The sequence below is a fragment of the Streptomyces polyasparticus genome (assembly GCF_014493765.1).
Taxonomy (GTDB): Bacteria; Actinomycetota; Actinomycetes; order Streptomycetales; family Streptomycetaceae; genus Streptomyces; species Streptomyces polyasparticus.
The window spans coordinates 115343-173013 of record NZ_JACTVJ010000025.1 but is presented as its reverse complement, the minus strand read 5'-3'; the positions used below and the strand labels follow the sequence as shown (position 1 = coordinate 173013).

Annotated in this window: 47 protein-coding genes and 1 riboswitch (1 of these 48 cut by a window edge); of the genes, 17 read left to right on the top strand and 30 right to left on the bottom strand. The window is 71.4% G+C overall.

Features of this window, described 5'->3' with window-relative positions:
• The first annotated feature begins 67 nt into the window (after positions 1–67).
• Complete coding sequence (locus tag H9Y04_RS38330) at positions 68–574, top strand: MFS transporter (RefSeq protein ID WP_214662063.1); 507 nt, start codon at positions 68–70, stop codon at positions 572–574.
• A gap of 330 nt (positions 575–904) precedes the next feature.
• Here the strand turns inward: H9Y04_RS38330 and H9Y04_RS38325 are convergent, their stop codons facing one another.
• The 4 genes from H9Y04_RS38325 to H9Y04_RS38310 form a co-directional block, all read right to left on the bottom strand.
• Positions 905–1555, bottom strand: coding sequence for a thymidine kinase (locus H9Y04_RS38325; RefSeq protein WP_187818817.1), 651 nt, complete (start codon positions 1553–1555; stop codon positions 905–907).
• 229 nt (positions 1556–1784) lie between these two features.
• Positions 1785–2978 (bottom strand): alkaline phosphatase family protein, encoded by a 1194-nt coding sequence (locus H9Y04_RS38320; RefSeq protein ID WP_187818816.1) that lies wholly within the window; start codon positions 2976–2978, stop codon positions 1785–1787.
• Positions 2978–3565, bottom strand: a complete 588-nt coding sequence (locus H9Y04_RS38315) for a DUF5998 family protein (protein ID WP_187818815.1) — start codon at positions 3563–3565, stop codon at positions 2978–2980. Before H9Y04_RS38315 ends, H9Y04_RS38320 begins: the two co-directional genes overlap by 1 nt.
• Positions 3566–3729: 164 nt before the next feature.
• A complete protein-coding gene (locus tag H9Y04_RS38310; RefSeq protein WP_438818204.1) occupies positions 3730–6627 on the bottom strand; it encodes a bifunctional acetate--CoA ligase family protein/GNAT family N-acetyltransferase in 2898 nt (965 codons plus the stop codon).
• 216 nt (positions 6628–6843) lie between these two features.
• Here H9Y04_RS38310 and H9Y04_RS38305 point away from each other — a divergent pair, with 216 nt between their 5' ends.
• The gene (locus tag H9Y04_RS38305; RefSeq protein WP_093611298.1) at positions 6844–7125 is read left to right on the top strand and encodes an HPr family phosphocarrier protein; all 282 of its coding nucleotides are present in this window, start codon (positions 6844–6846) and stop codon (positions 7123–7125) included.
• Positions 7126–7302: 177 nt separating this feature from the next.
• Here the strand turns inward: H9Y04_RS38305 and H9Y04_RS38300 are convergent, their stop codons facing one another.
• The 4 genes from H9Y04_RS38300 to H9Y04_RS38285 all read right to left on the bottom strand — a co-directional run bounded on the left by H9Y04_RS38300 (position 7303) and on the right by H9Y04_RS38285 (position 12117).
• Positions 7303–7989: a GntR family transcriptional regulator gene (locus H9Y04_RS38300; protein ID WP_187818814.1), complete on the bottom strand. Its 687-nt coding sequence runs from the start codon at positions 7987–7989 to the stop codon at positions 7303–7305.
• 230 nt (positions 7990–8219) lie between these two features.
• Positions 8220–8984, bottom strand: a complete 765-nt coding sequence (locus H9Y04_RS38295; RefSeq protein ID WP_187818813.1) for a M23 family metallopeptidase — start codon at positions 8982–8984, stop codon at positions 8220–8222.
• 14 nt (positions 8985–8998) lie between these two features.
• A riboswitch (cyclic di-AMP (ydaO/yuaA leader) is annotated at positions 8999–9158 on the bottom strand.
• 230 nt (positions 9159–9388) lie between these two features.
• A complete protein-coding gene (locus tag H9Y04_RS38290) occupies positions 9389–10774 on the bottom strand; it encodes a M16 family metallopeptidase (RefSeq protein ID WP_187818812.1) in 1386 nt (461 codons plus the stop codon).
• The gene (locus H9Y04_RS38285) at positions 10771–12117 is read right to left on the bottom strand and encodes a M16 family metallopeptidase (RefSeq protein WP_187818811.1); all 1347 of its coding nucleotides are present in this window, start codon (positions 12115–12117) and stop codon (positions 10771–10773) included. Before H9Y04_RS38285 ends, H9Y04_RS38290 begins: the two co-directional genes overlap by 4 nt.
• Before the next feature lie 219 nt (positions 12118–12336).
• On the opposite strand from H9Y04_RS38285, the gene H9Y04_RS38280 reads away from it, so the two are divergent.
• Complete coding sequence (locus tag H9Y04_RS38280; protein ID WP_187818810.1) at positions 12337–14787, top strand: DNA gyrase/topoisomerase IV subunit A; 2451 nt, start codon at positions 12337–12339, stop codon at positions 14785–14787.
• A 74-nt stretch (positions 14788–14861) separates the two neighbouring features.
• Here H9Y04_RS38280 and H9Y04_RS38275 read toward each other — a convergent pair whose 3' ends face one another.
• Positions 14862–16142 (bottom strand): CobW family GTP-binding protein, encoded by a 1281-nt coding sequence (locus H9Y04_RS38275; RefSeq protein ID WP_187818838.1) that lies wholly within the window; start codon positions 16140–16142, stop codon positions 14862–14864.
• Between the two features lie 425 nt (positions 16143–16567).
• Here H9Y04_RS38275 and H9Y04_RS38270 point away from each other — a divergent pair, with 425 nt between their 5' ends.
• On the top strand, positions 16568–17005 hold the full coding sequence (locus H9Y04_RS38270) for a DUF6082 family protein (RefSeq protein ID WP_187818809.1): 438 nt from the start codon (positions 16568–16570) through the stop codon (positions 17003–17005).
• Positions 17006–17110: 105 nt separating this feature from the next.
• Here H9Y04_RS38270 and H9Y04_RS38265 read toward each other — a convergent pair whose 3' ends face one another.
• Positions 17111–17365: a hypothetical protein gene (locus H9Y04_RS38265; protein WP_308801715.1), complete on the bottom strand. Its 255-nt coding sequence runs from the start codon at positions 17363–17365 to the stop codon at positions 17111–17113.
• A gap of 192 nt (positions 17366–17557) precedes the next feature.
• Positions 17558–18718 (bottom strand): citrate synthase/methylcitrate synthase, encoded by a 1161-nt coding sequence (locus H9Y04_RS38260; protein ID WP_187818808.1) that lies wholly within the window; start codon positions 18716–18718, stop codon positions 17558–17560.
• A gap of 173 nt (positions 18719–18891) precedes the next feature.
• Here H9Y04_RS38260 and H9Y04_RS38255 point away from each other — a divergent pair, with 173 nt between their 5' ends.
• From H9Y04_RS38255 to H9Y04_RS38215, 9 genes are all read left to right on the top strand, one after another.
• On the top strand, positions 18892–20142 hold the full coding sequence (locus H9Y04_RS38255; RefSeq protein ID WP_187818807.1) for a citrate synthase: 1251 nt from the start codon (positions 18892–18894) through the stop codon (positions 20140–20142).
• A gap of 196 nt (positions 20143–20338) precedes the next feature.
• Positions 20339–21325, top strand: coding sequence for an ABC transporter substrate-binding protein (locus tag H9Y04_RS38250; protein WP_187818806.1), 987 nt, complete (start codon positions 20339–20341; stop codon positions 21323–21325).
• A 2-nt stretch (positions 21326–21327) separates the two neighbouring features.
• Positions 21328–22320 (top strand): amino acid ABC transporter permease, encoded by a 993-nt coding sequence (locus tag H9Y04_RS38245; protein WP_187818805.1) that lies wholly within the window; start codon positions 21328–21330, stop codon positions 22318–22320.
• Complete coding sequence (locus H9Y04_RS38240) at positions 22317–23081, top strand: amino acid ABC transporter ATP-binding protein (protein WP_306660213.1); 765 nt, start codon at positions 22317–22319, stop codon at positions 23079–23081. The genes H9Y04_RS38245 and H9Y04_RS38240 overlap by 4 nt, the downstream gene beginning before the upstream one ends.
• Positions 23078–24265, top strand: a complete 1188-nt coding sequence (locus H9Y04_RS38235) for a M20/M25/M40 family metallo-hydrolase (RefSeq protein WP_308801714.1) — start codon at positions 23078–23080, stop codon at positions 24263–24265. The genes H9Y04_RS38240 and H9Y04_RS38235 overlap by 4 nt, the downstream gene beginning before the upstream one ends.
• 60 nt (positions 24266–24325) lie before the next feature.
• Entirely contained in the window at positions 24326–25603 is a 1278-nt protein-coding gene (locus H9Y04_RS38230; protein WP_187818804.1) for a cyanophycinase, read from the top strand.
• 94 nt (positions 25604–25697) lie between these two features.
• Positions 25698–26621: a MurR/RpiR family transcriptional regulator gene (locus H9Y04_RS38225; RefSeq protein WP_308801712.1), complete on the top strand. Its 924-nt coding sequence runs from the start codon at positions 25698–25700 to the stop codon at positions 26619–26621.
• 114 nt (positions 26622–26735) lie between these two features.
• Positions 26736–27746: a LacI family DNA-binding transcriptional regulator gene (locus H9Y04_RS38220; protein WP_187818803.1), complete on the top strand. Its 1011-nt coding sequence runs from the start codon at positions 26736–26738 to the stop codon at positions 27744–27746.
• 171 nt (positions 27747–27917) lie between these two features.
• The gene (locus H9Y04_RS38215; protein ID WP_187818802.1) at positions 27918–28844 is read left to right on the top strand and encodes a ferredoxin family protein; all 927 of its coding nucleotides are present in this window, start codon (positions 27918–27920) and stop codon (positions 28842–28844) included.
• 90 nt (positions 28845–28934) lie between these two features.
• Here H9Y04_RS38215 and H9Y04_RS38210 read toward each other — a convergent pair whose 3' ends face one another.
• The gene (locus H9Y04_RS38210; RefSeq protein WP_187818801.1) at positions 28935–29711 is read right to left on the bottom strand and encodes an SDR family NAD(P)-dependent oxidoreductase; all 777 of its coding nucleotides are present in this window, start codon (positions 29709–29711) and stop codon (positions 28935–28937) included.
• A 107-nt stretch (positions 29712–29818) separates the two neighbouring features.
• Between H9Y04_RS38210 and H9Y04_RS38205 the strand changes: the two genes are divergently transcribed.
• Positions 29819–31516 (top strand): sensor histidine kinase, encoded by a 1698-nt coding sequence (locus H9Y04_RS38205; protein WP_187818800.1) that lies wholly within the window; start codon positions 29819–29821, stop codon positions 31514–31516.
• Positions 31513–32193, top strand: a complete 681-nt coding sequence (locus H9Y04_RS38200) for a response regulator (RefSeq protein WP_187818799.1) — start codon at positions 31513–31515, stop codon at positions 32191–32193. Before H9Y04_RS38205 ends, H9Y04_RS38200 begins: the two co-directional genes overlap by 4 nt.
• A gap of 236 nt (positions 32194–32429) precedes the next feature.
• On the opposite strand, the gene H9Y04_RS38195 is transcribed toward H9Y04_RS38200, so the two are convergent.
• The 7 genes from H9Y04_RS38195 to H9Y04_RS38165 form a co-directional block, all read right to left on the bottom strand.
• Positions 32430–34022: a monocarboxylic acid transporter gene (locus H9Y04_RS38195; RefSeq protein ID WP_187818798.1), complete on the bottom strand. Its 1593-nt coding sequence runs from the start codon at positions 34020–34022 to the stop codon at positions 32430–32432.
• Positions 34019–34498 carry a DUF485 domain-containing protein gene (locus H9Y04_RS38190; RefSeq protein WP_308801708.1) on the bottom strand — a complete coding sequence of 160 codons (480 nt, stop codon included), beginning with the start codon at positions 34496–34498 and terminating at the stop codon, positions 34019–34021. The genes H9Y04_RS38195 and H9Y04_RS38190 overlap by 4 nt, the downstream gene beginning before the upstream one ends.
• 120 nt (positions 34499–34618) lie before the next feature.
• Positions 34619–35329 carry a response regulator transcription factor gene (locus H9Y04_RS38185; protein ID WP_187818797.1) on the bottom strand — a complete coding sequence of 237 codons (711 nt, stop codon included), beginning with the start codon at positions 35327–35329 and terminating at the stop codon, positions 34619–34621.
• A complete protein-coding gene (locus H9Y04_RS38180) occupies positions 35326–36480 on the bottom strand; it encodes a sensor histidine kinase (protein ID WP_187818796.1) in 1155 nt (384 codons plus the stop codon). The genes H9Y04_RS38185 and H9Y04_RS38180 overlap by 4 nt, the downstream gene beginning before the upstream one ends.
• Complete coding sequence (locus H9Y04_RS38175) at positions 36477–36977, bottom strand: DUF1453 domain-containing protein (protein ID WP_187818795.1); 501 nt, start codon at positions 36975–36977, stop codon at positions 36477–36479. The genes H9Y04_RS38180 and H9Y04_RS38175 overlap by 4 nt, the downstream gene beginning before the upstream one ends.
• Positions 36978–37141: 164 nt before the next feature.
• The gene (locus H9Y04_RS38170; protein WP_187818794.1) at positions 37142–37594 is read right to left on the bottom strand and encodes an NUDIX hydrolase; all 453 of its coding nucleotides are present in this window, start codon (positions 37592–37594) and stop codon (positions 37142–37144) included.
• Positions 37595–37657: 63 nt separating this feature from the next.
• Positions 37658–39775, bottom strand: coding sequence for a DNA gyrase/topoisomerase IV subunit B (locus tag H9Y04_RS38165; RefSeq protein ID WP_187818793.1), 2118 nt, complete (start codon positions 39773–39775; stop codon positions 37658–37660).
• Positions 39776–40253: 478 nt separating this feature from the next.
• On the opposite strand from H9Y04_RS38165, the gene H9Y04_RS38160 reads away from it, so the two are divergent.
• On the top strand, positions 40254–40484 hold the full coding sequence (locus H9Y04_RS38160) for a DUF7455 domain-containing protein (RefSeq protein WP_165332145.1): 231 nt from the start codon (positions 40254–40256) through the stop codon (positions 40482–40484).
• A 119-nt stretch (positions 40485–40603) separates the two neighbouring features.
• On the opposite strand, the gene H9Y04_RS38155 is transcribed toward H9Y04_RS38160, so the two are convergent.
• The 8 genes from H9Y04_RS38155 to H9Y04_RS38120 all read right to left on the bottom strand — a co-directional run bounded on the left by H9Y04_RS38155 (position 40604) and on the right by H9Y04_RS38120 (position 54887).
• On the bottom strand, positions 40604–41428 hold the full coding sequence (locus H9Y04_RS38155) for a S1 family peptidase (RefSeq protein WP_187818792.1): 825 nt from the start codon (positions 41426–41428) through the stop codon (positions 40604–40606).
• Between the two features lie 181 nt (positions 41429–41609).
• A complete protein-coding gene (locus H9Y04_RS38150) occupies positions 41610–43154 on the bottom strand; it encodes an RNA polymerase sigma factor (protein ID WP_187818791.1) in 1545 nt (514 codons plus the stop codon).
• Between the two features lie 366 nt (positions 43155–43520).
• Entirely contained in the window at positions 43521–44408 is an 888-nt protein-coding gene (locus H9Y04_RS38145; protein WP_187818790.1) for a FadR/GntR family transcriptional regulator, read from the bottom strand.
• Between the two features lie 214 nt (positions 44409–44622).
• Entirely contained in the window at positions 44623–46707 is a 2085-nt protein-coding gene (locus tag H9Y04_RS38140) for an ATP-binding cassette domain-containing protein (RefSeq protein ID WP_187818789.1), read from the bottom strand.
• 434 nt (positions 46708–47141) lie between these two features.
• Positions 47142–47888: an NUDIX hydrolase gene (locus H9Y04_RS38135; RefSeq protein ID WP_187818788.1), complete on the bottom strand. Its 747-nt coding sequence runs from the start codon at positions 47886–47888 to the stop codon at positions 47142–47144.
• Between the two features lie 826 nt (positions 47889–48714).
• On the bottom strand, positions 48715–50634 hold the full coding sequence (locus H9Y04_RS38130; protein WP_236071983.1) for a glycogen debranching N-terminal domain-containing protein: 1920 nt from the start codon (positions 50632–50634) through the stop codon (positions 48715–48717).
• A 494-nt stretch (positions 50635–51128) separates the two neighbouring features.
• Positions 51129–52622, bottom strand: a complete 1494-nt coding sequence (locus H9Y04_RS38125) for a DUF4192 domain-containing protein (RefSeq protein ID WP_187818786.1) — start codon at positions 52620–52622, stop codon at positions 51129–51131.
• A gap of 111 nt (positions 52623–52733) precedes the next feature.
• The gene (locus tag H9Y04_RS38120) at positions 52734–54887 is read right to left on the bottom strand and encodes a RecQ family ATP-dependent DNA helicase (protein ID WP_187818832.1); all 2154 of its coding nucleotides are present in this window, start codon (positions 54885–54887) and stop codon (positions 52734–52736) included.
• Between the two features lie 356 nt (positions 54888–55243).
• Here H9Y04_RS38120 and H9Y04_RS38115 point away from each other — a divergent pair, with 356 nt between their 5' ends.
• On the top strand, positions 55244–55888 hold the full coding sequence (locus tag H9Y04_RS38115; RefSeq protein ID WP_187818785.1) for a hypothetical protein: 645 nt from the start codon (positions 55244–55246) through the stop codon (positions 55886–55888).
• A 98-nt stretch (positions 55889–55986) separates the two neighbouring features.
• Here H9Y04_RS38115 and H9Y04_RS38110 read toward each other — a convergent pair whose 3' ends face one another.
• The 3 genes from H9Y04_RS38110 to H9Y04_RS38100 all read right to left on the bottom strand — a co-directional run.
• On the bottom strand, positions 55987–56640 hold the full coding sequence (locus H9Y04_RS38110) for a hypothetical protein (RefSeq protein ID WP_187818784.1): 654 nt from the start codon (positions 56638–56640) through the stop codon (positions 55987–55989).
• 104 nt (positions 56641–56744) lie between these two features.
• A complete protein-coding gene (gene rnhB / locus H9Y04_RS38105) occupies positions 56745–57449 on the bottom strand; it encodes a ribonuclease HII (protein ID WP_187818783.1) in 705 nt (234 codons plus the stop codon).
• A 55-nt stretch (positions 57450–57504) separates the two neighbouring features.
• Positions 57505–57671, bottom strand: the final stretch of a protein-coding gene (locus tag H9Y04_RS38100) for a TetR/AcrR family transcriptional regulator (RefSeq protein ID WP_187818782.1). 472 nt of this gene lie beyond the right edge of the window; only the last 167 of its 639 coding nucleotides appear in the window; its start codon lies off the right edge, out of view; the stop codon is at positions 57505–57507.

Here is a 57671-nt window from a genome sequence, read left to right as displayed (position 1 = left end):
GGCCGGCTCTCCGCCGCCCGGCGCTGAACCCCAACAACCCCAGAACCACCGTTAGCTTTACAGACCCCTGGCCGGCGCCCTCTCCGACCGCATCGGACGACGCCCCACCCTCCTCGCCTTCGGCACCCTCGCAGCGCTCCTGCCGATGGCCATGTTCGGCCTGATGACGCAAGGCCACTTCGCCGCCGCGCTGACCGGGGCGATCGCGCTCGCCTGCGTAGCGGGCGGCATCAGCGCCGTCGCCGCCTCCGCGATCGCCGAACAGTTCCCCGTCGCGCAACGCCTCAGCGGCCTCGCCCTCGGCGCCACCGCCGCCACCGCCGCCACCGCGATCTTCGGCGGCCTCACCCCACGCCCTGACCGCAACCACCGGCTGGGCCCTCATCCCCGGCGCCCTGGTCGCCACTGTCGCCCTCGCCACCCTGCCCATCCTGCGCAACCTCCCGGAAACCGCACCAGCAGCACACACGCACCAGCCCCGCTGAGAGCAACCCCGCATGCTGGAACCAACCTCACGGAGTCCGCGCTGACGATGAAGCAGACCGCCACCGACGAACGGTGCAACACCCCTTGACCGCTCCCGCCTGAGAAGGGACCCGGCGTTCAAACCAAAACGGTCGCGGTCACCACCAACGCCCCAGCCCCACCTGGCAAAGATCCCGCTTCCCATGTTTTGCGGCTCCTGCCCGGGGCTCGAACCTGCGGCCGGTGGGTTCAGCCCATCCGGTGCGGGTGTTGGCAAGACTGCCTGTCCCGCCGGCACCACGCATGTGCACGCGTGTGCACCGGCACAGGCCGGCCGCGGAGAACGTCAGGTCAGGAACGAGCTTCCAAGCCGAGCCACAGTTCCCGGCGAACTAGCCGATACGCACGCGCCATCCAACGACAAGTCCAGGGAGCACCGTCAGCCTGACGCCACCGGCAACACATCCGGCGACAGGACTGCCGCCCGTGCCGACGCGCTCGACATCCGACGGCGATGATGCCGTCGACACAGCACCTCGTACCCGACCTCACCGGCGGGCTGGTCCACATCCCCGATCACGACCTGCTCGCCCTCGACGACCATCTCGCCGCCCACCGTCCGGGCATTGTGCGTAGCCCGGCCACCGCACCAGCACAGGGCCTCGACCTGCAGCGTCTCCAGGCGGTCAGCCAACTCCATCAAGCGCTGCGAGCCAGGGAACAGCCGCGTGCGGAAGTCCGTAGTGATCCCGAACGCGAAAACGTTCAGCTCCAAGTCATCCACGATCCGCGCCAGTTGGTCGACCTGCTCGGGCGCCAGGAACTGCGCCTCGTCCACGATCAGGTAGTCGACCTTGCCGCCACGCGACGACTCCTCGACCACATACCCATACAGATCGAGGCCCGGCTTCGCCTCCACCGCGTCCGTCACCAACCCCAGACGCGACGAGAGCTTGCCCTCCCCCGCACGATCACCGCGCGAGAAGATCAACCCCTGCAGCCCTCGCGTCGTCCGCGTATGAACAAGCTGAAGCGCCAGAGTCGACTTGCCGGAATCCATCGTGCCCGAGAAAAAGACAAGTTCGGACATCAGGCAAGACAACCCTTCGAGAACGAGCCCCAGCGGACGATCCCGCCGGGATGAGCAACAACGATCACAGACACCCCGGACCCAGCCACCGCCCGGCCAGAACATGGCGATTGCCCGAGAGAATCGGTGCTCTTTCCGCAGTCCATCGTTCCGGAGAAGAACACCAGCTCGGGCATGGGAGGTCGAACGCCTTTCGGATACGGAGGTGAGAGAGGGGAGGCGGCGGAGGTCAGCTGCGGACCTGCAACAGCGGCACCAGTTGCTCGACCGGAGTCATCGAGCCGTGGTTGCCCGTCATCAGGGACTCTTTCGGCTCGCGTTCCGTCGCGATGATCAGGACGTCGTCGCGGGCCGCGGCGATCACATCGCCGAGCCGGTCGTACACCCGCTGGTCGTACGCGCCCGGCGGGCCGAACCAGCCGGCCGCCAGGGCCTCGTCGCGCGAGGCGACCCAGAACTGTTCACCGAGCACCTCGCGCCAGCAGGCGAGCACATCGGACTGGGCCCCGGGCACGGCGTACACATGCCGGGCGCGGCCCTCGCCGCCGAGCAGGGCCACGCCGGCGCGCAGCTCCCAGTCGTGGTCGAAGTCGATGCGGTGCTCGTCGTCGAAGGGGACGTCGAGCATGCCGTGGTCGGCGGTGACGTACAGCGCGCTGCGCGGCGGAAGCTGCTCGGCGAGGCGCTGCACGAGCCGGTCCACGTACATCAGCTGGCCGCGCCAGGCGTCGGAGTCGACACCGTAGCGGTGGCCCTTGCCGTCGACCTCGGCGTAGTACGTGTAGACCAACGAGCGGTCGCCCGCGGCCAGTTGCTCGGCCGCGAGGTCCATACGGTCCTCGCCGGAGAGCCGTCCGTGGAAGGTGCCGCCGCTGAGGGCGATCTTCGTCAACGGGGTGTTCTGGAAGTGCGGGGACGAGACCTGCGCGGTGTGCACGCCCGCCCGGTCGGCCAGCTGGAAGACCGTCGGATACGGCTGCCACGCGGCCGGCGAGGTCCACGGGGTCCAGCGGAGCTGGTTCATCAGCTCGCCGGTCTCCGGGTTGCGCGCCGTATAGCCGGGCAGACCGTGGCTGCAGGGCGGCAGGCCGGTGCCGACGGAGGCCAGCGAGGTGGCGGTCGTGGCCGGGAAGCCGACCGTGATGGGACGTCCGGTGCCGCCGCGCGAGCTCGCGATCAGCGAGGTCAGGAACGGGGCCTCGTCGGGGTGGGCGAGCAGCTGCTGCCAGCCGAGGCCGTCGATGAGGAAGACGCAGTTGCGGTCGGCGGGCTCGAGCTCGGCGATCCGCGGCTCGAAGCCGGGGACCTCCATGCCGGCCGCGAGCGTCGGCAGCAGATCGGCCAGGGAACCGCTGCCGTACGCGGGGACGGGTGCGCTCTCGACCGGGAGGATCTCCGGGTCGGGCCAGGCGGGCTCGGCCATCAGCGCTGCGTGGCCGCGGTCGCCTCGGACAGCGCCTGCGCGAACGACAGGGTCTGGCGCACGGTCTCGGGACCGTCGCCTGCCTCGCTCACCCGCAGGCTCAGGTCGTCGGCGGTGGAGCTGCCGGTGTAGCCGTGGTCCGCCTCGCAGTTGGAGTCGCCGCAGGCGGCGGGCTCCAGGTCGATACGGGAGACGGCGCCCCAGCCGATGGTCAGGAGGACCTCGCGGGGCAGGGTGCCGGGCTGGTACTTCTCGGGGTTCGCCACGACACGGCTGACGACCACGGACGAGATACGGCCGAGCTTCACGGACTCCGTGGACGTGGTCGCGTACGGCGTCGGGGAGCTGCTGTCGGCGGACTGCTCGTCGGTGTGGCTGACGATGAAGCGGGTGCCGGTCAGGACGAGGACCGTGACATGGCGGCGCACCTCGTTGGCATCGAAGGTGGTCTCCTGGTGCACCAGGTACGAGACGATCGGCTCCCCGCCGACGGCGGCTTCCACCGCCTCGGCCACAAGGGCCGGGTAATAGCCGCTGCGCTCGATTGCCGCGCGCAGCCCCTGGGTCGTCGTACCGGTCTTCGCCATGCGCCCATCCTACGGGCCGGGGCCCGGGGCCGGAGCCCCCGGCGGGAGCCGGGGACCGATCCCCAAAAGCGTAGATAGGGGGTGAATCGCCCGCCGCAAGGGCAACTGGCTCCGCATCCGGCGCCGAACGCCCCACTCCGGTCCGCGCGCAGTCGGCGTCCGCGTCAGTACGCAGGCAGCGTCCGCGGCCCCAGATCGTCGCGGGCCGGCGGCGGCGCGAGGCGGACCCGGGCGCTGAGGACGTGGGCGCCGCGGTGGGCGACGATCACCGGTTCCAGATCCACCGACACCACCTGCGGATGGTCGTCGAGCAGCCGGGAAAGGCGCTGCAGGAGCTCCTCCAGGGCCGCGGTGTCCACGGGGTCCGAGCCGCGCCAGCCGAAGAGGAGCGGTGCGGTGCGGATCGAGCGGATCAGGGCGGCCGCGTCACGGTCCGTGACCGGGATCAGGCGGTGGGCCGTGTCGCCGAGCAGCTGGGACGGCGCGCCCGCCAGGCCGAAGGAGAGGACGGCGCCGACCCCGGGGTCCACCGAGGCCCGTACGACCGTGTCCACTCCCCTGGGCACCATCGGCTGGACGACCAGACGCGCCTCCTCGCCCTTGCCGAACAGGCCGGTCAACTCAGCGTGCGCGGACCGCAGTTGCTCCTCGTTCGCCAGATCGAGGCGTACGGAGCCGAGGTCGGGGCGGTGGCGCAGATGGGGCGCGGTGGCCTTGAGGGCCACGGGGTAGCCCATCAGCGCGGCGGCCTCGACCGTGGCGGACTCGTCCCATGCGGGCTCGGACCCGGTGACCTCGATGCCGTAGTCGGCGAGCAGGGCGCGCGCCTCGACGGGGCCGAGGTCGAAGCCCGCCGTGTCGCCGCGCTCGCGGCCGGCCGCCTCGATCCGCTCGTCGGCCGCCTGCTCGTCGATCCGCTCCAGTTCGGGGACCTTGCCGGGCTCGGCGGCCTCGCGCCGCCACTGCGCGTAGGCCCAGGCCTCGCCGAGTGCGCGGGCGGCGCGCTCGGCGGCGGGGTAGGTGGGGATGGCCAGGGCGACGGGCCGCGCGTCGGAGTCCTGTGACCGGGCCTGGTCCTGCTCCAGCGGGGCGGCAGGCTCCGAGGCGGCCTGCTCACTGTCGGATACGGCCGCATCCGGCACCGGTGCGACCCCGATCCGTCCCGGCGCCGTCCGCGTGGCCGCCGACAGCGCCTCGGCCAGACCGCCGAGCTCCACCGCCACGACCACCACCGGCTTCGCCGGACCGGCCGCCGTCGTCTCGCGGACGGCCGCCGCGAGCGCCTCGCGGTCGGCGGCCCCGTCGCCGCCCTCCCGTACCCAGGGAATCGCGGTGATCACCACGGCGTCGCAGCCGTCGTCCGCCAGCGCACGCGACAGCGCGGCCCGGAAGTCGGCCGGCGCGGCCGAGGTCGTCAGGTCGAGGGGGCGCTGCGGGCGCAGGCCTTGCGCCAGGCAGGCGTCGTACGTGAGGAGACCGAGGGACTCCGAATTGCCGAGGATCCCCACCCGGGGCCCGGCCGGCAGCGGCTGGCCCGCGAGCAGTACGCCGACGTCGATCAGCTCGGTGACCGTGTCGACCCGGATGACGCCGGCCTGCCGCAGGAGCGCCGCGACCGTGGCGTGCGGAAGGCGCGTGCCCGGTACCGCGTGCCCGGCCGGCGCGACCCCGCCGTGCCGAGCGCCCTGCACCACGACCAGGGGCTTGGCCAGGGCGGTGCGGCGGGCGAGACGGGTGAACTTACGGGGGTTGCCGATGGACTCCAGATACATGAGGACCACGTCGGTGCGCGGGTCGTCGTACCAGTACTGGAGCAGGTCGTTGCCGGAGACGTCGGACCGGTTGCCGGCGCTCACGAACGACGAGAGCCCCGCGCCGCGCCGGTGCAGCCCCGCGAGCAGCGCGATGCCGATGCCACCCGACTGGGTGAAGAGACCGATCCGGCCCGCGGCGGGCAGCTCGGGGGCGAGCGAGGCGTTGAGCCTCAGGTCCGGTGCGGTGTTCAGGACGCCGAAGGCGTTCGGCCCGATCAGCCGCATGCCGTACGAACGGGCCTGGCGCACCAACTCCCGCTGCCGCTCCCGCCCTTCGGGCCCGGACTCGGCATAGCCGGCGGACAGGACGACCAGTCCCCGTACGCCCTTCTCGCCGCACTCGGCGACGACGGCGGGCACCTGCGCGACGGGGACGGCGATCACCGCGAGGTCCACGGGCTCGGCGATGTCCCGTACAGAGGGGACGGCGGGCACACCTTCCAGGGGACCGGACGCGGCCGGGTTCACCGCGTACACCTGACCGGTGAAAGCGCCCCTGACCAGGCCCTGGAGCACGGTCCGCCCGACGCCGCCGGGCTGCCGGCCCACCCCGATCACCGCCACGGACGCGGGCGCGAGCAGCCGCTGCACCGAGCGGGCCTCGGCGCGCTGCTCCCGGGCGCGCTGCACCGCGAGGGAGGCCTCGGTCGGTTCGAGGTCGAACTCCAGACGGACCACGCCGTCCTCGAAGCTGCGCTTCTGGGTGTATCCGGCGTCCCGGAACACCTTGATCATTTTGTTGTTGTTGGGCAGCACCTCGGCGGCAAAACGCCGGATGCCCCGCTCGCGGGCCACCGCCGCGATGTGTTCGAGCAGCGCGGAGGCCACACCGCGCCCCTGGTGGGCGTCCTGCACGAGGAAGGCGACCTCGGCCTCGTCCGCGTCACCGGAGGCGGGGCGCCCGTTCTCGTCGATCCGGTCGTAGCGCACCGTCGCGATGAACTCGCCGCCGATGGTCACCGCGAGCCCCACCCGGTCCACGTAGTCGTGATGGGTGAAGCGGTGCACGTCCTTGTCGGACAGGCGCGGGTAGGGCGCGAAGAAGCGGTAGTACTTCGACTCGTCCGAGACCTGCTCGTAGAAACTGACGAGCCGCTCGGCGTCCTCGGTGGTGATGGGCCTGATCCGGGCGGTGCCGCCGTCCCGCAGGACGATATCGGCCTCCCAGTGCGCGGGATACGCGTGTTGCTCGCCCTGCTCGTCCTGAGCGGCGGGCTTGTGCTGCATCGGCTCCGGCGGCTGCTGCATGGGGCCAGGGTACGGGTCGCGCGCCCGGCGGGACCGTTGCAGTCTAGGAAGACCTCGGGCCCGGTCCGAGGTGGCCCCGGGGCTCCGGCCCAGGGTGACCCGGGGTGTCAGGCCCTAGGTCGGACGGCTGCGGACCTTGGTCCTGCAAGACCATCCGCCGCAGCATGAGAGACTGGTCTAGACAAGGCTTGAGTGAAATCTGAAGGGCAGCATCACATGGCTGAGCGCCGCGTCAACGTCGGTTGGGCCGAGGGCCTCCACGCCCGTCCCGCTTCCATCTTCGTCCGTGCGGCCACGGCCGCCGGTGTCCCCGTGACGATCGCCAAGGCGGACGGCAACCCCGTCAACGCGGCCTCGATGCTCGCGGTGCTCGGCCTGGGCGCCCAGGGCGGCGAAGAGGTCGTCCTCGCTTCCGAGGCCGAGGGTGCGGACGCCGCGCTCGACCGCCTGGCGAAGCTGGTCGCCGAGGGTCTCGAAGAGCTCCCCGAGACGGTCTGAGTTTCTTCGCGGTTTTCTTCGTATGGAGCCGTCATCACCGATTCGGTGGTGGCGGCTCCGTCGTTTTCCGGCCATCGGACAGGCCGGCCGCAATTCCCCGTGTTCGCCCGCGCGAGCCATAAGCGGGCACGCAAAAGAAACCCCGCCGAATTCATCTCTTTGTATACGGCCCGCTTGTTAAGCCCGGCCGCCCGCCATGTTTACGCGATGTTGCGAACCGCTCACACGGGCCGTCGGCGTCCGGCCTCTCAACCGGTGTGCGCGGGCGGCCCGTTCGGTGTGCTGGGCGGTGAGCTGGCGGGCTCGTTCGGCGTCCCCGCGGGCCACCGCGTCGACGATCGCGCCGTGCTCCGCCCAGGATTCGGAGGGCCGCTCCGGGGACTCCACCGCGTACATCCACGCGATCTTGTGGCGCAGCTGGGTGAGCAGCGTGATCAGACCGGGGCTGCCCGAGGCCTGCGCGAGCGTCTCGTGGAACCAGCCGCCGAGGCTGCGCAGATCCTCGCTCTGCCCGCTCCTGGCCCGCTCCTGCCCCAGCCTGACCAGGCCTCGGAGCACCTTGAGGTGCGCTTCGGTGCGGCGCTGCGCGGCGCGTGCGGCGCCGAGCGGTTCGAGCAGCATCCGCACCTCGAGGAGATCGGCGGCCTCCTGCGCGGTGGGCTCGGCGACATGGGCGCCGGCGTGCCGGCGGGTGACGACGAAGCCTTCGGCCTCGAGCGTGCGCAGGGCCTCGCGGACCGGCACGCGCGAAACCCCGTAGCGGCGCGCGAGCACTTCCTCGGTGAGCCGGCTGCCCCGTTCGTAGACCCCGGAGACGATGTCGTCCCGGATGGCCGTGCATACCGACTGCGCGGGAATGCGCATGACCTGACCACCGCCCTGCTGCTCGTCGTAATTCGACTCTATTGCAGACTCCCCCAATTTCCCGATGCACGGCGGGAATTCATGGGGTTGCATTTACTCGCGGGTTACGGCAGACACAAGGCAGGTGCGGGCAAGGCGGACAGAAGGCGCGCACAACGCCGAAGGCCCCGGCAGCGGATGCCGGGGCCTTCGCGCGGGACGATGCGGATCGGATCGCCGGACGCGGTGGGTCAGATGCTGACGCCGTGCGCGCGCAGATACGAGACCGGGTCGATGTCCGAGCCGTAGTCGGGGCTGGTGCGGGCCTCGAAGTGCAGGTGCGGGCCGGTGACGTTGCCGGTCGCGCCCGAGAGGCCTATCTGCTGGCCGGGGGTGACCTGCTGGCCGACGGTGACGGCGATGGACGAGAGGTGGCCGTACTGGGTGTACGTGCCGTCGTTCATCTTGATCACGATGTTGTTGCCGTACGCGCCGCCCCAGCCGGCCTCGACGACGGTGCCCATGCCGACCGCGTGCACGGAGGTGCCGGACGCGGCGTGGAAGTCCACGCCGGTGTGACTGCCGGAGGACCAGACGGCGCCGCCGGCCTTGTAGCCGGTGGAGACGTAGGAGCCGGCGATCGGCGTGGTGAAGGAGTTCAGACGCTTGCGCTCGGCCTCACGGGCGGCGCGCTCCTTGGCCTCGCGCTCCGCCTTGGCCTTCGCCTCGGCCTTGCGCTTGGCCTCGGCCTCGGCCTTCTGCTCGGCGGCGGCACGCTCGGCCTCGGCCTGCTGGGCAGCGGCCTGGGCGTCGATGCGCTCGGTGAGGGTGTCGCCGATGGAGACGGCCTTGGTGAGTCCGGTGTCCTCGACGGAGGCCTCCGCGGCGTACGCGGTGGAGCCGAGCGAGCCGATCACGCCGGTGGTGGTGAGGGCGGCGACGCCCGCGATGCTCGCCGACTTGCGCGTCAGCGCGCTGGGACGGCGGTGCTTCCCGGTGGCACGGGAGAAAGCCATGGAGCGGCGGTGTCCTTTCCTTCCTTCTCGCCTACCGGGTTAGCTGACGGGTTCGGAGCAGGAAGGTCTCCTACGGTCACCGTCTCGCGACGGCTTCCGATTCACCCCAGGGACTGCGTATGGGTCCCCGGCTCCCCAGGCTCGCGCCTGACGGGGACTCGGCGATGACTGCCCGTTGCCGCGGATGCGGCGTACAGCGGACGAACAGCCGGACCGACGCTAAGCGGGACATCTTTCAATCAACAAACGGAACCGGCCTTTTGTAGCGCATGCCACAGGGCAGACCCTCAACCTCCGTACCAATTCGGACATACACGGATAACTACGTAGAACAGGGACCCCAGAAGGCTCTGGAGTCCCTGTTCACCTGCGGCGGGCCTGCTGGATCCGCCCCAGTCCGTCACCTAGCCCGTGACAACCGTCACTTCACCGATCCCGAGCGCCTTCACGGGCTCCGCGATCTCGGCCGCGTCGCCCACGAGGACCGTCACCAGACGGTCCACCGGGAACGCGCTGACGACGGCGGCGGTCGCCTCGACCGTGCCCGTCTCGGCGAGCATCCGGTACAACTGCGCCTGGAAATCGTCCGGCAGGTGCTGCTCGACCTGGTCGGCAAGGGTGTTGGCGACCGCGGCCGCGGTCTCGTAGCGCAGCGGTGCGACGCCCACGAGGTTCTGCACCGCCGTCTCGCGCTCCGCGTCGGTCAGTCCCTCGGCCGCGAGCGTGCGCAGGACCTTCCACAGGTCCTCGAGCGCCGGGCCCGTATTGGGCGTGTCCACCGAGCCGTTGATGGCCAGCATGGCCGCGCCGCTGCCGTCGGGCGCGGACCGCAGGACCTGGCCGAAGGCCCGTACGCCGTACGTATAGCCCTTCTCCTCGCGCAGCACGCGGTCCAGACGGGACGTCAGAGTCCCGCCCAGGCAGTACGTGCCGAGCACCTGGGCCGGCCACACACGGTCGTGCCGGTCCGGGCCGATGCGTCCGATGAGCAGCTGCGTCTGGACGGCGCCGGGCCGGTCGACGATGACCACGCGGCCGGTGTCGTCGGCCGTGACCGGGGCGGCGGGGCGCGCCTGGCCGGGCGTGCCCGTCCACTGTCCGAGGGTCTCGGCGAGCAGGGCGTCGAGGTCCGTGGCGGAGAGGTCGCCCACGATCACGGCGGTCGCCGTCGCGGGCCGCACCCACGCGTCGTAGAACGCGCGCACGGCCTGGGAGTCGATGCGCCCGACCGTCTCCTCGGTGCCCTGGCGCGGCCGCGACATCCGCGCGGTGGCCGGGAACAGCTCCTTGTAGAGCTCCTTGGCGGCGCGCCGCGAGGGGTTCGCCAGCTCGTGCGGGATCTCGTCGAGGCGGTTGCGCACCACGCGGCTGACCTCGCTGTCCGCGAACGCCGGTGCGCGCAGCGAGTCGGCGATCAGACCGAGCGCCTTCGGCAGCCGCGAGACGGGGACTTCGAGCGAGACCCGTACGCCCGGGTGGTCGGCGTGCGCGTCCAACGTGGCGCCGCAGCGCTCCAGTTCGGCCGCGAACTCCTCGGCGCTCAGCTTGTCGGTGCCCTCGGAGAAGGCGCGCGCCATGATGGTCGCGACCCCGTCGAGGCCCTCCGGCTCGGCGTCGAGCGGCGCTGCGAGGAAGATCTCGACGGCGACGACCTGCTGGCCGGGACGGTCGCAGCGCAACACGGTCAGGCCGTTGGGCAGTGTGCCGCGCTCGGGGGCGGGGAAGGCCCAGGGCTTGGCCTCGCCGGCCTGGGGCTGCGGGTGGAATTCCATGGTGGAGAGCTCGGTCACTGCCCCGCCTCCTCTTCCTCTACGTCACTTTCGTCGGCGTCGTCGGCGTGCACGGGCTCGTACACGAGGACCGCGCGGTTGTCGGGGCGCAGCCGGGCCTTGGCCACCGTCTGGACCTCCTCGGCCGTGACCGACAGGACGCGGTCCACGGCGGTGAGTGCCAGCTGCGGGTCGCCGAACAGGACGGCATAGCGGCACAGTTCGTCGGCGCGGCCCGCGACGGTGCCGAGCCGGTCGAGCCACTCGCGCTCCAACTGGGCCTGCGCGCGCTCCATTTCCTCGGCCGTGGGGCCCTCGGCGGCGAACCGTGCGAGCTCCTCGTCGACGGCGGCCTCGATCACCGGGACTTCGACGTCACCGGAGGTCTTCACGTCGAGCCAGCCGAGCGAGGGAGCACCGGCCAGGCGCAGGAGGCCGAACCCGGCGGCGACAGCGGTCTGGTCGCGCCGTACGAGACGGTTGTAGAGCCGCGAGGACTCGCCGCCGCCGAGCACGGTCAGCGCCAGGTCGGCCGCGTCGCACTCGCGCGTGCCGTCGTGCGGCAGGCGGTAGGCGGCCATCAGGGCGCGGGCCGGCACCTCCTCCTCGATCACCTCGCGCTTCTGCTCGCCGATGATCTCGGGCAGCGAGCCGTCGCGCGGCGGCTGCTTTCCGTCGTGGGACGGGATGGAGCCGAAGTACTTCTCGATCCAGGCGAGGGTCTGCTCGGGGTCGATGTCGCCGACGACCGAGAGCACCGCATTGTTCGGCGCGTAGTACGTACGGAAGAAGTTCCGCGCGTCCTCCAGCGTGGCCGCGTCCAGGTCGGCCATCGAGCCGATGGGTGTGTGGTGGTACGGGTGGCCCTCGGGGTACGAGAGCGCGGTGAGCTTCTCGAACGCGGTGCCGTACGGGACGTTGTCGTAGCGCTGGCGCCGCTCGTTCTTGACGACGTCGCGCTGGTTCTCCATCGACTCGTCGTCGAGGGCCACGAGCAGCGAGCCCATGCGGTCGGCCTCCAGCCAGAGCGCGAGCTCCAGCTGGTGGGCGGGCATGGTCTCGAAGTAGTTGGTGCGCTCGAAGCTGGTCGTGCCGTTGAGCGAACCGCCCGCGCCCTGCACCAGCTCGAAGTGCCCGTTGCCCTTCACCTGGCCCGAGCCCTGGAACATCAGGTGCTCGAAGAGGTGGGCGAGGCCGGTACGGCCCTTGACCTCGTGCCGTGAACCGACGTCGTACCAGAGGCACACGGCAGCGACTGGGGTCAGGTGATCTTCGGAGAGCACGACGCGCAGGCCGTTGGCCAGCCGGTGCTCGGTCGCTGTCAGGCCGCCGGAGCCGGCCTCGGCGGTGGCCGTGTGACCCATGGGCATGTGGTCCCTTCGAATGCGTGAAGTACGTGCGGGTGGAGAGTTCTGTCACTGTATGCAAGCGCGCGGACATCCGGGTAAGTTCCCGTCTCCGCTCAGCCCAGAGCGATCACATCCGTGCTCCGTGGCCGGGTCGGCGTCCGCGTTGTCAGTGGCGCGGTCCACAATGGTCCGCGTCAGAGAACCGCACTTGTAGGTGAAGGAGCCGCAGCAGCGATGGCCCGCCGCAGCACGAAGACCCCGCCGCCGGACGACTTCGAGGAGAAGATCCTCGACATCGACGTCGTCGACGAGATGCAGGGCTCCTTCCTCGAGTACGCGTACTCGGTCATCTACTCGCGCGCCCTGCCGGACGCCCGCGACGGCATGAAGCCGGTGCACCGCCGGATCGTCTACCAGATGAACGAGATGGGGCTGCGCCCCGACCGCGGCTATGTGAAGTGCGCCCGCGTCGTCGGCGAGGTCATGGGTAAGTTGCACCCCCATGGCGACGCGTCCATCTATGACGCGCTCGTCCGCATGGCGCAGCCGTTCTCCATGCGGCTTCCGCTGGTCGACGGGCACGGCAACTTCGGTTCGCTCGGCAATGACGACCCGCCGGCCGCGATGCGGTACACCGAGTGCCGGATGGCCGACGCCACGTCCTTGATGACGGAGTCCATCGACGAGAACACGGTCGACTTCACGCCCAATTACGACGGGCAGGAGCAGGAGCCGGTCGCACTGCCGGCCGCGTATCCGAATCTCCTGGTCAACGGCGCGTCCGGGATCGCGGTCGGCATGGCCACCAACATGCCGCCGCACAACCTCGGCGAGGTCATCGCCGCGGCCCGCCATCTCATCAAGCACCCGGGCGCCGACCTCGAGACGCTGATGCGTTTCGTCCCGGGTCCCGACCTGCCCACGGGCGGCAAGATCGTCGGCCTCGGCGGCATCAAGGACGCGTACGAGAGCGGGCGCGGCACCTTCAAGATCCGCGCGACGGTCGCGATCGAGAACGTGACGGCGCGCCGCAAGGGCCTCGTCGTCACCGAACTGCCCTTCACCGTCGGCCCCGAGAAGGTCATCTCCAAGATCAAGGACCTGGTCGGCGCGAAGAAGCTGCAGGGCATCGCCGACGTCAAGGACCTCACCGACCGTGCGCACGGCCTGCGTCTGGTCATCGAGATCAAGAACGGCTTCGTGCCCGAGGCCGTTCTGGAGCAGCTCTACAAACTGACGCCGATGGAGGAGTCCTTCGGTATCAACAATGTGGCGCTCGTGGACGGCCAGCCGCTCACGCTCGGCCTCAAGGAGCTCCTTGAGGTCTACCTCGACCACCGCTTCGAGGTCGTACGGCGCCGCAGCGAGTTCCGCCGCGGCAAGAAGCAGGACCGCCTGCATCTGGTCGAGGGCCTGCTCGTCGCGCTGCTCGACATCGACGAGGTCATCCGTCTGATCCGCTCCAGCGACAACTCCGCGCAGGCCAAGGAGCGCCTGATGGAGCGCTTCTCGCTGAGCGAGATCCAGACGCAGTACATCCTCGACACCCCGCTGCGCCGGCTCACCAAGTTCGACCGGATCGAGCTGGAGTCGGAGCGCGACCGCCTCAAGGCCGAGATCGCCGAGCTGACCGCGATCCTCGACTCGGACAGCGAGCTGCGCAAGCTGGTCTCCACCGAACTGGCCGCGGTGGCCAAGAAGTTCGGCACCGACCGCCGTACCGTGCTCCTGGAGTCGGCGGGCGCCCCCGCGTCCGCGGTGCCGCTCGAGGTCGCCGACGACCCGTGCCGGGTGCTGCTCTCCTCCACGGGACTGCTCGCCCGTACGGCCAACGGCGAGGTCTCCTTCGACGCCGAGGCCAAGCGCGTCAAGCACGACGTGATCGTCTCGGCGGTGCCGGCGACCCAGCGCGGCGAGGTGGGCGCGGTGCTCTCCTCGGGCCGTCTGCTCCGTCTGAACGTCATCGATCTGCCCCAGCTGCCGGACACCGCATCAGCGCCCAACCTCTCGGGCGGCGCGCCGATTTCGGAGTTCCTCTCGCTGGAGGACGACGAAAGCCTGATCTGTCTGATGACGCTGGACGAGTCCTCGCCGGGCCTGGCGCTCGGCACCGAGCAGGGCGTGGTCAAGCGCGTCGTGCCGGACTATCCGGCCAACAAGGACGAGCTCGAAGTCATCACGCTCAAGGACGGCGACCGGATCGTCGGGGCGTGTGAACTGCGCACCGGCGAGGAGGACTTGGTCTTCATCACGGACGACGCACAGCTGCTCAGGTACCAGGCATCGCAGGTCCGCCCGCAGGGCCGCCCGGCCGGCGGCATGGCGGGCATCAAGCTGGCGGCGGGCGCGAAGGTGATCGCGTTCACGGCGGTGGACCCGGCGGCGGACGCGGTGGTGTTCACCATCGCGGGCTCACGCGGCACGCTCGACGACTCGGTGCAGACCACGGCCAAGGCCACACCGTTCGACCTGTACCCGCGCAAGGGGCGGGCCACGGGCGGTGTCCGGGCGCAGCGCTTCCTCAAGGGCGAGGACTGCCTGTCCTTCGCCTGGGCGGGTCCGGTGCCGGCGAAGGCGGCCCAGCGCAACGGCACTCCGGCCGAGCTGCCTGAGCTCGACCCGCGCCGCGACGGCTCGGGCATCTCGCTCGGCAAGCCGGTGGCGGCGGTGTCGGGGCTGGTGTAACCGGCGGAGCCTCACAGGGGCCGGACTCGGGCGTCAGCCGGGTCCGGCCCCTTGCCGTGGGCGGCCTCGTCCGCCTAGTCCGACTCCGGTTCGTCCAGCTCGTCCAACTCGTCCAGCTCGAACGACTCGCCCAGCTCGTCCACCCCGTCCGCCGCATCCACGGCCTGCCCCGCCTCGGGCACCAACTCGGCCTCCTCGCTGCCGTCCTGCCGTACGAACCGCAGCACTCCCCACATGGCCTCGGGCCGGACATCCTGCGGCACGTCGTCGCGGCACCGCTCGAGTCCGGCCGTCAGCGCGGCCGTATCGACGCCCGCGCCGATCAGCACCAGCTGTGTGCACCGCTCCTGCCCCGGACCCCACGGCTCGGGCGTGAACCGCAGAAACCGGCCGACGGCGTGCAGCGCGTACCGGTTGCGCCGGTCGTGGTCGCCGAAGTCGATGAACCCCTTGATGCGGTAGAGGCCTTGGGGCCGCGCATCGAGAAAGTCGAGCAGCCGCCGCGGGCTCATCGGGGTCCGTGCCTCGAACGAGACGGTCTCGTACGCGGCGTGCAAGTGGCCCTCGTGCCCGGCCCCGTGGCCTCCGCGGCTCTCGTGACCTTCGTGTCCTTCGTGGCCCCCTTGCTCCCAGCCCTCCCCGTCTTCCCCGTCCGCCCCGACTTCCTCCCGTACGTCGTCGAAGGACAGCTGCCCGATCCGCTCCGTGCTCGGGCGCCGCTCGAAGAGCAACTCGGGATCGATCCGGCCGTACGAGGCTTCGACGACCGCGGCTGTCGCGCCGGCCCCGGCGATGGCATCGCGCAGGCGCCCGAGCGCCTCGGCATTGATCCGGTCAACCTTGTTGAGCACGATCAAGTCGGCCAGCGCCAGATGCCGTTCGAGCTCGGGATGCCGCTCGCGCGTGGCCTCGAACTCGGCCGCGTCGACCACCTCGACGAGCCCGCCGTACACCGCGTACGGGTTCTCGCTGGCGAGCAGCATCCGCACCAGTTCCTGCGGCTCGGCGAGTCCGCTGGCCTCGATCACGATGACGTCGAGCCCCACGGACGGGTGGGTGAGCTTCTCCAGATACGCGTCGAGCTCGCTGCCGTCGACGGCACAGCACAGACAGCCGTTGCCGAGCGAGACGGTGGAACCGACCTGCCCCGAGACGGACATGGCGTCGATCTCGATCGCTCCGAAGTCATTGACGACGACGCCGACCCGGGTGCCGCCGCTGCCCCGCAGAAGGTGATTGAGCAGGGTGGTCTTGCCCACTCCCAGAAAACCGGCGAGCACGACCACGGGGATCTGCCGCGCAGGCCCCGATGCCTGCTGCCCGCCTCCGGAGAGCTGTTGCTCGCCTCCGGAGATCTGCCGCTCGCCTCCGGAGATCTGCCGCTCGTCTCCGGAAATCTGCCACTCGGACACGCTGCGCCTTTCGTACGGCGTGAGGGGAACCGGAACAGCATAGGCAAGCTCTCACTTGCGGCACTCGGGGCCCTGGGGAGCCCTCGCTTCCGGCACTCAGTGCAGATTTTTTCATCGAGTTGCCCGCAGTAAACGATTGTTAGCACCGCTTGCGGGGCACAGAACCTGCACGGCGCATGTCACGACATCAGTACGCGACTGTGCGCCGTCCTCTCCGCCCTCCCGCCGACCAGAGCCGCTCGGCACCCTGGAGGGTGGCAAGCGCACCGCCCACCGCTCGCCGGTCCCGCTCCCCTGTCGCCCCGCACCCGACGGCCGGCGGACGGTCGCCTGAATCGAGGGTTGACATGGCCACACAGAGTTCTGGGGTGAACGCCGACATACAGCAGCGCCTGCTCGAACATCTGGAGCGACAGGATCGCCACAACCGGCTGATAGCTCAGCAGCAGCTCCAGCTGGACCTGTTGGGCAAGGCCCTCAGCGACCCCTCGCTCGCATCCGTCTTCGATCTCCACGGTGGCAATGTCACCGACGAGCGACGCCGGCAGTATCTGTTCGCCAACGCCATGTACACCAACGCTCTCCTGGCCTGGCGCATCGAGAACATCACCGAGGAGCAGTTCATCGGCTACGTACGCGGCATGCTGCAGAACGAGGTCTTCCGCGAGTACTGGGACGCCACCCGTGCTCAACGCCTCACTCTCGACGACGAGTCGGACGAGGCGCGGATCGGACGCGAGGTCGACAAGCTGGCGGATCTCCTCGACGAGTCCGACTCCGACGAGTGGTGGGTGGTCGGGAACTGACGCGAGGGCATGCGAAGGCCCGGTACGCACGCTCGGGGAGCGAGTACCGGGCCTTGGGGGTCGAAGCCAGTGTCTGAGAGGTATGAGGCGTGAGCGCCGGATGTGTCAGGCGTCCGGGATATCACTTTTTGCCCTGAGTAGGGTCTCGCGGGTGATGACCACGATCCGCTCGTGAGCACCGCGTGAGGCATCGGCGGGCAGGCTGCCCTCGAGGAGGTCGGTACGGTCGGTACCGATGATGGCGAAGGAACCGTCCGACAATTCGAAGATGTCGGGGCAGTTGCTTCCGCTGAGGCTTCCGCGCTGAGCAGGAGAGGCACCGAGGCGTCGGCGCACGCGAGCGTTTGGATCAATGGTCACAGGGCATTTAAGCCTGCCCTGCACGCACGACTAAACCTGCACGCGCGCACCACGCTTCACATTGAGCCATTCGTGAACCTCGGCTGACATGGGCCCCGCTGGCCGAAATCCGTACAGCCTGGGAGCTTGACGCAGTCAGATTGGCTCAGAATGAACCACCTATCAGGATGAATCATCGGAAGCCGCTGACATTCACGGCCGATCGAGAGTAGGGACACTCGTCGGCGGCTCCGCCCCCACATACCGCGCCGCCGGCCGGATGATCTTCGAGTCCTCGGCCTGTTCCAGGATGTTGGCGCTCCAGCCGACCACCCGGGCCGCGGCGAACGTCGGGGTGAACATCTCGCGGGGCAGGCCGCACAGTTCCATGACCACGCCCGCGTAGAACTCGACGTTGGTGTGGAGTTCGCGGCCCGGCTTCAGCTCCGCCAGGATCGCCTCCACCTGGCGCTCCACCTCGATCGCGAACTCGACCAGCGGGCCGCCGAATTCCCGGGCGATGCCCCGCAGCATCCGCGAGCGCGGATCCTCCGTGCGGTACACGGGGTGGCCGAATCCCATGATCCGGTCACCGGCCAGGACCCGCTCCCTGATCCAGGAGTCGATACGGTCCGGCGTGCCGATCGCGTCCAGGGTGTCGAGCGCCCGGCTGGGCGCACCACCGTGCAGAGGCCCCGAGAGAGCGCCGACGGCACCCACCAGACAGGCCGCCACGTCCGCCCCGGTGGAGGTGATGACGCGGGCCGTGAAGGTGGACGCATTGAATCCATGGTCGATCGTGGAGATCAGGTAGCGCTCGATCGCTCGCGTGCGCGCCGCGTCCGGCACCGAACCGGTCTGCATGTAGAGGTAGTTGGCGGCGTACGAGAGGTCCGTGCGCGGCTCGATCGGCTCCAGGCCCTGCGCCAGGCGGTGCAGGGCGGTGAGCAGGGTGGGCACGACGGCGCTCGCCGCCAGCGTGTCCGCGAGGCGCCGCTCCGGGTCGATGTCGTACACCGGCCTGAACCCCTTGGCCGCACCGAACAGCGACAGCGCCGTGCGCAGCCCGGCCAGCGGGCCCGAGAGCGCCGAGGCCCGCGCGATCGCGGGGAGCGCCGCGGCCACCTCGCCGGGCAGGGCGCGCAGGGCCGCCGCCTGCTCCGTGAAAGCCTGCAGCTGTGCGGCGTCCGGCAGTTCTCCGTGCACCATCAGATGCCATACGTCCTCGAAGCCGCGGTGCTCCGCAAGCTCCACGGCCGAGTACTGGCGGTAGTGGTAGAAGCCCTCGCGGCCTCGTACGTCCCCGAGCGCGGTGTCCGTGACGACCACCCCGGCCAGCCCGCGCGGAACCTCACCGATCAGACCTTGCGCCATTGCCCTGCTCCCCTCTGCTGTGCCGCATCCCTGCTGCGCTGCATTCCTGCTGCGCTGCATTCCTGCCGCTCTGCATTCCTCTGTCCACGTCTTGATTCGACTGTCTATCCTTGACTTCATCATTGTCAATATTGATTGAATCAATGCATAGCGATGACGGATACGGTGAGGCCATGAGCGGTGAGCAGGGCGGCAGCCGGCGGCTGTCCACCAAGGAGGCGGCGGAGCGGCTGGGCGTGAAGGCCGAGACCGTGTACGCCTACGTGAGCCGGGGGCTGCTGAGCAGCCAACGGGAGACGAACGGGCGCGGATCCACCTTCGACGTCAAGGAAGTGGAAGCGCTGGCCCGGCGCAACACCCGTTCCGCAGCGGCGAGTTCGGCCTCCGGCGAGCTCGCCGTGAGGACCCGGATCACACTGATCGAGCCGGACGGCTACTACTTCCGCGGGGTCGACGCGACCGAGCTCGCCGGGCACTACACGTACGAGCCGGTCGCCGAGTGGCTGTGGACCGGGGTGCTGCGCGAGGAGGTCCGCTTCACCGCCCCCGAGGAGATCGTCGGCGCCGCACGCCGGGCCGTGCAGGCACTGCCCGAGCACAGCGGGCCGATGGACCGGCTCCGGGTCGCCACCATCGCCGCGGCGGCGGCCGACCCCCTCCGTTTCGACCTCGACGAGCAGGCCGTACTCGGCACCGCCCGCGCCTTGGTGCCGACCCTCGTCGACGCCCTGCCCACCGTGGGCCACTGGTCGCGCGACGAGCACACGATCGCCGGCCGGCTGTGGCCGAGGCTCACCCGGCGTGCGCCCGACGGACCCTGGATGACCGCCCTGGACAAGGCACTTGTGCTGCTCATCGACCACGACCTCGCCGCGTCCACGCTCGCGGTACGGGTCGCGGCCTCGGCCCGCGCCCATCCGTATGCCGCGGTCTCCGCCGGTCTCGGCGTGCTCGAAGGCCCGCTGCACGGAGCGGCCAGCGGTCTGGCGCACCGGATGCTCACCGAGGTCCTCGACCGGGGCAGCGCGGCCGCCGTCGTGGCCGACCATCTGCGGGCGGGCCGGCGGGTGCCCGGGCTCGGCCACCGGCTGTATCCGCGGGAAGATCCGCGCGCACAGGCCCTGTTCGCCGCGCTCGCCGAGGTGCCGGAGGCGCGTGCGGCGCTGGACGCGGCGCACGACGTGGTGGCCACCACCGCCCGGCACACCGAGCTGTACGCCAACGTCGATCTCGCGCTCGCCGTACTGACCGTGGCAGGCAAGATGCCGCCCGAGGCCGGCGAGACCGTGTTCGCCGTGGCCCGTACGGCCGGGTGGATCGCGCACGCCCTGGAGGAGTACGGCGAGCGGCCGCTGCGGATGCGCCCGAGCGGCCAGTACACGGGAGCCCGCCCGCCCCAGCCGTTGCCCACGCCGCAGCGCTAGCCCCAGTCCCGGTCCCGCTCCCAGCCTCAGTCCAAGTCCCAGTCCCAGTCCCAGTCCCAGTCCCGCCAGGCGATCACCCCCGCCGAGGCCATGGATACACCGCACCCAGCACTGTTACAGACGTTACATCTATTCAATTCAGCCAGCGATCTGTAACGTCTGTCTCGTCATCGCGGATCCATGAGAAGGACCCACCATGCCCATTCACCTGCGCACCCCCTCATCCCAGGCATTCGCCCGCCGTGCCGCGGGCTCCACCGCCCTCGCCGCCGCACTCGCCCTCATCGCCGCATGCGGTTCCGGCACCGGAGCCGAGGACGCGGCGCCCGGCGCTGCCGCGGGCAAGCCGGTACAGGTCGCGGGTGTCGCGGTCGCCGAGGACAAGGCCCTGCACGAAGCGCTCCCCCCGGCAATACGGGACGCCGGCGTGCTGCGGGTCGCCTCGGACGTGCCGTACCCGCCCTTCGAGATGTTCGAGAAGGAGGGCAGCACGAAGATCACGGGCCTGGACTACGACCTCGCCCAGGCCCTCGGCGGCAAGCTCGGCCTGCGGATCGAATTCACCCCGCAGAAGTTCGACGGGATCATCCCGGCCATCCAGGCAGGCAAGTTCGACCTGGCCATCTCCGCGATGACGGACAACAAGCAGCGCCAGCAGGTGGTCGACTTCGTCGACTACTCCGTCTCCGGCACGGGCGTCCTCGTCAAGGAGGGCAACCCGCGGGGCATCACCGCCGCCCTCGACCTGTGCGGGCACAAGGTCGCCGCCCAAGCGGCCACCAACCAGGCGGACTTCGTCAAGGAGCAGCAGCCGAAGTGCGCCGCGGCGGGCAAGGGGAAGATCGACCTCCAGACCTATCCCAAGGACTCCGACACCCAGCTCGCCGTGAGCAGCGGCAAGGCCGACGCGGCCGTCATCACCAAGCCCGCGGCCGGATACATCGCCAAGACCGTCGGCGACGGCGGCACGTTCGACCTCGTCGACGATCCCGGGGCCAAGGGCGGCTACAACGCCTCGCCCAACGGCATCGCCGTCACCAAGAAGCACCCCGGTCTCGCGGACGCCCTGCTCAAGGCGCTCCAGAGCCTCATGGACGACGGCACCTACGGAAAGATCCTCGACAAGTACGGCGTCGCCTCGATCGGTCTCGACAAGGCCACCAAGAACGCGGCGGTGGACTGAAGATGAGCCTCGTCCCCTCCGTCTCCGGCACACCCGCCGCGATGCCCACCGCACCTGACGTACCGCACGAGCAGCTGCGCACGGTGCCCATGCGGCACCGGGGCCGCTGGGCCGCCGCCGCGGTGGCGCTCGTCGCGGGCGGCGGCACCCTGTGGTCCCTCGCGAAGAATCCGAATCTGGACTGGCCGACCGTCGGTGCGTACCTGTTCCACGAGACGGTCTTCAGCGGCCTGGTCACCACGCTCTGGCTCACCGCCGCCGCCATGGCCATCGGCCTGGCGGGCGGCACGGTGGTCGCCGTCCTCCGGCTCTCCGCCAACCCCGTACTGTCCACGCTGGCAGGCCTGTTCGTCTGGTTCTTCCGCAGCACCCCGATCCTCGTCCAGATCATCTTCTGGGGCTTCCTGGGCGCGCTCTATCCGAACCTGATGCTCGGCATCCCCTTCACCGACATCACCTTCTACTCCGCCTCCACCTCCGCGGTGATCACCCCGACGGTGGCCGCGCTGCTCGCCCTCGGGCTCAACGAGGTCGCGTATGCCGCCGAGATCATCCGGGGCGGCATCCAGTCCATCGACCCCGGCCAGGCGGAGGCCGCCCACTCGCTCGGCATGAAGCCCGGCCTGACGCTGCGCCGCGTGGTGCTGCCACAGGCCATGCGGGTCATCGTGCCGCCGATGGGCAACGAGACCGTCACCATGCTCAAGACCACGGCCCTGGTCTCGGTGATCGCCGGTCACGACCTGATGTCCAACATCCAGGACGTGTACGCCCAGAACTACAAGGTCATCCCGCTCCTCGTGGTCGCCGCCCTCTGGTACCTGCTGCTCGTCTCGCTGCTGTCCGTCCCGCAGGGCTGGCTGGAGCGGCGTTACGGGCGCGGCAGCGCCTCGGCCGCCGGTCCGTCCGCGCTGCGCCGGCTGCTGACCGTACGAGCGGCCCGCCCCGGCGGTCCCCGTACCCACACCCGTATACGGAAGGGAAACAAGGCATGACCGCCCCCATGGTCGTGGCCCAGGGCGTGACCAAGCGCTTCGGCAGCGTCGAGGTCCTCAAGGGCATCGACCTGACCGTCGCCCGCGGCGAGGTCTGCTGTCTCCTCGGCCCCTCCGGCTCCGGCAAGTCCACCTTCCTGCGCTGTGTGAACCATCTGGAGCGCGTGGACGGCGGCAGCATCACCGTCGACGGCGAGCGCATCGGCTACCGGCGGCGCGGCGACCTGCTGCACGAGCTGGCGGAGCGCGAGATCGCGGTGCAGCGCCGCGACATCGGCATGGTCTTCCAGCGCTTCAACCTCTTCCCGCACATGACCGCCCTGGAGAACGTGACGGAGGCGCCCGTACGGGTCCGTCGCCTCTCCCGCGCCGCCGCCCGCGAGCAGGCGCACGCCCTGCTCGACCGGGTCGGCCTCGGCGATCGCGCCGGTCACTATCCGGCTCAGCTCTCCGGGGGACAGCAGCAACGCGTCGCCATCGCACGGGCGTTGGCGATGGAACCGAAGCTGATGCTCTTCGACGAGCCCACCTCCGCCCTCGACCCCGAACTCGTCGGCGAGGTGCTCGACGTGATGCGCGGCCTGGCCGCCGACGGCATGACGATGATCGTGGTCACGCACGAGGTGGGCTTCGCCCGCGAGGTCGCCGACACCGCCGTGTTCATGGACGGCGGCGTGGTCGTGGAGGCGGGCGCGCCGCGCGACGTGCTCGACCGGCCCGGGCAGGACCGCACCCGCTCCTTCCTGGCCAAGGTCCTGTGAGCGCCCCCGCGCACGAGGACGTGCGTCTGGGGATGCTGCGCGAGGCCGCGGCCGGCCGCTACGAGCGTTTCGTGGCCGATCTGCGCACGATGACGGCCATCGACTGCGGCAGCCACGACGCCGATGGCGTCGACGAGGCGGGCGCGTTCGCCGCGGCCCGGCTGCGTGAACTCGGCTTCGAGGTACGGGTGGTGCCCATGGCGGGCGCGCCGGGTTCCGCGCTCGGCAGTGCCGTCGTGGCCCGCCGCAGGGGCCGGCTCCCGCACGGCCGCAGCATCCTTCTGATGGCGCACCTCGACACCGTGTACGAGCGGGGTACGGCCGCCGCGCGCCCGATGCGCATCGAGAACGGCATCGCGTACGGGCCCGGCGTCTGCGACGACAAGGGCGGGCTCCTGCTCGGTCTGCTCGCCGCCGGGGCGCTGGCCGACGCGGACGCGGAGGACTACGCCGAACTGACCGTGCTCCTCACGCCGGACGAGGAGATCGGCTCCCCCGCGAGCCGCCCCCTCACGGAGTCGCTCGCCGCCCGCGCCGACTTTGCCCTGTGCCTGGAGTGCGCGCGCGAGAACGGCGACATCGTCGTCGCCCGCAAGGGCGCGGTCGACCTGCGTATCACGGTCCGCGGCCGGGCCGCGCACAGCGGGGTCGAACCCGAACGCGGCGCCAACGCGGCCCTGGCCGCGGCCCACTTGGTCGTGGCGCTGCAGCGGATCGCCGGGGTCAACGTGGGGCGGATCCGGGCCGGCACGCGCACCAACGTGGTGTGCGACGAGGCCGTGCTCGACGCCGAGGTGCGCGCCATCGGTCAGGCCGAACTGGACGCCGCCGTACGGGAGATCGAGTCGCTCGCCACCCGCATCTGGGTGCCCGGCACGTCCGCCGAGGTCGTCCGGGGAGAAGCCTGTCCGCCGCTGGAGCACACCTCGTCCGGCACGGCGCTCGCCGCCATGGCGGTCGGCATCGCCGCCGAACTCGGCTTCGCCCTCGGCGCCGCCGAGACGGGCGGCGTCGCCGACGCCAACTTCGCCGCAGGCACGGGCGTCCCGGTGCTCGACGGCCTCGGCCCGGTCGGCGGCGGCGATCACAGCCCGGCTGAGTGGCTCGACCTGGCGAGCGTCGTGCCCCGGGGCACCCTGCTCGCCGCGCTGATCGCCCGGCTCGGCGCGGGGCCGCGGCGCTGAGCCGCGCGACAGCCGCGCCAAGAACACCCACCCATCCCCCTTTCCCTCGTGGAGGACCGCATGCCCTCTGCACCACACCCCCGTCCGCACTCGCCCTCTGCACCGCGGCCCCGTGCCCACTCCCGCCGCACCTTCCTGACCCTCGCGGCCGGCGCCCTCACCGCGGCGGCCGCGACCGCAGCACCCGCGACGGCGGCGAACCGTCGCACCACCGCGTCCGCCACCGGCGGCACGCTCTTTCTGATCGGCGGAGCCCTGGCCGACACCAACACCCAGGTCTACGGCAGGATCGTGGCCGCCGCGGGCGGCAGCGGCGCCCGCTTCGGTGTCCTCACCACCGGCTCCCACCCGGATGACGCGGCGGCCAACGGCGCGTTCTACGCCGACCTGCTCAAACGGCACGGCGCCGGCTCCGCCGAGTGGCTGCCCATCGACGCCGGCCGTCCCGGCGCCGCCGAGGACGCGGCACTGGCCGCCAAGGCCTCCGGCATGACCGGGTTCTTCCTCGGCGGCGGCGACCAGTACCGGTACGCCACGGTCCTCAAGCGGTCCGACGGCGGCGACACCGCCGTACTCGCCGCCGTCCGCGCGCGCCTCGCCGCGGGCGGCGTCGTGGCGGGCACCAGCGCGGGAGCGCAGATCCAGGCCGGCGCCGACATGATCACCGGCGGCGAGAGCTACGAGGCGCTGCGCGACGGGTCGAGTCCCGGCTGGTTCGAGGACGCCACCCGCCTCGGCTATCTGGCCGGCGGCGGGTTCGGGTTCTTCTCCCACGGCCTTGTCGACACCCACTTCGCGGCGCGCGGCCGCCAGGGCCGCTCCCTGCGGCTGGCGTCCGACACCGGCCACAGCCGCTTCTTCGGCATCGACGAGAACACGGCTCTGGAGGTGGCCGGCGTCGGCACCGGCCAGGAGAGCCTGACGGTGCTGGGCGAACGGGCGGTCTTCGTCTTCGACCTGCGCACCGCCGCCCCCCGTACGGACAACGGCGAGTGGGGCATCTCCGCCGTGAAATACGGCCAGTTGACGGCCGGTGACCGCTACAACCCGTACACCTGGGGGATCACCCCCGCGTCGGGCCGGGCGCCCCTAGTGCCGCGCGACCGGTATGCGCGCCGGGCGACCGACGACGTCTTCGCCTCGTACGTGTTCACGGACAACGCCGGGGACCTCGCGCTCAGCGGGCGCTCGACCCGGATGACCGACTACACGTACGAGACGGGCCCCGAGTTCGCGGTGGAGCTGCGCAAGCCCTCGGCCGGTTACGCCGCGTGGACCGCCGACGGCCGCAGGCCCTCCACGCTGCAGGGCATGCTCGTGGACGTGTACGCCCCCTGATGAGGCGCCGATAGGGTCGGGGTCCGGGGGCGTGATCAGCTCCCCCGGACCCCGAACACGAAGCCCGACCCGCAAGAGACCGAGGAGTGAGCCGGTGGCCAAGGAACCGGTGGCCCAGGAGCCGGTACCCCAGGAGCCGGCAGCTCCGGGCACGGTGGCCGAAGCGATCCGGCGCCGGCTGGGCGAGTGCAGCCCGGCCGAGCGCAAGGTCGCCCGCGCGCTGCTCGCCGCATACCCGGCCGCCGGTCTGGAGACCGTGGCCAAGGTCGCGGACCGCGCGGGCGTCAGCGCACCCACGGTCGTGCGCTTCGCCAACAGGCTGGGCTACCGGGGATTCCCGGAGTTCCAGCAGGCGTTGCGCGACGAACTCGACCAGCGCGAGGCATCGCCGCTCTCGCTGTACACGGCCACGGGGTTCGCGGCGCGCGGCGACTCCCCCGCCGATGAGCTCCTGGCCGCTGCGGCCCGGTCGCACGCCGCCGCCCTCGACTCCACGTACGGAGCACTGCCGCCGGCCGACCTGCAGCGTGCCGTCGACCTCCTGGCCGATCCCAAGCGCCGCGTCCTGCTCACCGGCGGCCGGTTCAGCTCACTGCACGCCCGCTACCTGGGGCTGCATCTGCTCCAGGTCCGTGACGACGTACGGCTGCTGCCCGAGGGCGAGGTGGAGCGGACCGCCGAACTCGCCAACGCGGGACGCCGGGACGTGCTCGGCATCTTCGACTTCCGGCGGTACGAGCAGCAGTCGCTGGCGCTGGCCACCCTGGTCGCGCGGCGCGGCGGCAAGGTGGTCCTGTTCACCGACCACTGGCTGTCGCCGGTCTCCGCCGTGGCCGATGTGGTGCTGCCCAGTCAGGTCGGCGCGGCCACCACTCCCTACGACACCCTCGTACCGGCGCTGGCCGTGGTGGAGACGGTGGTGACCGGGGTCCTTCAGGCGCTCGGCGACCGCGCGGAACAGCATCTGCGGCGTGCGGAGGAGACCAGCCAGGCGCTGCGGACCGAGACCGGCGCTTAGGCGCCGACCGAGACCACCGCCCGGGCGCGCGGACCGCGGGCAGGCGCGTAGCTCTCTGCATCCAACTCTGACTTCCCGCAAGCAGAGTGCAAAGCTTGCGCTAATCTTGCGTCCATGACGCGACGACTTGCTCAAGTGGCCAAGAAGGTCGGGGTCAGCGAGGCCACGGTCAGCCGGGTGCTCAACAACAAGCCCGGCGTCTCCGAGGCCACCCGGCAGTCAGTGCTCTCCGCCCTCGATGTGCTCGGATACGAACGGCCGACCCAGCTGCGCGGCGAACGCGCCCGCCTGGTCGGCCTCGTCCTGCCCGAGCTGCAGAACCCGATCTTCCCGGCGTTCGCCGAGGTCATCGGCGGCACCCTCGCCCAGCAGGGCCTCACCCCCGTGCTCTGCACCCAGACCAAGGGCGGGGTCTCCGAAGCGGATTACGTCGAGCTGCTGCTCCAGCAGCAGGTGTCCGGCGTCGTCTTCGCGGGCGGTCTGTACGCGCAGGCCGACGCCCCGCACGACCACTACAAGCAGCTCGCCGCCCGCAATATCCCGGTGGTCCTGATCAATGCGGCCATCGCCGATCTCGGCTTCCCCGCCGTCTCCTGCGACGACGCCTCGGCCGTGGAACAGAGCTGGCGTCATCTCGCCTCGCTCGGCCACGAGCGCATCGGCCTGGTGCTCGGCCCCGCCGACCACATGCCCTCGCAGCGCAAGCTGATCGGGGCGCGCGCGGCGGCCAAGGCGGCGGGCGGCTCGCTGCCCGACGAGCACGTGGTGCGCGGGATGTTCTCGCTCGAAGGCGGTCAGGCCGCGGCCACCCGGCTGATCGACGCCGGCGTCACCGGACTCATCTGCGCGAGCGACCCGCAGGCGCTCGGCGCGGTGCGCGCGGCCCGCCGGCGCGGGCTCGACGTACCGCGGGAGATCTCCGTGGTCGGTTACGACGACTCCGCGTTCATGAACTGCACCGAGCCGCCGCTCACCACGGTCCGCCAGCCCATCGAGGCGATGGGCCGCGCGGCGGTGGAGCTGCTCTCGCTGCAGATCGCGGGCAGTTCGGTGCCGTCCGAGGAGCTGCTCTTCGAGCCCGAGCTGGTGGTGCGGGGTTCGACCGCGCAGGCGATTCGCGACTGACGGCACGAACCATGACGGTCACCTGTCGATGATTTGCGGCGTGCGCGCGAGAATTCACAACACCTTTCCGGTACGGCCACGGCATCACCTTGTGGATTCCTCCCACGCACCCCGCAGCGGAGGCGCACAGTCCTACGAACACCCTCGCCCGGTCAGGCTAGGCTCACCTATGTGACTACGTGCGCCACCGCCTCCCGCGACCTGGGCGAGCCCGTCGCGGGAACCGCGGCCACCGCCACCACCTGGCTGCTTCTGGAGCAGCCGGGCCCCTGGGGTGCCAAGGCGCTCACCTCGAGCCACCTCGACCCCGCGCTCGGCGCCGCCCTGGAGGCCGCCGCCAAGGACACCGGCGTACGGATCGCACTGATCCGCCGCCCCGGCCGGCACGCCGACTCCCACTCGCCGGTCGAGCGCCAGGTGTACGCGGCCCATGTCCGGCCGGACGGCGCCTGGCTGCACAGCGCCGTCGTCACGGATCCCGCGCAGCTTCTTGCGCTGGACTTCGCGGCGCTCGGACGCGGTGAAGTCGCCTCGTTCGACACGGAGTTGGCGGGCGGAGAGCACACCGGCGCACCGCTCGCCCTCGTCTGCACCAACGGCAAGCGCGACCGCTGCTGCGCCCTGCTCGGCCGCCCGCTCGCGGCAGAGCTTGCCTCCGGCGGCGCGAGCGGCGCCTGGGAGATCACCCATCTCGGCGGCCATCGCTTCTCGCCGACGCTGCTCGTCCTGCCGTACGGCTACGCGTACGGCAGGCTCGATGCCGCCGCCGTCAAGGAAGTCCTGCGCTCCGTACGCGAGGGCCGCATCGTCACCGAGGGCTGCCGCGGCAACTCCGCCTGGGACCGGCCGGGCCAGGCCGCCGAGCTCGCGGTGCGCAAGGCCGTCGGCGAGTGCCGGGCCGGGGCGCTCTCGGTCGTGCGCAGCGAAGGCGCCGCTCCGCAGTGGCAGCTCACCGTCGCCCACCGGGACGGCCGCGCCTGGTCCGTGACCGTCGTACAGAAGGCCGCCGAGCCGCCGCGGCCGGAGAGCTGCGGCGGCGCGCTGGGGTCGCCGGCGCGGATGGACGTGGTGGCGGTGCGGGAGCTGGCCGGGGTCTGACGGGGCGGAGGGGCTGAAGGCTCGACTGGACCCGAGTCCTCAACTTCCCTCCCGTATACGGCCATTGGTGCCGCCGACACCCCGACACTTCTAAGCCGACCCCTTCACCACACTCCACCCACCGTCCACCACCAGGCTCGCCCCGGTGACATATCCCGCCTCATCCGCCGCCAGGAAGGCGATCGCCGCCGCCACTTCCTCCGGCGTCCCGAACCGCCCCGCCGCCGTCTCCGCCACGCTGCGCGCCCTGTCCTCCTCGCCGACGCGGTTCCACGCGGCGGTGAGGATCGGGCCGGGCAGCACACAGTTGACGCGCACCTCTGGCCCGTATTCGACCGCGAGCTGACCGCAGAGCGAGAGCAGCGCGCCCTTGCCGGCCGCGTAGGCAGGGTGGCCCGGGATGCCCTTGTGGGCATGGACGGACGAGGTGAGGACCACCGCGCCGCGCTCGGCGCGCAGGTCGGGCAGCAGCGCCTTGAAGCCCAGGAACGCACCGGTGAGATTGACGGAGAGCTGCCGCTGCCAGGACTCAAGGGAGAGCTCGTGCGCGGGAGCGACCTCGACCGTGAAGGCGTTGTTGACCAGGACCCCGACGGGCCCGAAGGAGTGCGCGGCCGCGGCCACCCGCTCCCAGTCGGCGGGATCGGACACATCGGCCCGTACGAAACCGGCGCGGCCGCCCTTGCCGCGGATGTGCTCGGCGACGTCGGCGCCCTGCTCGGCGGCGACATCGGTGAGCACGACGGCGGCGCCCTCGGCGGCGAGCCGCTCCGCGGTGGCCGCACCGATCCCGGAGGCGGCCCCGGTGACCACGGCGACCCGGCCGGCGAAGCGGTGGCCTGCGGACTGCTCTGTTCGGCTCGGCATACCGCCATCCCAACCCGCCCCGCGCCCCAGGACAATACGTGAGCCCGCTCACAGCACACCCCGGCGCGTTTCGGCGCCGGGCCGATGCCGCCGTACCGTTTGTGCCCATGACCCCCTCCGCTTCCGGCAGCACGCGCCGGCGCCTGCGCAGACCGCGCCTCGGCCTGCCGCGCAAGGCGTTCACGCAGGTGCTCCTGATGCAGCTGGGGATCGCGGCCGGTGTGGCCGTGCTCGCGACCGGTCTCTTCCTGGCGCCGCTCGGCAAGGAGATGGACGACCAGGCGATGCGCCGGGCGCTCGCGATCGCGGAGGCCACCGCCGCGGCGCCGCGGATCGCCGAGGATCTGCAGCGGACCCGGCCCACCGCGGACGGCCCGGTGCAGGAGGAGGCCGAACGGATCCGTGCGGCCACGGGCGCCGAGTACATCGTGGTGATGGACCGCCGCGGGGTGCGCTGGTCGCACGCCAACCCGCGGCAGGTCGGCAAGGTCGTCTCCACCGACCCGAGCGATGCGCTCGCGGGCCGCGATGTGATGGAGATCGACAACGGCACGCTCGGGCGCTCGGCCCGTGGCAAGGTGCCGCTGCGCGACGAGAGCGGGGCGATCGTCGGCGCGGTCTCGGTCGGCATCGAGTACGACAGCGTGCGGGCCCGGCTCCTGAACGCGATCCCCGGCCTCTTCGCGTACGCGGGGGGCGCTCTCGCGGTCGGTGCGCTCGCCGCCTATCTGATCTCGCGCCGGGTGCAGAAGCAGACCCGTGACCTGGCCTTCTCCGATATCTCGGCGCTGCTCGCCGAGCGCGAGGCGATGCTGCACGGCATCCGCGAAGGGGTGGTCGCCCTCGACCGCCACGGCCGGATCCGGCTGCTCAACGACGAGGCCGAGCGGCTGCTCGGGCTCGGTGGCGCGGCCGTCGGCAAGCCGCTCGACGAGGCGCTCGGCGCGGGCCGCACCACCGATGTGCTCGCGGGCCGGGTGACCGGCACCGATCTGGTGACGGTACGGGGCCGGCGCGTCCTGATCGCCAACCGGATGCCCACGCACGACGGCGGCGCGGTGGCGACCCTGCGCGACCGCACCGAACTGGAACAGCTCGGCCGCGAACTGGACTCCACCCGCGGCCTGATCGACGCCCTGCGCGCCAAGGACCACGAGCACGCCAACCATCTGCACACCCTCCTGGGCCTCCTGGAGCTGGAGATGTACGAGGACGCGGTGGAGTTCGTGGGCGAAGCGGCCGGGGCCCAGCGCGTGACCGCCGAGCAGATCACCGAGAAGATCCACGATCCGCTGCTCGCCGCGCTGCTCGTCGGCAAGGCCACCGTCGCCTCCGAGCGCGGGGTCACGCTGCGGCTGTGCGCGGGCACGCTGCTTCCCGACCGCCTCGTGGGACCTCAGGATCTGGTGACGATCGCGGGCAACCTCGTCGACAACGCCCTGGACGCCGCGACCGGCAGCACCCGGGCCGAGGTCGCGGTCGAGGTGCGGACCGAGGGCAACGAGGTCGTCCTGCGCGTACGGGATTCGGGCCCGGGAGTGCCGCCCGAGAAGCGCGAGCTGATCTTCACGGAGGGCTGGTCCACCAAGGAGTCCCCGGCCCACCGCGGCCGCGGGATCGGCCTGGCCCTGGTCCGCAGGCTCGCGGAGCGCCAAGGCGGCACCGCGCGGGTGGACGACGCGGCCGACGGGGGCGCCGAGTTCACCGTCGTACTGCCGGAGGCGCTGCGGGACGAGACGCCGCGCACGAAGGTCGGCGGGCAGAGCACAGCGGGCCGCACGCACACCATCGGGGAAACACGATGATCCAAGTCCTGGTCGTGGACGACGACCTGCGCGTCGCCAAGGTGAATGCCGCCTACGTGGACAAGGTCCCCGGCTTCCGCGTGGCCGCACAGGCGCACACCGCGGCCGAGGCCCTGGAGCGGATCGAGTCCGCCGGGCCGATCGACCTGATCCTGATGGACCACTATCTGCCGGACGACACCGGCCTCTCGGTCGTACGGCGGCTGCGCGAGCGCGGCGACCGCACCGACGTGATCATGGTGACCGCCGCGAGGGACGTGGCGACCGTGCAGGCGGCGATGCGGCTCGGGGCGCTGCAGTACCTGGTCAAGCCGTTCACATTCGCGGGTCTGCGCGGTCGTCTGGAGGCGTACGCGGCGCTGCGGCGGACCCTGGACGGTGGCGGCGAGGCCGAACAGTCCGAGGTGGACCGGATCTTCGGCGCCCTGTCCACGGACACCTCACTGCAGCTGCCCAAGGGCCACTCCCCCGAGACGGCCGAGCTGATCCGCCGCGCCCTGATGGCGGCCGAAGGCCCGCTCTCGGCCGCGGAGATCGCCGACCGCACGGGCCTCAGCCGCCAGACCGCCCAGCGCTACCTGAAGCTCCTGGAACGCACGGGCCGCGTCCGCCTCGGCCTCAAATACGGCGACACGGGCCGCCCGGAACACCGCTACGAGTGGGCCGCGAGCCTGTAGCCGTCCGAGCGCAGGATCCACGCGCCGCCCCGCATCAGTCGCCGAGGAACCACACGTACCGGTGACAAATGCCGACGAGCATCGGGAAGCGCGTGGCGTCGAGACCGGCGAGGGTCTCCCACGCGACCCCGCCCGCCCGCGCCACGATGTCCCGGACTCGTGCCGGACTTGTAGGTCGATCATCACAGCAAGCTAGTGCGACCCCGCGTACCCGGGCCAGGGGATAACGCGAAGGCTCACACCGCCCCCGCACCCGTCAGCGAGCGCACCTCGGTCTCCGCGTGCTTGGCCTTGTCCGGGCCCTGGGGCGACGTGGCCGTGCCGACCCAGCCGGCCAGGAAGCCGAGGGGGATGGAGATGAGGCCGGGGTTCTCCAGGGGGAAGAGGTGGAAGTCCACGCCGGGGAACATCGCGGTCGGTGAGCCCGAGACCACCGGCGAGAAGATCACCAGGAGCATGGCGGGGATCAGCCCGCCGTAGACGGACCAGACCGCGCCGCGGGTGGTGAAGCGGCGCCAGAACAGCGAGTACAGGAGCACCGGAAGGTTCGCCGACGCGGCCACCGCGAAGGCGAGACCGACCAGGAACGCCACGTTCAAGTCCCGTGCGAGCAGCCCGAGTCCGATGGCGGTGAGGCCGATGCCGACCGCCGCGATCCGCGCGACCGCGACCTCGCTGCGCGGCTTGGCGTGCCGGCGCCGCAGCGACGCGTACAGGTCGTGCGCGACCGAGGCCGACGAGGCGAGCGTGATGCCGGCGACGACCGCGAGGATCGTGGCGAAGGCGATCGCGGCGACGACGGCGAACAGGACCGTTCCGCCCGTTGAACCCGCGCCGCCGCCCAGATCGAGGGAGAGCAGCGGGATCGCCGTATTGCCCGAGGCATTGGACGCCTTGACCTCGCTGGAGCCGACGATCGCGGCCGCACCGAAGCCGAGCACGATCGTCATCAGGTAGAAGCTGCCGATCAGACCGATCGACCAGACGACGGACCGGCGCGCGGCCCGTGCGGTGGGCACGGTGTAGAAGCGCGACAGGATGTGCGGCAGACCCGCCGTACCGAGCACGAGCGCCAGACCGAGGCTGATGAAGTCGAGGCGCGCGGTCCAGTCGCCGCCGTAGCGCAGGCCCGGCGCGAGGAAGTCCTTGCCGTAACCGCTCTTGTCCGCGGCCGAGTTGAGCAGATCGTTGAAGTCGCCGTGGAAGCGCACCAGGACCAGCACGGTGAGCGCGATCGCGCCGCCCATCAGGAGCACGGCCTTGACGATCTGGATCCAGGTGGTGGCCCGCATCCCGCCGAGGGACACGTACACGACCATGAGGGCGCCTACTCCGATGACGGTCCAGGACTGGGCCGCCTCGCTCGTGCCGCCGAGCAGCAGCGCCACGAGACTGCCGGCGCCGACCATCTGCGCCACCAGGTAGAGCACGGAGACGGTGACGGAGGAGGTGCCGGCCGCGATCCGTACGGGCCGCTCGCTCATCCGCGCGGCAACCACGTCGGCGAGCGTGAACCGGCCGCAGTTGCGCACCAGTTCGGCCACGAGCAGCAGGACGACCAGCCAGGCGACGAGGAAGCCGACCGAGTAGAGCAGCCCGTCGTAGCCGTACAGGGCGATGAGTCCGGAGATGCCGAGGAAGGAAGCGGCGGACATGTAGTCGCCCGCGATGGCGAAACCGTTCTCCATGGGCGAGAACAGCCGGCCGCCCGCGTAGAACTCCTCCGCGCTGCCGTGCCGGTTGCGGCTCACCCAGGTGGTGATCCCGAGCGTGACCGCGATGAACGCGCAGAAGAGCAGCAGCGCCAGTGTCTGGTGATCGCCCGTCAACGCCCGACCCCCCGCGTCAGTTCCTGGGTGTCCCAGCGCAGATCGAGCGCGGCCCGGTCCCTGCGCAGCCGCGCATGGCGGGCGTACGCCCAGGTCAGCAGGAAGGTCGTGAGGAACTGTCCGAGGCCGGCGACCATCGCCACGTTCACCGCGCCCGCCACGGGCTGCGCCATGAACCCGGGCGCCATGGTGGCGGCGAGGATGTACGCGACGTACCAGGTGAAGAAGGCGATGACCGCGGGGATCACAAAGCGGCGGTACCTGCTGCGCACCTCCTGGAAGGCGGCGCTCGCCTGCACCTCCAGATAGATACTGGCCGCGTCGGGACGCTGCTCCGCGGCCCGCGGCGCGGGCGGTGCGGGCGCGGATGCGGGGGCGCCGGTGCTGTCCAGCTCACCCCAGCCCGAGGCCAGTGCGTCGTACCAGGGGTCGTCGAACCGGATCTGTCCGGTCCGCCGCCCGTCGTGCTTCTCCACCGAACTCTCCTTGTCCGTGGCCGGTTTGGCCGCGTGCCCAAGGATGGGCGGACCGGGAAGATCCCGGACACTTCTGGCTGATCTGTTCACTCCATCAGGTGAAGCGTGACCAAAGTGACCTCAGCGGCCGGGCGGTTCGGCGATCCCGTGCCGGTAGGCATAGCGCACGGCCTGCGTACGGTCCTTCAGGCCGGCTTTCGCGAACAGGTTGTTGATGTGCGTCTTCACCGTGGCGGTCGAGACCTGGAGGGCGCGGGCGATCTCGTTGTTGGTCCGCCCATCGGCGATATGGGCCAGGACCTCGGCCTCGCGGGCGGTGAGCCCGTCGGGCAGCTCGGCGGGCGGCCCTGCGGGCGCCACCGGCTCCGAGAGGCGCTCCAGAAGCCGCAGTTGGACCTGGGGAGCGAGTCCGGCGTCGCCGGACATCACGGCCTCGACGGCCCGCACGATGTCGTCGCCCCCGGCGTCCTTGGTGAGATAGCCCCGCGCTCCGGCCTTCAGGGCCGGGAAGAGCGACTCGTCGTCGGCGTAGGTGGTGAGCACCACGACCTGGGTGCCGGGGTGTTCCGCGCGGATACGGCGGGTCGCCTCGACCCCGTCCATGCGCGGCATCCGCAGGTCCATGAGGACCACGTCCGGGGCGAGTTCGGCCACCAGGCGCACGGCCTCCTCGCCGTCCCCCGCCGCGCCGACCACCTCCATGCCGGGCAGCAGCCCGAGCAGCATCACGATGCCCTCGCGCACCACGGTCTGGTCGTCGGCGACCACGACCCGCACGCTTGTGCCGCGCTCGTCGCCCGTACGCGTATCGCGCTCGTCGCCCGCGCTCATTCCGGCACCCGCAGCCGCACCACGAACCCTCCGCCTCCACCTTCGACAGGTCCCGCTTCGAGCGATCCGCCGAGCAGTTCGGCGCGCTCGCGCATCCCGCGCAGACCGTATCCGCTGCCGGTCGCGGCCAGCTCGCCATCGGGCCGAGCGCCTCCGAAGTCCCGTACTTCCAGGGCCGCTTCGCCCTCCTCGTACGAGAAGCGCAGCCGCACCGAGGCGCCGGGCGCGTGCTTGCGCACGTTGGTGAGCGCCTCCTGCGCGACCCTTCGTACGGTCTGCGAGGCCTCGGCGCTCAGCAGCCGCGGGGTGCCGGTGACCTCCACCTCCACGTCGTCGAGCGCCCGCAGGAAGTGCTCCACGGGCGCCATGTCGCCGCGCAGCGCAGAGAGCGCCTGCCGGGTCTCCGCGAGCCCTTCGCGCGCCATCCCGCGTGCGGCGACGACACGTGCGAGCACCTGCTCCTTGGGCGCGTCGCGCTCGACGAGCAGCCGGGCGGCCTCCAGGTGCACGAGCTGCGCGGAGAGGCTGTGGGCGAGCACGTCGTGGATCTCGCGGGCGATCCGGGCGCGTTCGGTGAGGGCGGCGGACTCGGCCTCGGCGGCGAGCGCGGCGCGCTCCTGCTCGATCAACTGCCGCTCCCTGCCCCGCCCTTCGGCATCGAGCCGCAGCACGTACCCGACCAGGCAGAACGTGGCCGCCGTCAGCAGCGTGCGCGTCCAGGAGCTCTCGGAGACCGGGACGAACCCCCCGTACGCGAGGACGGCCGAGCCGAGAGCGACGGCCAGCGGCAGCCGCTTGAGCGCCAGCACGATCGCCGCGCACCACACCCCCATGCCGACGGTCTCCATCCCCGCCGCCTGGGCGCCGATGGCGCCGCCGACCAGGACGGCGAGCAGGGCGAGGGAGGGCCCCAGCACGTGGTCGAGCGTGGTGCGCAGATACAGCTGCCATACGCCGGCACAGACCAGCAGGACCACCACGTCGACGGCGCTCGCCCACGTGGGAGAGGCCGGTTCGCTGATCACGTTCCACAGCACGAACCCCGCGATGGCCACCCGCCCGCACCACGCGAGCAGCAGACGCTGCCGGCCGAGCCGCTCGCGGGTGAGCGACTCGCGCGCGGGCCAGCGCAGCCAACTGGTGCGGGTCACATGTGGTCCTTCCACGCGGCGTGCGGGAAACCGACGGCCTCACGGTACGTGCGGGTGCGCCACTGCAGGACCCCCGCCCGCGCGAGCAGCATCGCGGACAGCCCCAGGACCAGGGCGGCGCTGCTCTGCCGTACGCCGAAGGCGGCACCGATCCCGTAGAGCCCGGCCCGGGCGGCGATACCGCCCGCCCACACGGCGAGCGTCAGCCTGGTGCCCTTGGTCCACGCGGCGCCGTCGTCCGCGCGCCAGACCTCGGTCGTACGGGCGAACAGCGCGCCCATCGCCACCGAGAGCACCAGGTCCACCGCGAGCAGCGCGGCGGCCCCCGCGGTCTGCCCGTCCCCGAGCAGATCCGGCTTGCCCGCCGCGACGAACGCGAGCACGACCGGCAGCACCCACCAGCGCCGCTCGTCGGCGATCCGGCGCGCCTTGAACTGGCTCAGCACGATGAGCGCGACGACCCCGATGAGCAGCAGTCCATTGGCGATCTCCGACATGGTGTCCTCCCTGTCCCTTGTCCCTGCCTTCTCCCTGTCTTCGAAAGTAGGGAAAAGGGCAGGTCACAGGATCGGAGTGCAGGTGGAACCCGGGTGGAAAACGGCGCTCCACCCCAGGGTGGAGCGCCGAGGTCTCGCACCGCCACCCGCCGGTGGATCAGGTCTCAGACCGCCACCCGCCGGTGGATCAGCTCGCGGTGCACGGGCATCAGCGCCTCGGGGAGTGCATCGGGGTCGAACCACCCGGCCTCGAGGATCTCGAACGAGTCGATCTTCAGCGTCCCGCCGGTGAGCTCCGCCTCGTACGCGACCTCGACCCGCAGCCGGAACCCGCTGTTGAGCATGACCAGTTGCCCGGTCACCACGTCGAGGCCGGTCTCCTCCTTGACCTCGCGCACCACGGTCCCGGGAAAGTCCTCACCCCGCGCCGCATGCCCGGTGGGCAGCCCCCAGCACCGGTCGCGCGGCCACATCCGGTGCCGCAGCAACAGCACCCGGCCCTGCCGGTCCCGGACCACCCCGGTCACCCCGACGGTGAACTTGGCGTGCGCGAGCCACATGATCCGCCACTGCCACGGCCGCACCATCCGCCACAGCCGCGCGACGATCCTGTACACCCTGTTCCTCCCCCACGGACGGTGGGCCCCACCTGAGGCGGGGCCCACCGGTGCCGGCGATCGTCAGGCGTCGATCCGCGAGCGGTCAAGCGTGGCCGCGGAGCTGGTGATGAACTCCTTGCGCGGTGCCACGTCATTGCCCATCAGGAGGTCGAAGACCTGCTCCGCGGCGTCCAGCTCACCGATGTTGATCCGCCGCAGCGTACGGAAGCGGGGGTCCATCGTGGTCTCCGCCAGCTGGTCCGCGTCCATCTCGCCGAGGCCCTTGTAGCGCTGGATCGAGTCCTTGTAGCGGATGCCCTTGCGCTGGAACTCCAGGATCGTCTGCCGCAGCTCGTTGTCCGAGTACGTGTAGACGTACTTGTCCTGGCCCTTCTTGGGCTGGACCAGCTCGATCCGGTGCAGCGGCGGCACCGCGGCGAAGATCCGCCCGGCCTCCACCATCGGCCGCATGTACCGCTGGAACAGCGTGAGCAGCAGCGTACGGATGTGCGCGCCGTCCACATCGGCGTCGACCAGGAGGATGATCTTGCCGTAGCGCGCGGCGTCCACGTCGAAGGTCCGTCCGGACCCTGCTCCTATGACCTGGATGATCGCGCCGCACTCGGCGTTCTTGAGCATGTCCGAGACGGACGCCTTCTGAACGTTGAGGATCTTGCCGCGGATCGGGAGCAGCGCCTGGAACTCGGAGTTCCGCGCGAGCTTGGCCGTACCGAGCGCCGAGTCGCCCTCGACGATGAAGAGCTCGCTGCGCTCCACGTCGTCGCTGCGGCAGTCCGCGAGCTTGGCCGGCAGCGAGGAGGACTCGAGCGCGGTCTTACGGCGCTGCGCCTCCTTGTGCTGACGGGCCGCGATGCGCGTACGGGCGGCGGCGACCGCCTTGTCCATGACCGCGCGGGCCTGCGCCTTGGCGTCCCGCTTGGTCGAGGTCAGGAAGGCCTTGAGCTCCTTGGCCACCACATTGGCCACGATCCGGTTGGCCGCCGAGGTGCCGAGCACCTCCTTGGTCTGGCCCTCGAACTGCGGCTCGGCCAGGCGCACCGTGACAACCGCGGTCATGCCCTCCAGGGCGTCGTCCTTGACGATGTCGTCCTCGGCCACGCGCAGGAGTTTGGCGGAGCGCAGGACCTCGTTGACCGTCTTGGTGATCGAGCGCTCGAAACCGGTGACGTGGGTGCCGCCCTTGGGCGTGGCGATGATGTTGACGAAGGACTTCACCGTCGTGTCGTAACCCGTGCCCCAGCGCAGCGCGATGTCCACGCCCAGCTCGCGGGTGACCTCGGTGGGGGTCATGTGCCCGACCTCGTCGAGGACCGGGACGGTCTCCTTGAAGGTGCCCGAGCCGGTCAGCCGCAGCACGTCGCAGATCGGCTTGTCCGGCGCGAGGAACTCGCAGAACTCGCTGATGCCGCCGTCGAAGCGGAAGGTCTCCTCGCTCTTGCCCACGCCCTCGAGGTCCCGCTCGTCGCGCACGACGATCGTGAGACCGGGCACCAGGAAGGCGGTCTGACGGGCGCGCTGGTGCAGGTTCTCCAGGGAGAGCTTGGCGTCCTTGAGGAAGATCTGCGTGTCCGACCAGTAGCGCACCCGCGTGCCGGTACGGCCCTTCGGGACGCGCTTGCCCTTGGTCAGGCCGCTGCCTGCCGTGAACTTCGCGTCGGGCCCCTCGCCCTCGAAGGAGCCGGGGACACCGCGGCGGAAGCTGATCGAGTGCACGGTGGAGCGGTCGACCTCGACGTCGAGCCGCGCCGACAGTGCGTTCACCACGGAGGCGCCCACACCGTGCAGACCGCCGGAGGCCGCGTACGAGCCGCCGCCGAACTTTCCGCCGGCGTGCAGCTTGGTCATCACGACCTCGACGCCGGAGAGCCCCGTCTTGGGCTCGACGTCGACCGGGATCCCTCGCCCGTTGTCACGGACCTCCACGGACCCGTCCTCGTGCAGGATCACCTCGATGCGGTCGCAGTGGCCGCCGAGGGCCTCGTCGACCGCGTTGTCGATGATCTCCCACAGGCAGTGCATCAGGCCGCGGCTGTCGGTCGAGCCGATGTACATGCCGGGGCGCTTGCGGACCGCTTCGAGTCCCTCGAGGACGAGGAGGTGCCGCGCGGTGTAGTTGGAACCGTCCCGGTCTGCTCCGCTCAGCAGCGCTGTGGACGTCACGGACGTTTCGGCGGTCACGCGTTTCGCTCCTCGCTGAATTTCATTTGGGGCCCCGATGCCGGGGTCCGGTACCGAGTACCGCGTCAGAGGGTACCGAGGCCTGGTAGAGCCGATGTAACGCCACCCTCGGCTGACGACAGACTAGTGCAGAGTCGCATGCCTGTTCGATCCCTCGAAGGGGTGATGCGGATATCACGTTCCCAACCAGGCATGAACCATTTAGGCTCCGGGCACGTCCTCATGAACAACCCGTCCAGCCAGGGCGGGAAGGACCAGGCAGGCCAGCCGAACAACCGACTACAGGACACGACAAGCAACTCGGCAGACAAGCGAACCCGTAAGCCGCAAGCCAGCACTACGGCACCTTCGCCGCCACCCGGTTGCAGCCGACCACTCGAGAAGAAATTTTCGAGTCCAAGCCCCGAGCGGGAACGTTTTCGGGCTGGTTGGATGTTGACCCTGGTACGACAGCTCGTCGAGCTAGAGAAGAGGCGACGTGACTACTGTTCTGACCCCAGCGAACCCGCTGACGGCCGCTGACCGATGCGACCGCTGCGGCGCCCAGGCGTATCTGCGCGTCGTACTCCTGAGCGGCGGAGAGCTGCTCTTCTGCGCCCACCACGGCCGCAAGTTCGAGCCGGAGCTCAAGAAGATCTCCGCTGAGATACAGGATGAGACGGAGCGGCTGACGGCTGTTCCCGCAGTCGCCGACACCGAAGAACGCTGACACTTCGCATCCACGACGAGCGAGCCAGCGCCGGCCAGGCCGGTCAATGAGGAAGGGCGGGCACCCCCACAGGGGTTGCCCGCCCTTCACTTTGCCCGCTTGGGGCAAGGCCGCTGCCGCTACTGCGTCAGCCTGGCGACCAGCTCGCTGATCCGCGTATAGACGCCGGGGCTGCCGGCCTGACCGCAGCCGCTCCCCCAGGACACCAGGCCGATCAGCCGTCCACGGGCCACCAGCGGCCCGCCGCTGTCGCCCTGGCAGGCGTCCCTGCCGCCCTCCAGCTCGCCCGCGCACAGCATCACGCCGCGCAGATACGTGCCGTCGGCGTTCCCCGGGTAGGCCGCCTCGCAGGCCGTGTCCGGCAGCACCTGGACCCTGGCGGCCCGCAGGGAGCGCGCATAGTCGCCCTGCCCTGTGGTGTCGCCCCAGCCGTACACATGGGCGCGTGTGCCCGCCTCGTAGGCGGGGTCGCCCACGGGCGCCATGGCGATGACGTGGTCCTTCGGCAGCGGCTTGTCCAGGGTGAGGATCGCGAGGTCCCCGGCGTTGGTGAACGAGTCGTACTCCTCGTTCACCCAGACGCTGCGCACCGCCACCTCACGGCCGCCCGCCGCCCTCAGATCGTTGCGCCCGGCGATGATGTGCAGATCGTCGACGGTCTCCAGAGGGGCGCCGAGCACCTCCATGCTGAGACAGTGCGCGGCGGTGAGCACGGTGGTCGGCGAGACCACGGCGCCGCCGCAGAACTGTCCGGCACGCGTACCTCCGAACCGGTCACGGCTGGCCAGCGCCACGGCCCAGGGACTGTCGGACACCTGCACGGGACTGCCGCCGATCACCACACCGTCGGCCGCCGCGGGAACCGGGGCGGCGAGCGGTGCCGCGACAGCCGCCGCCACCAGGGCGGCAGCGGTCGAAAGCCGCCTGCTCAGAGATCGACGCATGCGCACTCCTGACTCTGCGTGGTCATGATTACGCTCAGCGTCATTCAGTACGACAAGGGGCGCGACCTGGACCGCAGCGGCCAGGAGCCGACAAGCGGCGAGCCCGGCAGCCCCCGCGGTGCGGGAGTGCCGGGCTCGTCTGTGTAAAGCCTCGTCAGGCCTCGTGGAACCTCGGTGAGACCTAGTCGAGGTAGTCGCGCAGGACCTGCGAACGCGACGGGTGGCGCAGCTTCGACATGGTCTTCGACTCGATCTGACGGATGCGCTCACGCGTCACGCCGTAGACCTTGCCGATCTCGTCGAGGGTCTTCGGCTGACCGTCGGTGAGACCGAAACGCATCGAGACGACGCCCGCCTCGCGCTCGGAGAGCGTGTCGAGGACGGAGTGCAGCTGCTCCTGGAGGAGCGTGAAGGAGACGGCGTCCGCCGGGACGACGGCCTCCGAGTCCTCGATGAGGTCACCGAACTCGCTGTCGCCGTCCTCACCCAGGGGGGTGTGGAGGGAGATCGGCTCGCGACCGTACTTCTGGACCTCGATGACCTTTTCAGGGGTCATGTCGAGCTCCTTGGCCAGCTCCTCCGGGGTGGGCTCACGGCCCAGGTCCTGGAGCATCTGGCGCTGGACGCGCGCGAGCTTGTTGATGACCTCGACCATGTGCACCGGGATACGGATGGTGCGGGCCTGGTCGGCCATGGCGCGGGTGATCGCCTGACGGATCCACCAGGTGGCGTACGTGGAGAACTTGTAGCCCTTGGTGTAGTCGAACTTCTCGACCGCACGGATCAGACCGAGGTTGCCCTCCTGGATCAGGTCCAGGAAGAGCATGCCGCGGCCGGTGTAGCGCTTGGCCAGCGAGACCACCAGACGGAGGTTGGCCTCCAGGAGGTGGTTCTTGGCGCGGCGGCCGTCCTCGGCGATGATCTCCAGCTCGCGCTTGAGCTTCGGCGCGAGCTTGTCCGCGTTCGCCAGCTTGTCCTCGGCGAACAGGCCGGCCTCGATGCGCTTGGCGAGCTCGACCTCCTGCTCGGCGTTGAGCAGCGGGACCTTGCCGATCTGCTTGAGGTAGTCCTTGACCGGGTCGGCGGTGGCACCGGCGACGGCGACCTGCTGGGCCGGAGCGTCGTCCTCGTCCTCGTCGGAGAGCACGAAGCCCTTCGACTCGCCCTCGCCCTCTTCCTCCTCGCCGGCCTTGCCCGCGGTCGGCTCCTCGACCGGCTCGTCGCCGTCGAGCAGCTCGTCGTCCTTCTTGCCCGCGGTCTTCTTGGCGGTGGTCTTCTTGGCCGCCGTCTTCTTGGCGGCGGTCTTCTTCGCGGCCGTCTTCTTGGCTGCGGCCTTCTTGGCAGGGGCGTCGTCCTCGACGGAGGCCTCGACCTCGGCGGCGGGGGCGGCGGTCGCGGCCGCGGTGGTCTTCTTCACCGGGGCCTTGGCGGCGACGGTCTTGGTAGCGGTGCGCTTGGCCGGACTCTTCGCTGCGACGCTCTTGCGGGTGCGCTTGGGCGACTCCGCGGCACTGACCATCAGCGTCACACCCTCTTCCTCGAGGATCTGGTTGAGGCTGCGCAGAACGTTCTTCCACTGAGTGGCCGGAATCTGGTCAGCTTCGAAGGCCCGACGCACGTCATCGCCGGCGATCTGCCCCTCAGCCTTTCCCCGCTCGATGAGCGCCATCACAGATGCGGACTCGGCGATCTCCGGCGGGAGCGTACGGGATGTGCTGGCCGACACGAACAACCTCTCGGAACGATGGAAAACGGCTTCCGGCTCCGTCCACTGTGGATTCGGAGCCGACGTCCGCCGACTGGGGATGGCCGACGGCGAGGCGGGCGATCCGCGGAGCTCACACAGCACCACAACCGGCTGCTGTATTCCTTCCTCGGCAGTCACCTCTTAGGTCATCGCGCTGCCACGCTGAGCGTTACGCCCAATCTTCGTGGCCCGAGTCACACCGCGTAACCGGTGATAACGCTTAGAAGCGGACATACACCCACGCAAACAGCCGCCGGACCCGGTGCGAACCGGCCCGGGTCCGGCGGCTGCGAAACGAAAGAGACGGAAAAACAAGATCAACGATCAGTGATCGGAGATCCTCGGTCAGTGCTCGCGGGGCGCCGGCACCACGCGCTCCACGTCCGGGTGCACCGTGAGAAGTTGACGCATCGCGTTCTCGGCGGCTACCCCGTCGCCCGCCGCGAGGGCGTCGACGATCCGGCCGTGGTGCCCGAGCGCGGCCTCGCCGTGCCGGTCGCAGCCGGTGAGGGGGCCGCCGGAGACCTGGAGCGCGGCCGAGACGATGCCCGAGAGGTGCTCCAGCATGCGGTTGCCCGCGAGCTGGATGAGCAGCGAGTGGAACTCGGCATCGGCGCGCGTGAAGGTGAGCGCGTCGCCCTGCCCGAGCGCGTGGCCCATGATCTCGACCATGTCGGCGAGGCGCTGCTGCAGCTCGTCGCGGCCGTTGCCCGCGGCGAGGCGGGCGGCGAGCGGCTCGATCGTCCAGCGCAGCTCGGTCAGCTCGCGGCGCTGGCTGTCGCGCTGCGGTCCGAAGGCCCGCCACTCGATGATGTCCGGGTCGAGAAGATTCCAGTCGCTGACCGGCCGCACCCGCGTACCGACATTGGGGCGGGCGCTCACGAGGCCCTTGGCCTCCAGGACGCGCAGCGATTCGCGGACGACGGTGCGGGACACCTCGAAACGCTGGCCGATCTCCTCGGGGACCAGCGGACGGTCCGCGCCGAGGTCGCCGGAGACGATCATCTGGCCGAGCTGCTGGACGAGTTGACCGTGCAGGCCGCGTCCGCGGCTGCCGGCCGCACGCCGGCCGACGCGGCCGAGATCCTGCTCGTGGCCCTCCCAGGCCGGTGCGGGTACACGGTCGACGCCGGGCGTCTCCGCGTAGGGGTAGCGGTCGATTTCGCCCGGTCCGGCGAGGCCGGAGTCGGCGGAGCGGGCGGCGGTCATCATGGTGTGCGCAAGGGTACTCACGGATCCTTTGTCGGCGCGGTCCCCAACCCCCTTGAGGTCTTTGGTGAAAAGCACACGAAAGGGTGATCGCTTACCTTGCCGCAATTGACGCCTTATCGTAAAGAAAGCGGCATTACCTGGGTGTTGTGGGTCGATCGGACCGAAGGACCGTTCTGTTCTGCTATCGGCAGCGGGAGTTCGGGTCCTCCGACGGCCGCCGCACGGTGTGCTGCGGCTAGCGCACGCGGCTGCGCATCGACGTGAGCAGATACGCCGCCATCAGCGCCACGAGGCTCAACGCCAGCGTGAACGCGATGGGTTGGGCCAGCATTCGCACCGCACCGGCCACATAGCGCTCGGTGCCGATCGGCCACTGCACGAGCGCGAGATCACGCAGCCGCGCGGGCAGTCCCGCAGCGGTGCGCACGGCCGGGCCCTCCAGCGCCTTCTGCACGACGGGGACCAGCACGACCGGTACGGCGAGCAGCGCGGCGAGTCCGGCCGCGGTGGACCGGAAGACGCCCGCGGCGAGCAGACCCGCCCAGGAGCAGCCGGTGACGAGGCAGAGCCAACTCGCCGTGAGGGAAGGCCAGTCGGAGGGCAGCCGCGTCACTTCCTCCCCGTAGACGACATGCAGCAGGGCGGCGTCGCAGACCAGGACGAGGGCCGCGATCAGCAGCGCGGTCGCGGCGCAGACCACGAGCTTCGCGAGGAGCAGCCCGAGGCGGCGCGGGACGGTGCCGCGGTCGGCGGCGAGCGCGGGGTGCTTGAACTCGTCGCCGAACGACAGCGCGCCGAGCAGCCCGGCGCCGAGCGCCGCGGGAGGGAGCGGCAGGTCGTACGGCCAGGCCGCGAGGAGCCGGGGCAGCGGGGTGTGCCCGGAGCGCGCCAGGATCACGGAGAGCAGGGCGGAGACGGCGAGCACGAAAGCCACGGTCAGGTAGCCCGTGGGGATGCCGGCGGCCCTACGGAGCTCGTACCGCAGGGGGCGGAGCGGGGAGCGGGCGGGGTGGACGGTGATCGGGGGCGGGAGGGGGTGGAGCGGCAGTCCTGAAGTGACCGGCTGGGGGCCTGAGTTGACGTTCTCCTTCTCGGTTCTGTCGGGCTTGCTGTCCGCTTCCGACTGCTTCTGGTCTTCGTTGTGCGAGGGGGCGGTCGCGGCCTCCGCCTTCGCCGTCTCCAGTGCTGCCTTCGCTTCGGCGGGGGTGGCGGTGGGGGGTGTCGGCGCAGGGGGCGAGGGGGGCGGGGTCGGGTGAGTGGGGGTCTCGTGGGCGGAGGGCTCGTGCGTGGAGTGGGCGGGGGCCGGGTGGGCGGAGGATCCGTGGGCGGGGTGGGCGGGGGCCAGGTAGATGGGTGCCGCGTTCGACGGGGTCGGGTGGGCGAGTGCCGCTTTCGCCGGGGTCGGGTGCGCGTCGGTGGACGGGCGTTCCTGCGGCGGGGGCGGAGGGCCCGAGTCACCCAGTTCGTCGGCGAGTTGGTGCAGCAGGACGCCGTGCTTGTACGCGGTCTCGCCGACATCGGCGGTGCTGCTGCCGTAGACCGACAGACGGTTGCCCTCCTCGCGCACGACCTCCACGGAACGCCGCGCGACCCTGGCCTCCTTGGACAGCAGGGCGAAGAGACGGGCCGCGTGCGGGGAGCGGATGGCGACGCGGGGGCGGAGCCGGGTACGGGCGAACTCGGCGGCGTCCTGGTCGGCGACGACGCAGCCCTGCTCGAGCGTGATGACACGGTCGGCGGTGCGCGCGGCTTCCTTGGGGTCGGACGTGGTGAACAGGACCGTGCCGCCCTGCTGGGCGTGGGCGCGCAGCATCGCATGCAGCCAGGCGGCTTCGCGGGCCGAGAGGGCTTCGGTGGGGGCATTGAGGACGAGCGTGTGCGGGTCGGCGAGGAGGGCACAGGCGAGGCCGAGGCGGCGGTCCATGCCGCGCGAGAGCGTGCCGAGGCGTTCGTCGCGCAGGCTCACCAGGCCGACCACTTCGAGGACTTCGTCGGCGCGGGTGGCCGGGACACCGCTCGCGGCGCACAGCATGCGGAGCTGTCCGCGGACCGTGCGGGCCGGGTGGCCCGGGACGTCGCCGAGCAGGATGCCGACCTCGCGTGAGGGGTGGGCGATGCGGTTCAGGGGCCTGCCGCGGAAGTACGTCACCCCGCGGCCGGGCTTGAGCTGGAGCATCAGCCGCAGCACTTCGGTGGTTTCGGCCGGAACGGCGCCGAGCAACGCCGTGACCCGGCCGGCGCGCGCCTCGAAGGAGACGTCGTCGATCGTGGGCGGCAGGTCCTTCTTGGGATTGCTGGTCAGTCCGGTGGCCTGGATCATCGCTTCTCTCGCGCGCGGGGCGGGGGGCGGTCGGGGCCCTGGGTACCTTCAGCACGATAACGGGATATTTGGCCGTTTTTGGGCAGGAGTGGGCGACGGTGTCGGGGGTGGCTCGGTCGTATGTACGGGCGGTGTCGCTCGCGCGTGCGGACGGGTGGGTGGCCGCGTACGGAGGAGGACGCGGCCCAGGGTGCGGGCGGGTGGGTGGCCGCGTGCGGGCGGGCTCGGCGAGGGCGCGCGGATGGGCCGGGCGCGGGGTGCGCGGGCGGGCAGGGTGCGCGGGCGGGCCGGGGGGGCGGGGGCGCGGGCGGGCTCAGCGAGGGTGCGCGGGCGGCCCGGGGGCGGGGGCGCCGGCGGGCCGGGCAAGGTGCGCGCGGGTGGGCCGGGGGCGGGCCGGCGGCGGGCGGCCAGGGGCGGTCCGGCGGACCGCCCGCTCAGACCTCGGGGCGGAGCATCGGCGGATTGAGGAGCGTCGCGCCGCCGGCGCGGAAGAGCTGGGCCGGGCGGCCGCCCTGGCGGGTGGTGGTGCCGCCCGTGGGCACCAGGAAGCCGGGCGTGCCGGTGACCTTGCGGTGGAAGTTGCGGGGGTCGAGGGCCACGCCCCAGACCGCCTCGTAGACCCTGCGCAGCTCACCGACGGTGAACTCCGGTGTGCAGAAGGCCGTGGCCAGCGAGGAGTACTCGATCTTCGAGCGGGCCCGCTCGACTCCGTCGGCGAGGATCTGCGCGTGGTCGAAGGCGAGACTGCCCTGCTCGCCGTCCTGGTCGAGGAAGGTCTCGACGGGTGACCAGCGCGCGCTGTTGGCGTCGCCGCCCGCGCGGGGTGCGGGCAGGTCGGGGGCGAGGACGAGGTGCGCGACGCTCACCACGCGCATACGGGGGTCGCGCTGCGGGTCGCCATAGGTGCCCAGCTGTTCGAGATGCGCACCGTTGCCCGCGGATTCGGGGGCGGCCGGATCATGCACGCAGAGGCCGGTCTCCTCCACGAGCTCGCGGGCCGCGGCGGCCGCCAGATCCTCGTCGGCCTTCACGAATCCGCCCGGCAACGCCCACCGTCCCTGAAAGGGCGGCTCCCCGCGGCGCACCGTCAGAGCGCACAGCGAGTGACGACGCACGGTCAGGACGACCAGGTCGACGGTGACGGCGAAGGGCGGGTAGGCCGACGGGTCGTAGGGCGACATGACGCGATCATAGTCGTCTGGCTGACGATAAACACCCGGTTCGGATGCGCCAGACGGGACCGGCCGGGCGAGGTCGGTGCGGGACGCATGGACGGACCGGCCAGGCGCACTCGGCGCAGGTCCGGGCCGCCCACCGAGGTACCCGATGCCGCGCCTGGGGCCACCCGCCGAAGACCGCGGGGCCACCCCGATGCGGGGTCCGGGCCGCCCGCTTAGCACCGCTGGCCACCTAAGCAGGGCCCGAGCCGCCTGCTTAGGACCGCCGGCCACCCCAAGCAGGGCCAGAGCCACCCGCCGAAGACCGCGGGGCCACCCCGATGCGGGGTCCGGGCCGCTTGCTCAGCACAGCCGACCACCCCGATGCAGGGTCCGGGCCACCCGCTTAGCACCGCCGGCCACCCCAAGCAGGACCCGAGCCACTCACCGAAGACCGCCAGCCACCCAATGCCCGGCCCAGGCCGCATGACGAGCGCCGCCGGGCCGGTCCCCATGCGAGTACCGACCCCCTGACGAGATCCGCCAGGCCGATCTCCACGCGAGCCCCGAGTCGCCTGACAAGGCCCGCCAGGCGGGACCCACGGCGGGTACCGGACCCCTGACAAGATCCGCCAGGCCGATCTCCACGCGAGCCCCGAGTCGCCTGACAAGGCCCGCCGGACGGAACCCCACGGGGGTACCGGACCCCTGACGAGTTCCGCCGGGCCGCCCCCTGCGAGCCCGGCCCACCTGCCCACTCGGCACGTGTCCGATGGTGCCCGTAGTCCGTAGTCCGTACCGGGCAGCCCCCGGGTCCCCCGCCTGTCACGCGCGGCGGGGCACTCCACCCTCATCCACCCCCCGTACGCACCCCGAGCTGCAACCCCTCCCCCGCCTGCTCGACCATCGCGAGGCCGAGGCGGCTGATGCGTACGGCGAACGGGGCTCCCGCGATGCGCAGGCCCGTGAGGTTCAGCTCGCCCAGGGGTGCGCTGCCGACGGGGGCCAGGGAGACCGTGCCGCTGACCGCGTCCGGGCGGATGCCCGCCTGGGTGAGGAGCAGATGGATGCCCGCGGCCGCCGAGACCGCCGCGGGCCGGCAGGCCGCCGGATGCGGGAGGGGCGCGCCGCCCGCCACGCGCTGCTCCCCCGCGTACATCTCGGGCAGCCGCCCGCCGAACTCCTCGGCGGCGGCGAGCACTCCGCCGAGCAGCGCGCCCGCCTCCTTCTCGTAGCCCGCCGCCGAGAGCCCGGCAACGGCGACGGCGGTTTCGTGGACGCGGACCGCTCCCCCTCGGTGCCCGAACGGGTTGTACCCCGCCTCCTTCGCCCCGAGGCTGCGCAGCCCCCAGCCCGAGTCGAGTGCGGGCCCGCCGAAGAGCCGGGCGAGCTGCTCGGTCTGGACCCGGTCGAGCAGGCCGGGCGCCGGCACGCCGCCGCCGAGCAGCCCGGTGTCGAGCAGATGGGCTGCCGCGCTGCCGAGGTGAGGCACGAGCCGTCCGTCGGCGGTGCGGGCCGCGGCCGGGCGGCCGCCACCGAGGTCATCGATCCAGAACTCCCGCCGGAAGGCCTGCCTCAACTCGGCTGCCCAGTCCCGCCATTGAGCCGCACCGGGCCGCTCGTACAGCTCGAGGAGATCGGCCCCGAGCAGCGCCGCCCGGTGCGCATGGGCCTGGGTCTCACAGCGCAGCGGACCGCCCGGGACCGGATCGGCGAGATAGCCGCCACCCGCGACGGCCGAGCGCAGCCACCGCAGACAGCGTTCGGCCGCGGGCAGCAGCTCGTGCGCTTCCTCCTCCGGCAGGCCCCAGCGCAGCGCCTCGGCCAGCAGTACGGGGAAGAGCAGGGTGGCCTCGACACCGGTGCTGCCGGGCGGCAGATGCGGCCCTGCGTCCCGCAGGGGTCCGGGGATCAGGCCCGCGTCCGGGCCGTCGCCGCCGAGCTGGGTACGGGCGAGCGTGCGCAGGGTGCCGACGGCGAGACGGGTGCCGAGGGGCAGTGTCATCCGGGCTGTGGCCAGGGCCTCGGCGGGCGCGAGCCCGCAGCGCCAGGGTGCGCCGGCCGCGGGATGGATGTCGGCGGGATGGGCGGGGTCACGCAGCAGCAAGGACTGCAGATCGTCGATGCACGTGGCGAGGAGCCTTGCCGCTCCGGGATCGTCGCCTTCCGCCTGGGCCGGCGAGAACGGGGCGTGCGCGGTCTGGGCAGCCGGGCGCAGCGCGCTCGTGCCGCCCAGGCGCACGGACAGTTCGATGCTGCGGCTGCCGCCCGGCGGCAGCTCGACCTCCCAGCGCAGCAGCCCCGCGGACGCGAGGGCGTCCTGCGGTGCGGGGTCGGCCGAGACCACCGCGTGGTCCGTGCCCGAGGACCAGCGCAGCCCCGAGTCGTAGACGCTGGCGGCCAGTTCGGGCCCCGCACTGCCCGAGGCGACAGCTCCGAGCTCGGCGAGGTCGGTGGCGAGCGCGAGCTCCACGGGAAGGCGCAGCGCTCGCGGGGCCGAGCTGTGCAGGGTGATGCGCTCGATGCCCTGTGCATCCCTGATGCGCTCCACGGTGACGACCGGGTCGGGCCCGCTCCCGTCGATATGCCGTACGACGGCGACGAAACGCGCACGGTCCGCCGACAGCAGCCGCCCCTGCACGGCCAGCGGTTCACGGCCGGCGATCCGCAGATGGCAGCGGGACAGAAGACGCCGGCCCGCCCGGTAAATGCCGTCCAGGCCGTGACCGGTCAGCTGGCCGTGTTCGGAGGAGATCGCGAGGCCTGGCATGGCCACGCAGATCAACGAGGCGTGCACGGGAGGCAGTTGCCGCGCGGCACGGGGCGCGGCTCCAGGACCATCGCCGGGCGTGGGGCGTGCGGTCGGACTGGGTCGGCGGGGGGCGGCCGGGTTCTCCGCCCGCGTCGGATGAGACGGCACGGATAGGGACATGGCAGCTGGCTTCTTCGCTTTCTCGGGCCGGAGCGAGAGGGGCGGGCGGTGTGGCAGCACCGGACGGTTCGACGGGGACGGGCGCCGAACCCTTCGCAACCGGCGCCGCCGGCACGGCCGTTGCCCCGCCGGCCGCAACCCGCCGGACAAACGGCTTGCGCCACTCAGGTGAACGGAGCGGCGGCGCCCGGGGTCACGGGCAGGGCCCAGGACACTGGTTGCGGACACGACAGGAAGAGCCGAGCGTCCGGCGGACGCACCACAGCGAGGCGAGCGTCCGACCGGCACGACACCGAAGCGCGAGGATCCAGGCGCCGTTCGCCGCGCACAGGTCACGACCGGCCCCCAGGTTCGCGCTCACCCTGGCCCGTGACCCCGTCCTCGGCACCCCGCCGCTGGCGTGGAACGGTCCGCGCAGGACCGGGCTTCGGACGCCGCCCGGCAGGTACCCTCCGCCGGCTTGAAGGGTGTCGCCTCATCGCGGCCGCACGGCCGCAGGCCCCACTTTCGTCACCATCCGCCACCTCCGCTGGGCCACCCGTCCCATTCGCCTCGTCCGCCTCACCCGCCCTGTCCAGTTCGCGCACCTCACCCAGTCCGAACAACTCCCCCTGAACCAGCACCCCTTCACTCACCAGCACACCCACCGGCGGCCACACACCCGTCGGCAGGTGCAGCGGCGCGTACGCGGCCATGCTGCTGCACAGCGCCGCACGCATCGCCTCGAGCGGCATGTCCGCACCGATCGCCCGATACAGCACGTCGGCCAGACCGCAGTCCGGCTCCACGGCGAGCGCCATCTCCAGCGAGATCCGGGCCTCCGTGGGATCGCCCACGCACCAGGCCGCCCATCCCGCCAGGGTGCGCACCGCGGCGCCGTACGGCCCGTACACCCCGACGCAGCGCCGCGAAAGCGCACGCCACAGGCGCAGTGCGGCAGCGGCCTGCAGCCCGTCCATCCAGAGCGTGGCGCGGTCACGGGTCTCGGGATCCTGCAGGCCCACGAGAGCACGGGCCACCTCGGCGTCGGTGAGCAGCCGGTCGTCCCACTCGTCCTCGCGCGCCGAGCGCGGCGGCGGCCCGTCCTGCAGGCGGGCGATCATGCCGCTGATCACCAACAACGTGCCGGCCGCGAACTCCCGCTCCCCGTCGCCGCCCATCAGCCGCGGCAGCGCCTCCCCCACGGCGTCGTCGATGGCCTCCTCCTGGGACGCCACCGACGGGCCCGTCAGCGGGGCGAGCCGTGCCTCCATCTCCCGTTGCGTACCGCGGACCTGGATCCCCGCGAAGGTCGCCGACGCCGCGATCACCGATGTGCCGGGCCTGGGCATCGGCCGGCCTTCCGGCGGACAGCAGTCCTCACCCGCCTCCGTACACGCGTAGGACCAATAGCGGTCCCCGGACAGGCACAGCGCCTCCAGAACATTCAGCCCGAGGTCCCGGCAGGTGGCGAGCAGGGAGTCGGCCAGCGGGCGCAGGCTCTCCATCACCTGGCGCCCGCTCTCGCCGGGGCCCGGCTCGCGACAGAGGTACGCGATGACAGCATCGGGGCGCTCACCGCCCGCCCGCCGCTCCACCTCCTGCACCAGACAGCGCGGCAGCTCCTGGGCGATGAACTCCCAGTCCTCCGCCTGCCCGGGAATCCCGAGCCGCACCCGCCCCGCGAACTGTCCACGGTCGCCCTGGAGCGCGACCAGGACCAGGCTGTCCGAGGGGTGGTACCCCATGAAGTACGGGAGTGCGTCCGCCAGTTCACCGGCGGTGCGCAGGGTGACCATGGGCATCGAGAGGTCACCGGGTGCTGTGGGTTCGTTGCGTTGCGTCATGCCACGAGAGTGCACCGGATCAGCGAATTCCGGTTTCCCCTGTGGATAACTCCGGTTCCGGACATGCCAATTGCCCGTACCGCAGCCGCCCCACAGGGGACTCCGAGGCCCTCAGCCCGCAGCCGCCAGCACCAACGGCAGCACCGGACCGCTCCCCGAGCGCCGCAGCAGTCGCGCCGCCACCGCGAGGGTCCAGCCCGAATCCGTGTAGTCATCCACCAGAAGGACCGGCCCCTTGGCCCGGGCCAGCGCGGCCGCCAGCTCGTCATCGACCATGAAGGCCTCGGAGAGCGCCTTGAGCCGCTGCGCCGAATTGCTGCGCCGCAGCACGTTCTCCCCCCGCGCGTACGAGAGGGAGCCGAGCAGCGGCAGGCGTCCGATCCGCGCGATCCCCTCGGCGAGTGAGCCGACGAGCTGCGGGCGGGAGAGGGAGGGCACGGCGACGATCCCGACAGGGCGGTCGATGGCGTCGGCCACCCCCGGCGCCCAACCCCCGGGCGAACGCGCCCAGTCGGCGAGCACCGCCACCGCGGCCTTCAGGACATCCTCGGGAACCGGCCCGTCCGGCGCCTGCTCGGCGAGCAGCGGCCGCAGCCGGTTGCCCCAGCCGATGTCGGAGAGCCGGCCGAGCGCCCGCCCGGTCGAGCACTGTTCACCCGCGGGGATACGCCCCTTGAGCTCGACACCGAGTGCGGCCATCCCGGTGGGCCACATCTTCCGCGGCTCGACTTCGACCCCAGGCCGGTCCAGTTCCTTGGCCGCGCCCGCCAGCGCATCGCCGGAGACGGCCGAATCCACCCAGGGCCCGGCGCAGTTGTCGCACCGTCCGCACGCGGTCGCGCCCTCGTCGTCCAGCTGACGGCGCAGAAACTCCATCCGGCACATCGAGGTGGTCACGTAATCCCGCATGGCCTGCTGTTCGGCCGCGCGCTGCTTGGCCACCCAGGCGTACCGCTCCGCGTCGTAGACCCAGTCGGCGCCGGTGGCGGTCCAACCGCCCTTCACGCGCCGCACCGCACCGTCCACATCGAGCACCTTGAGCATCGTCTCGAGCCGGGTGCGCCGCAGGTCGACGGAGGCCTCGAGGGCCGGTACGGAAAGCGGGCGGCCCGCGCCGGCCAGTGCCGAAAGCGTCTGCCGTACCTGCTGTTCGGGCGGGAAGGCGGTGTCGGCGAAGTACCGCCAGATCGCCTCGTCCTCCTTGCCGGGCAGCAGCAGGACGTCGGCGTGCTCGACACCACGGCCGGCGCGGCCGACCTGCTGGTAGTACGCGATGGGCGAGGAGGGCGAGCCCAGGTGGACCACGAAACCCAGGTCCGGCTTGTCGAAGCCCATGCCGAGCGCCGAGGTCGCGACCAGGGCCTTCACCCGGTTCTTGAGCAGATCCTCCTCGGCCTGCAACCGGTCCGCATTCTCCGTGCGCCCCGTGTACGAGGACACGGCGAAGCCGCGCGCCCGCAGGAAGGCCGTGGCCTCCTCGGCGGCGGCGACCGTCAGCGCATAGACGATGCCGGAGCCCTGCAGTTCGTCGAGATGTTCGGCGAGCCAGGCCAGACGGTGTGCCGCATCGGGCAGTTGGACCACGCCCAGGCGCAGGCTCTCGCGGTCGAGCGGCCCGCGCAGCACCAGCGCCTCACCGCCGCCCGTGCCCAACTGCTCGGCCACGTCGGCCGTCACCCGGCTGTTGGCGGTCGCGGTGGTGGCCAGGACCGGGACGCCCGCGGGCAGTTCGGTGAGCATGGCGCGCAGCCGGCGGTAGTCGGGGCGGAAGTCATGCCCCCAGTCGGAGATGCAGTGCGCCTCGTCGACCACCAGGAGGCCCGTGGTGGCGGCGAGCCGGGGCAGCACCTGCTCGCGGAAGTCCACCGAGTTCAGCCGCTCGGGGCTGACCAGGAGCACATCGGTCTCGCCGCGCTCCACCTCGCCGTAGATGGCCTCCCACTCCTCCGGATTGGCGGAGTTGATGGTGTGGGCGCGGATACCGGCGCGGGCCGCGGCCTCCACCTGGTTGCGCATCAGGGCGAGCAGCGGCGAGATGATCACGGTGGGGCCCGCGCCGCGCCGCCGAAGCAGCGCGGTCGCCACGAAGTAGACCGCCGACTTGCCCCAGCCGGTGCGCTGCACCACCAACGCGCGCCGGTGGTCCTTCACCAGCGCCGCGACGGCCTGCCACTGGTCCTCGCGCAGGCGCGCGGAACCACCCGCGTCGCCGACGAGTTCGGCCAGTACGGCATCGGCCTCGGCGCGCAGCTCGCCGGCGTCCAGCGCTTGGAAAGCCACTGATGCGGGAGCCGCCGCTTCGGCGCTCGGATCCACTTCGTCTTCTCGGTGCATCCCCCCATGCAACCGGACACCACTGACATTCGGCGACCTCATCCGGTTTACCTCCGGTAAGCGTCGGCCGGAGCGTTGCCTTGCGGTGCGCGGGGAAGGGATATTGACGGCGCAGCCTCCGATTTCGGTCAGCGGCGTCAATTGCTCGTTGCCTAGCGGCCGAAACGGCGGCGAGAATTGGAGCGCTCCCGCACGGCTCGTACGTATCCGGCAGTGCTGTGCCGCGGTGCGCTCCCACACGTCCGACTTCGCCCGCCTCAGGCGGGCGCGCAGCCGAAGGGAGGACCGTGACCTTCGGATTCACTCCGTCCGCCGATCCGACGAGACTCGCGTCTGTGTCGCCGCCCGCCGATGCGTCCACCCCATTGGGGCGGCTGCTCGAGCCTGCCGAGTGGTCCGCCGCCGGCATCCCGTTGTTGCGCAGTCCGCGCGACGTCGTTCGAGGCTTGTACGAACGGCACAGGCCCACCCGCGAGACCGCGGTGGTCGCGGTGCTCGACCAGGAGGAACGCCTCAAGGCCAGCGCCTCGTTCGCCCGCCGTTCCGCGCCGGTGGACGGCTGGGTGTTCCGCAATGCGCTGCTCGCCCAGCTGCGCCGGGTGATCCCGCACGATCTGCGCCGCCGGACGCCGGTGCGCACCGCCGTGCTGCTCTACTGCCGGGACGGCCAGGAGGGTTGGACCGAGGAGGACGGCGCCTGGATGTGGGGGCTGCGCGACGCCTGCACGCTGCACGGTCTGCGCTGCGGCGCGTACATCACGCTCACCGCCGGCGGCTGGCAGGTCCTCGGCGAGGGGCGCGGTGGCCGGCAGCCGAGCGCCACTCGGGTGAGCGCGGTGAGCGCCGTGGCCCATGCCAATGGCGTCGATGCCTCGTACACGGCCAACGGCCACGGTGGCACGGAGCTGCTGCGCCGTGCCGCCTCGCTCTGAGAACCGGAGCCGCGCCCGCACCGTGGGGTCCACCATCGAGGATGGGCCCCACTCACCTCGTACGAGAGAGAAGGAAGGCGGCCGGAGCCGCCGTGCCGTCAGACTCCCGCGCCCAGCACCGAGTTGATCCGCTGCGGGTCGCCGCACACGATGAGCAGCGCGCTCGCACGCGCCATCGCCAGCGGCAGCGCCGTCGCGGCCTGCTCGTCCGAGCCGCCGTTGAGCGCGACGACCACCACGGGGCGGACCGCCGCACGTCCCGCGTCGGCGGCCGAGGCATAGAAGACGTCGTCGCCGGCTTCGTGCTGCGCCCAGTACGCGGCGTCGCCGAAGCTCAACTCATGGGCGGCCCAAGGGTGCTGCTCGCCGGTGGTGAGCACCAGGACGTCGCCGGGCGCGCGGCCGGTGTCGAGCAGCAGGTCCACCGCTTCCTCGGCCGCGTCGAGCGCACCCTCGACGGAGGCCGGGATCAGCTGGATCTGCGGGCTGGAAGGCGCGGAGGACGCCGAAGGCACCGACGGTGCGGCAGCAGGCGCCGGAACGGGCGCGGGCTTCGCCGCATCGCGCGGCGTGCGCTGCGCCGGCGGGCCCGGCCGGGCGGCACCGGGGCCGGGGCGTCCGGGACGCGGGGCGGCCGCGGAACGCGGACCGGGTACGGGACGAGGGGTCGGCGCGGTGCGGCCGGCGGCCGATGCTGCGCGGGGACCCTGGACACTCTCGTGAATCTGAGGCTCCTCGGGAAGGAGAGGCATGACTGGATGTCTATCAAACGCCGGTACGAACCGTAACGGCGGGTGGCACATAAGTGCGAGCGGCAGGGCGACAGGACGACCCGGCCGCCGCGAGCGGCATGGTGTCAGAAATCGAAGCCGAGTTGCCCCTCGATTTCCGGGACCGGGACACCGAGCACCGGAGCCCGCGACTTCTTGAGGTGCCGCCACTTGGGCAGCGCGTCGAGATAGGACCACGAGAGCCGGTGGTGCTCGGTCGGCCCCCGCTCCTCGAGCGCCGCCTTGTGCACGGGGGACGGATAGCCCGCGTTCGCGTCGAAGCCGAAGTCGGCGCAGGAAGCGCCCAGTTCGGCCATCATCGCGTCGCGTTCCACCTTGGCGAGCACGGAGGCGGCGGCCACGGCCACGCAGGACTGGTCGCCCTTGATGACCGTGCGCACCTGCCAGGGCGCGCCCAGATAGTCGTGCTTGCCGTCGAGGATCACCGCGTCGGGCCGTACCGGAAGGGCTTCGAGCGCCCTTACGGCGGCCAGCCGCAGCGCGGCCGTCATCCCGAGGTCGTCGATCTCCTGCGGCGAGGCGTGCCCGAGCGCATGGGCGGTGACCCAGTCGCCGAGCTCACGCGCGAGCGCGTCGCGGCGCTTGACGGTGAGCAGCTTGGAGTCGGTGAGCCCTTCGGGCGGCCGGCGCAGACCGGTGATCGCGGCGCAGACCGTCACGGGTCCCGCCCACGCACCGCGTCCGACCTCATCGATACCGGCGACGATCTTCGCGCCGGTCTTCGCCCGGATCGAGCGCTCTACGGTGTGGGTGGGTGCTTCGTACGGCATGGCGGTGCCAGCGTACGCCTGCGGGAGGCCGGGACGACACCCCCGCCCCCTTTCCTCACCCCTGCGGGCGGGTCAGCGGAACGATCAGATCGTCGATCATGCGGGCGATCTCGGCAGGCATCCATTCACTTCCGTACACCTTGGCGCGGTACATCATCATCGCGGGGATGACCTCGCAGACATGGTCGTTCACTGCCGCGCTGCGCACCTCTCCCCGGCGTA

Bases quoted from the DNA above. Each gene is read 5' to 3' on its own strand.
- H9Y04_RS38110 (WP_187818784.1), bottom strand. From the start codon at position 56,640: ATGCCTCTCCTTCCCGAGGAGCCTCAGATTCACGAGAGTGTCCAGGGT.
- H9Y04_RS38320 (WP_187818816.1), bottom strand. From the start codon at position 2,978: ATGGCCGAGCCCGCCTGGCCCGACCCGGAGATCCTCCCGGTCGAGAGC.
- H9Y04_RS38310 (WP_438818204.1), bottom strand. From the start codon at position 6,627: ATGCAGCAGCCGCCGGAGCCGATGCAGCACAAGCCCGCCGCTCAGGAC.
- H9Y04_RS38185 (WP_187818797.1), bottom strand. From the start codon at position 35,329: ATGAGCGCGGGCGACGAGCGCGATACGCGTACGGGCGACGAGCGCGGC.
- H9Y04_RS38260 (WP_187818808.1), bottom strand. From the start codon at position 18,718: ATGGCGCAAGGTCTGATCGGTGAGGTTCCGCGCGGGCTGGCCGGGGTG.
- rnhB (WP_187818783.1), bottom strand. From the start codon at position 57,449: ATGCCGTACGAAGCACCCACCCACACCGTAGAGCGCTCGATCCGGGCG.
- H9Y04_RS38325 (WP_187818817.1), bottom strand. From the start codon at position 1,555: ATGTCCGAACTTGTCTTTTTCTCGGGCACGATGGATTCCGGCAAGTCG.
- H9Y04_RS38205 (WP_187818800.1), top strand. From the start codon at position 29,819: ATGACCCCCTCCGCTTCCGGCAGCACGCGCCGGCGCCTGCGCAGACCG.
- H9Y04_RS38295 (WP_187818813.1), bottom strand. From the start codon at position 8,984: ATGGCTTTCTCCCGTGCCACCGGGAAGCACCGCCGTCCCAGCGCGCTG.
- H9Y04_RS38285 (WP_187818811.1), bottom strand. From the start codon at position 12,117: ATGGGTCACACGGCCACCGCCGAGGCCGGCTCCGGCGGCCTGACAGCG.
- H9Y04_RS38305 (WP_093611298.1), top strand. From the start codon at position 6,844: ATGGCTGAGCGCCGCGTCAACGTCGGTTGGGCCGAGGGCCTCCACGCC.
- H9Y04_RS38210 (WP_187818801.1), bottom strand. From the start codon at position 29,711: ATGCCGAGCCGAACAGAGCAGTCCGCAGGCCACCGCTTCGCCGGCCGG.
- H9Y04_RS38255 (WP_187818807.1), top strand. From the start codon at position 18,892: ATGAGCGGTGAGCAGGGCGGCAGCCGGCGGCTGTCCACCAAGGAGGCG.
- H9Y04_RS38200 (WP_187818799.1), top strand. From the start codon at position 31,513: ATGATCCAAGTCCTGGTCGTGGACGACGACCTGCGCGTCGCCAAGGTG.
- H9Y04_RS38280 (WP_187818810.1), top strand. From the start codon at position 12,337: ATGGCCCGCCGCAGCACGAAGACCCCGCCGCCGGACGACTTCGAGGAG.
- H9Y04_RS38155 (WP_187818792.1), bottom strand. From the start codon at position 41,428: ATGCGTCGATCTCTGAGCAGGCGGCTTTCGACCGCTGCCGCCCTGGTG.
- H9Y04_RS38125 (WP_187818786.1), bottom strand. From the start codon at position 52,622: ATGACGCAACGCAACGAACCCACAGCACCCGGTGACCTCTCGATGCCC.
- H9Y04_RS38130 (WP_236071983.1), bottom strand. From the start codon at position 50,634: ATGCCAGGCCTCGCGATCTCCTCCGAACACGGCCAGCTGACCGGTCAC.
- H9Y04_RS38220 (WP_187818803.1), top strand. From the start codon at position 26,736: ATGACGCGACGACTTGCTCAAGTGGCCAAGAAGGTCGGGGTCAGCGAG.
- H9Y04_RS38300 (WP_187818814.1), bottom strand. From the start codon at position 7,989: ATGCGCATTCCCGCGCAGTCGGTATGCACGGCCATCCGGGACGACATC.
- H9Y04_RS38245 (WP_187818805.1), top strand. From the start codon at position 21,328: ATGAGCCTCGTCCCCTCCGTCTCCGGCACACCCGCCGCGATGCCCACC.
- H9Y04_RS38140 (WP_187818789.1), bottom strand. From the start codon at position 46,707: ATGATCCAGGCCACCGGACTGACCAGCAATCCCAAGAAGGACCTGCCG.
- H9Y04_RS38175 (WP_187818795.1), bottom strand. From the start codon at position 36,977: ATGTCGGAGATCGCCAATGGACTGCTGCTCATCGGGGTCGTCGCGCTC.
- H9Y04_RS38135 (WP_187818788.1), bottom strand. From the start codon at position 47,888: ATGTCGCCCTACGACCCGTCGGCCTACCCGCCCTTCGCCGTCACCGTC.
- H9Y04_RS38240 (WP_306660213.1), top strand. From the start codon at position 22,317: ATGACCGCCCCCATGGTCGTGGCCCAGGGCGTGACCAAGCGCTTCGGC.
- H9Y04_RS38250 (WP_187818806.1), top strand. From the start codon at position 20,339: ATGCCCATTCACCTGCGCACCCCCTCATCCCAGGCATTCGCCCGCCGT.
- H9Y04_RS38230 (WP_187818804.1), top strand. From the start codon at position 24,326: ATGCCCTCTGCACCACACCCCCGTCCGCACTCGCCCTCTGCACCGCGG.
- H9Y04_RS38315 (WP_187818815.1), bottom strand. From the start codon at position 3,565: ATGGCGAAGACCGGTACGACGACCCAGGGGCTGCGCGCGGCAATCGAG.